The organism is Streptomyces sp. CBMA29 (assembly GCF_014596445.1).
Classification (GTDB): Bacteria; Actinomycetota; Actinomycetes; order Streptomycetales; family Streptomycetaceae; genus Actinacidiphila.
In genome coordinates, this window is the sequence record NZ_MECL01000094.1 from 1 (window position 1) to 53,791 (window position 53,791).

General features: G+C 72.8%; 45 protein-coding genes and 3 pseudogenes. 17 read left to right on the forward strand and 31 right to left on the reverse strand.

The window, feature by feature from the left end:
* Nucleotides 1-798: 798 nt before the first annotated feature.
* On the forward strand, nt 799-1,527 hold the full coding sequence (locus BGM09_RS14450; protein ID WP_188281966.1) for a class I SAM-dependent methyltransferase: 729 nt from the start codon (nt 799-801) through the stop codon (nt 1,525-1,527).
* Nucleotides 1,528-1,533: 6 nt separating this feature from the next.
* Here the strand turns inward: BGM09_RS14450 and BGM09_RS14455 are convergent, their stop codons facing one another.
* The 3 genes from BGM09_RS14455 to BGM09_RS14465 all read right to left on the reverse strand — a co-directional run bounded on the left by BGM09_RS14455 (nt 1,534) and on the right by BGM09_RS14465 (nt 3,964).
* Nucleotides 1,534-1,806, reverse strand: a complete 273-nt coding sequence (locus BGM09_RS14455; RefSeq protein WP_188281967.1) for a hypothetical protein — start codon at nt 1,804-1,806, stop codon at nt 1,534-1,536.
* Between the two features lie 125 nt (nt 1,807-1,931).
* A complete protein-coding gene (locus tag BGM09_RS14460; protein WP_188281968.1) occupies nt 1,932-2,624 on the reverse strand; it encodes a LuxR C-terminal-related transcriptional regulator in 693 nt (230 codons plus the stop codon).
* Nucleotides 2,621-3,964, reverse strand: coding sequence for an ATP-binding protein (locus BGM09_RS14465; protein ID WP_188282005.1), 1,344 nt, complete (start codon nt 3,962-3,964; stop codon nt 2,621-2,623). Before BGM09_RS14465 ends, BGM09_RS14460 begins: the two co-directional genes overlap by 4 nt.
* A gap of 185 nt (nt 3,965-4,149) precedes the next feature.
* On the opposite strand from BGM09_RS14465, the gene BGM09_RS14470 reads away from it, so the two are divergent.
* Together BGM09_RS14470 and BGM09_RS14475 are read left to right on the forward strand one after the other, a co-directional pair.
* Nucleotides 4,150-5,655 (forward strand): PspC domain-containing protein, encoded by a 1,506-nt coding sequence (locus tag BGM09_RS14470; RefSeq protein WP_188281969.1) that lies wholly within the window; start codon nt 4,150-4,152, stop codon nt 5,653-5,655.
* Nucleotides 5,652-5,870 (forward strand): hypothetical protein, encoded by a 219-nt coding sequence (locus BGM09_RS14475; RefSeq protein ID WP_188281970.1) that lies wholly within the window; start codon nt 5,652-5,654, stop codon nt 5,868-5,870. The genes BGM09_RS14470 and BGM09_RS14475 overlap by 4 nt, the downstream gene beginning before the upstream one ends.
* A gap of 55 nt (nt 5,871-5,925) precedes the next feature.
* Here the strand turns inward: BGM09_RS14475 and BGM09_RS14480 are convergent.
* Nucleotides 5,926-6,408 (reverse strand): annotated as a pseudogene (locus BGM09_RS14480) (DoxX family protein); the annotation flags it as partial.
* Between the two features lie 201 nt (nt 6,409-6,609).
* Here BGM09_RS14480 and BGM09_RS14485 point away from each other — a divergent pair.
* Nucleotides 6,610-6,969, forward strand: a complete 360-nt coding sequence (locus BGM09_RS14485; RefSeq protein ID WP_188281972.1) for a hypothetical protein — start codon at nt 6,610-6,612, stop codon at nt 6,967-6,969.
* Nucleotides 6,970-6,985: 16 nt separating this feature from the next.
* On the opposite strand, the gene guaA is transcribed toward BGM09_RS14485, so the two are convergent.
* Nucleotides 6,986-8,590, reverse strand: coding sequence for a glutamine-hydrolyzing GMP synthase (guaA, locus tag BGM09_RS14490; RefSeq protein ID WP_188281973.1), 1,605 nt, complete (start codon nt 8,588-8,590; stop codon nt 6,986-6,988).
* A gap of 302 nt (nt 8,591-8,892) precedes the next feature.
* Between guaA and BGM09_RS14495 the strand changes: the two genes are divergently transcribed.
* On the forward strand, nt 8,893-9,210 hold the full coding sequence (locus tag BGM09_RS14495; protein WP_188281974.1) for a chorismate mutase: 318 nt from the start codon (nt 8,893-8,895) through the stop codon (nt 9,208-9,210).
* 452 nt (nt 9,211-9,662) lie between these two features.
* On the opposite strand, the gene BGM09_RS14500 is transcribed toward BGM09_RS14495, so the two are convergent.
* From BGM09_RS14500 to BGM09_RS14530, 7 genes are all read right to left on the reverse strand, one after another.
* On the reverse strand, nt 9,663-11,483 hold the full coding sequence (locus BGM09_RS14500; protein ID WP_188281975.1) for a GMC family oxidoreductase N-terminal domain-containing protein: 1,821 nt from the start codon (nt 11,481-11,483) through the stop codon (nt 9,663-9,665).
* Between the two features lie 32 nt (nt 11,484-11,515).
* Nucleotides 11,516-13,153 carry a succinic semialdehyde dehydrogenase gene (locus BGM09_RS14505; RefSeq protein WP_188281976.1) on the reverse strand — a complete coding sequence of 546 codons (1,638 nt, stop codon included), beginning with the start codon at nt 13,151-13,153 and terminating at the stop codon, nt 11,516-11,518.
* Between the two features lie 212 nt (nt 13,154-13,365).
* A complete protein-coding gene (locus BGM09_RS14510; protein ID WP_188281977.1) occupies nt 13,366-14,940 on the reverse strand; it encodes a serine/threonine-protein kinase in 1,575 nt (524 codons plus the stop codon).
* Between the two features lie 1,306 nt (nt 14,941-16,246).
* Nucleotides 16,247-18,247, reverse strand: a complete 2,001-nt coding sequence (locus BGM09_RS14515; protein WP_188281978.1) for a protein tyrosine kinase — start codon at nt 18,245-18,247, stop codon at nt 16,247-16,249.
* Between the two features lie 147 nt (nt 18,248-18,394).
* On the reverse strand, nt 18,395-20,236 hold the full coding sequence (locus BGM09_RS14520; RefSeq protein ID WP_188281979.1) for a serine/threonine-protein kinase: 1,842 nt from the start codon (nt 20,234-20,236) through the stop codon (nt 18,395-18,397).
* A gap of 72 nt (nt 20,237-20,308) precedes the next feature.
* Complete coding sequence (locus BGM09_RS14525; protein WP_188281980.1) at nt 20,309-22,105, reverse strand: serine/threonine-protein kinase; 1,797 nt, start codon at nt 22,103-22,105, stop codon at nt 20,309-20,311.
* Nucleotides 22,106-22,165: 60 nt separating this feature from the next.
* Nucleotides 22,166-23,872, reverse strand: a complete 1,707-nt coding sequence (locus tag BGM09_RS14530; protein WP_188281981.1) for a glycerol-3-phosphate dehydrogenase/oxidase — start codon at nt 23,870-23,872, stop codon at nt 22,166-22,168.
* A 330-nt stretch (nt 23,873-24,202) separates the two neighbouring features.
* Between BGM09_RS14530 and BGM09_RS14535 the strand changes: the two genes are divergently transcribed.
* Nucleotides 24,203-25,483, forward strand: a complete 1,281-nt coding sequence (locus BGM09_RS14535; RefSeq protein WP_188281982.1) for a nucleotide sugar dehydrogenase — start codon at nt 24,203-24,205, stop codon at nt 25,481-25,483.
* Between the two features lie 133 nt (nt 25,484-25,616).
* Nucleotides 25,617-26,294, forward strand: a complete 678-nt coding sequence (locus BGM09_RS14540) for a hypothetical protein (RefSeq protein ID WP_188281983.1) — start codon at nt 25,617-25,619, stop codon at nt 26,292-26,294.
* Nucleotides 26,295-26,357: 63 nt separating this feature from the next.
* Here the strand turns inward: BGM09_RS14540 and BGM09_RS14545 are convergent, their stop codons facing one another.
* The 4 genes from BGM09_RS14545 to BGM09_RS14560 all read right to left on the reverse strand — a co-directional run bounded on the left by BGM09_RS14545 (nt 26,358) and on the right by BGM09_RS14560 (nt 30,790).
* Nucleotides 26,358-27,479 (reverse strand): GuaB3 family IMP dehydrogenase-related protein, encoded by a 1,122-nt coding sequence (locus tag BGM09_RS14545; RefSeq protein WP_188281984.1) that lies wholly within the window; start codon nt 27,477-27,479, stop codon nt 26,358-26,360.
* Nucleotides 27,480-27,705: 226 nt separating this feature from the next.
* Nucleotides 27,706-29,208 carry an IMP dehydrogenase gene (guaB, locus tag BGM09_RS14550; RefSeq protein WP_188281985.1) on the reverse strand — a complete coding sequence of 501 codons (1,503 nt, stop codon included), beginning with the start codon at nt 29,206-29,208 and terminating at the stop codon, nt 27,706-27,708.
* Nucleotides 29,209-29,332: 124 nt separating this feature from the next.
* Complete coding sequence (locus BGM09_RS14555) at nt 29,333-29,953, reverse strand: sigma-70 family RNA polymerase sigma factor (RefSeq protein ID WP_317452699.1); 621 nt, start codon at nt 29,951-29,953, stop codon at nt 29,333-29,335.
* A 225-nt stretch (nt 29,954-30,178) separates the two neighbouring features.
* On the reverse strand, nt 30,179-30,790 hold the full coding sequence (locus BGM09_RS14560) for a response regulator transcription factor (protein ID WP_003948568.1): 612 nt from the start codon (nt 30,788-30,790) through the stop codon (nt 30,179-30,181).
* 479 nt (nt 30,791-31,269) lie between these two features.
* On the opposite strand from BGM09_RS14560, the pseudogene BGM09_RS14565 reads away from it, so the two are divergent.
* A pseudogene (locus tag BGM09_RS14565) lies at nt 31,270-31,578 on the forward strand (WhiB family transcriptional regulator); the annotation flags it as partial.
* Nucleotides 31,579-31,819: 241 nt separating this feature from the next.
* Here BGM09_RS14565 and BGM09_RS14570 read toward each other — a convergent pair.
* Complete coding sequence (locus BGM09_RS14570) at nt 31,820-32,725, reverse strand: LysR family transcriptional regulator (RefSeq protein WP_188281987.1); 906 nt, start codon at nt 32,723-32,725, stop codon at nt 31,820-31,822.
* A gap of 84 nt (nt 32,726-32,809) precedes the next feature.
* On the opposite strand from BGM09_RS14570, the gene BGM09_RS14575 reads away from it, so the two are divergent.
* The 5 genes and pseudogenes from BGM09_RS14575 to BGM09_RS37685 form a co-directional block, all read left to right on the forward strand.
* Nucleotides 32,810-33,964, forward strand: coding sequence for an aminotransferase class V-fold PLP-dependent enzyme (locus tag BGM09_RS14575; RefSeq protein ID WP_188281988.1), 1,155 nt, complete (start codon nt 32,810-32,812; stop codon nt 33,962-33,964).
* A gap of 76 nt (nt 33,965-34,040) precedes the next feature.
* Nucleotides 34,041-34,829 (forward strand): GNAT family N-acetyltransferase, encoded by a 789-nt coding sequence (locus BGM09_RS14580; protein ID WP_188281989.1) that lies wholly within the window; start codon nt 34,041-34,043, stop codon nt 34,827-34,829.
* A gap of 19 nt (nt 34,830-34,848) precedes the next feature.
* A complete protein-coding gene (locus BGM09_RS14585; protein ID WP_188281990.1) occupies nt 34,849-35,514 on the forward strand; it encodes an MOSC domain-containing protein in 666 nt (221 codons plus the stop codon).
* Between the two features lie 10 nt (nt 35,515-35,524).
* On the forward strand, nt 35,525-36,196 hold the full coding sequence (locus BGM09_RS14590) for an MOSC domain-containing protein (protein ID WP_188281991.1): 672 nt from the start codon (nt 35,525-35,527) through the stop codon (nt 36,194-36,196).
* 55 nt (nt 36,197-36,251) lie between these two features.
* Nucleotides 36,252-36,551: pseudogene (locus BGM09_RS37685) on the forward strand (SDR family NAD(P)-dependent oxidoreductase); the annotation flags it as partial.
* A 308-nt stretch (nt 36,552-36,859) separates the two neighbouring features.
* Here the strand turns inward: BGM09_RS37685 and groL are convergent.
* Together groL and groES are read right to left on the reverse strand one after the other, a co-directional pair.
* On the reverse strand, nt 36,860-38,485 hold the full coding sequence (gene groL, locus BGM09_RS14600; RefSeq protein ID WP_188281992.1) for a chaperonin GroEL: 1,626 nt from the start codon (nt 38,483-38,485) through the stop codon (nt 36,860-36,862).
* A gap of 146 nt (nt 38,486-38,631) precedes the next feature.
* A complete protein-coding gene (groES, locus tag BGM09_RS14605; protein ID WP_075017238.1) occupies nt 38,632-38,940 on the reverse strand; it encodes a co-chaperone GroES in 309 nt (102 codons plus the stop codon).
* Nucleotides 38,941-39,210: 270 nt separating this feature from the next.
* On the opposite strand from groES, the gene BGM09_RS14610 reads away from it, so the two are divergent.
* The gene (locus BGM09_RS14610) at nt 39,211-40,395 is read left to right on the forward strand and encodes a THUMP-like domain-containing protein (RefSeq protein WP_188281993.1); all 1,185 of its coding nucleotides are present in this window, start codon (nt 39,211-39,213) and stop codon (nt 40,393-40,395) included.
* 9 nt (nt 40,396-40,404) lie between these two features.
* Here BGM09_RS14610 and BGM09_RS14615 read toward each other — a convergent pair whose 3' ends face one another.
* Genes BGM09_RS14615 through tsaB form a run of 5 tightly spaced genes read right to left on the reverse strand, consistent with a single transcriptional unit; the run spans nt 40,405 to nt 44,038 of the window.
* Nucleotides 40,405-41,337 (reverse strand): polysaccharide deacetylase family protein, encoded by a 933-nt coding sequence (locus BGM09_RS14615; protein WP_317452700.1) that lies wholly within the window; start codon nt 41,335-41,337, stop codon nt 40,405-40,407.
* A 19-nt stretch (nt 41,338-41,356) separates the two neighbouring features.
* Nucleotides 41,357-41,629, reverse strand: a complete 273-nt coding sequence (locus tag BGM09_RS14620; RefSeq protein WP_188281994.1) for a hypothetical protein — start codon at nt 41,627-41,629, stop codon at nt 41,357-41,359.
* Nucleotides 41,626-42,795: a tRNA (adenosine(37)-N6)-threonylcarbamoyltransferase complex transferase subunit TsaD gene (gene tsaD / locus BGM09_RS14625; RefSeq protein ID WP_188281995.1), complete on the reverse strand. Its 1,170-nt coding sequence runs from the start codon at nt 42,793-42,795 to the stop codon at nt 41,626-41,628. The genes BGM09_RS14620 and tsaD overlap by 4 nt, the downstream gene beginning before the upstream one ends.
* Before the next feature lie 5 nt (nt 42,796-42,800).
* The gene (gene rimI, locus BGM09_RS14630; protein WP_188282008.1) at nt 42,801-43,328 is read right to left on the reverse strand and encodes a ribosomal protein S18-alanine N-acetyltransferase; all 528 of its coding nucleotides are present in this window, start codon (nt 43,326-43,328) and stop codon (nt 42,801-42,803) included.
* 44 nt (nt 43,329-43,372) lie between these two features.
* Nucleotides 43,373-44,038: a tRNA (adenosine(37)-N6)-threonylcarbamoyltransferase complex dimerization subunit type 1 TsaB gene (gene tsaB, locus BGM09_RS14635; protein ID WP_188281996.1), complete on the reverse strand. Its 666-nt coding sequence runs from the start codon at nt 44,036-44,038 to the stop codon at nt 43,373-43,375.
* A gap of 101 nt (nt 44,039-44,139) precedes the next feature.
* Here tsaB and BGM09_RS14640 point away from each other — a divergent pair, with 101 nt between their 5' ends.
* Nucleotides 44,140-44,691 (forward strand): hypothetical protein, encoded by a 552-nt coding sequence (locus tag BGM09_RS14640; RefSeq protein WP_317452701.1) that lies wholly within the window; start codon nt 44,140-44,142, stop codon nt 44,689-44,691.
* Between the two features lie 9 nt (nt 44,692-44,700).
* Here BGM09_RS14640 and BGM09_RS14645 read toward each other — a convergent pair whose 3' ends face one another.
* The 5 genes from BGM09_RS14645 to BGM09_RS14665 form a co-directional block, all read right to left on the reverse strand.
* Complete coding sequence (locus BGM09_RS14645) at nt 44,701-44,925, reverse strand: hypothetical protein (RefSeq protein WP_188281997.1); 225 nt, start codon at nt 44,923-44,925, stop codon at nt 44,701-44,703.
* Between the two features lie 161 nt (nt 44,926-45,086).
* A complete protein-coding gene (tsaE, locus tag BGM09_RS14650) occupies nt 45,087-45,545 on the reverse strand; it encodes a tRNA (adenosine(37)-N6)-threonylcarbamoyltransferase complex ATPase subunit type 1 TsaE (protein WP_223186939.1) in 459 nt (152 codons plus the stop codon).
* 146 nt (nt 45,546-45,691) lie between these two features.
* Nucleotides 45,692-46,939 (reverse strand): alpha/beta hydrolase, encoded by a 1,248-nt coding sequence (locus BGM09_RS14655; RefSeq protein WP_317452702.1) that lies wholly within the window; start codon nt 46,937-46,939, stop codon nt 45,692-45,694.
* Between the two features lie 73 nt (nt 46,940-47,012).
* Nucleotides 47,013-48,212: an alanine racemase gene (alr, locus tag BGM09_RS14660; RefSeq protein WP_188281999.1), complete on the reverse strand. Its 1,200-nt coding sequence runs from the start codon at nt 48,210-48,212 to the stop codon at nt 47,013-47,015.
* Nucleotides 48,213-48,580: 368 nt separating this feature from the next.
* Nucleotides 48,581-49,144 carry a TetR/AcrR family transcriptional regulator gene (locus tag BGM09_RS14665; protein ID WP_188282000.1) on the reverse strand — a complete coding sequence of 188 codons (564 nt, stop codon included), beginning with the start codon at nt 49,142-49,144 and terminating at the stop codon, nt 48,581-48,583.
* 77 nt (nt 49,145-49,221) lie between these two features.
* On the opposite strand from BGM09_RS14665, the gene BGM09_RS14670 reads away from it, so the two are divergent.
* On the forward strand, nt 49,222-49,995 hold the full coding sequence (locus tag BGM09_RS14670; protein ID WP_188282001.1) for an SDR family oxidoreductase: 774 nt from the start codon (nt 49,222-49,224) through the stop codon (nt 49,993-49,995).
* Nucleotides 49,996-50,026: 31 nt separating this feature from the next.
* Complete coding sequence (locus BGM09_RS14675) at nt 50,027-50,389, forward strand: VOC family protein (RefSeq protein ID WP_188282002.1); 363 nt, start codon at nt 50,027-50,029, stop codon at nt 50,387-50,389.
* A gap of 16 nt (nt 50,390-50,405) precedes the next feature.
* On the opposite strand, the gene BGM09_RS14680 is transcribed toward BGM09_RS14675, so the two are convergent.
* Both BGM09_RS14680 and BGM09_RS14685 read right to left on the reverse strand, forming a co-directional pair.
* A complete protein-coding gene (locus BGM09_RS14680) occupies nt 50,406-52,019 on the reverse strand; it encodes a M48 family metallopeptidase (RefSeq protein WP_188282003.1) in 1,614 nt (537 codons plus the stop codon).
* A gap of 575 nt (nt 52,020-52,594) precedes the next feature.
* On the reverse strand, nt 52,595-53,791 hold a 1,197-nt coding region (locus BGM09_RS14685), incomplete at its 5' end, for an NAD(P)H-hydrate dehydratase (protein WP_188282004.1).

Sequence of the window (53,791 nt, forward strand, 5' to 3'; positions counted from 1 at the left end):
GCCCGACCGGCACGGTCAGCGCGGCGGCGAGCGCCACGACGAACAGCCTGGCGCGCCTGCCCGGCAGGTACGCGCGGGCGCGTGCCCGCCGCCCGCGGCCGGCGAATCCCGATCTCACGATGACAACCCCCTGGTGAATGACGGCCGCGGACCGGAGCACCGCGGCACGAGCAGTCCCGACACCGGCCGCGGACGGACCATCCCGCCCCGCGGCCGTACAACCCCACGAACGATCACCACGCGCCGGGCCGGGCCGGTTCCTCCCGCCCCGCCCGGCGGCCGTCACCCGCCGACGACCGCGTCGGCCCGTTCCCGATTCGCCGTCGCCCCGGCCGTGGACGCTTTCGCATTCGCGCGGGAATCCGGACGGCCGGAATCCGGACGGCGGGAATCCGTATGGGCGGAATCCGGACCGGCGGAATCCGGACGGCCGGAATCCGTATGCGCCGTCGTCAGGGGCGGCACTCCGGGAATGGGTCCCGCCGTCAGCGGTACGGCGGCGCTCTCACGCACCGCAACCGCCGCGAGCGGCCCCAACCGCCCCTCGCGCACGCCGAACAGCCCCGCTCCGCCCCGAGCCATTTCCCCCACCCCACGCTCAGCGATACCTACAGCCGCGTATCGAATCACCGGACGCCGGGTGGTGACTACGAACCCCCGTGTTCGTAAGCATTGGCGCGGAACGGGGAAGTGGGCCGAATTGTGGAGCGCGCGGGAAAGGCATACGTGCCGGGGGCACGTTCCCGGCCGCGCGAATAACCGGTTGGCGGCGGACGGCCGCGCCTCAATACTGTGCCGGTGTTCACCGACGACGACGATGCCGTGCTCTACGACCTGCTCAATCGGTGGGACCCCGAGCGGTCACCCGGCGACCGGTTCTACACGGACCTGGTCATGGCCGCCGACTCCGTTCTCGACGTGGGCTGCGGCACCGGTATGACGCTGCGTCACGCGCGGGCGCGGGGCCACCGGGGCCGTCTGGCCGGCCTCGACCCGCACGCCCCGTCGCTGCGCCGGGCCCGGCGCCGTACCGACATCGAGTGGCTCGACGGCCGCGCCGCCGACGCCCCGCCCGGCGCCGGTTTCGACCTGGCGATCATGACCGGGCACGCCTTCCAGTGCCTGCTCACCGACGACGACATCCGCGACTCGCTCGCCGCCGTCCGCGCCGCCCTGCGCCCCGGCGGCCGTTTCGTCTTCGAGACCCGGCACCCCCAGGCCCGCGCCTGGCGGTCCTGGACCCCCGATCACCCCGTCACGACCACCCACCCGACCGCCGGTCCGCTCCGCGTCTGGCACACCGTCGACTCCGTGACCCCCGAGCTGGTCACCTTCACGACCACCACCGCCACCCCGGACGGCGCCCCCCTGCGCACCGACCGCTCCACCCTCCGCTTCCTCCCCGAACCCGCCCTCGACACCTTCCTCGCCGCCGCGGGCTTCCGCACCGAGTCCCGCTACGGCGACTGGCCCCGCACCCCCATCACCCCGTCCAGCAGCGAAATCATCACCATCGCCCTGGCCTGAGGGCGGTCAGCCGACGCTGCCGTCCGTCAGGGATCTGCGGTCGCCGCCCGGGGGACGGCCGCGGCGACGGCGGGCGCGGCGTTCCAGGGAGGTCAGGACGGCGGCCAGGAAGGCCAGCGGGATGACCAGGCCGAAGAGCGTCCACCAGGCGGCGGTACGGTCGTCGGCCCGGCCCTGGTACGGGGTGTCGGAAGCGCTGGCGACGAAGGCGACGACGTCCAGCGCCCCGGCCAGAAGCAGCAGCGCCCAGACGAGGACCAGGCACGCCAGCCAGAGCACGCGTCCGGGCGTGACCCGACGCCGGCGGACAGGCTCGCGTGCGGGATCGCGTACAGGCTCTCGTGCGGGATCGGGTACAGGCTCGGGTACAGGCTCCCGTGCGGGCTCCGGCATGGGCGCCCGGCTCAGACCAGGCGCCGTGCCGTCGCCCACCGCGTGAGCTCATGGCGGTTGGAGAGCTGGAGCTTGCGCAGGACGGCCGAGACATGGGACTCGACGGTCTTGACCGAGATGAAGAGCTGCTTGGCGATCTCCTTGTACGCGTAACCGCGCGCGATCAGGCGCAGGACCTCGCGCTCGCGCTGCGTGAGCCGGTCCAGGTCCTCGTCGACCGGCGGGGCGTCGGTGGACGCGAAGGCGTCCAGGACGAAACCGGCCAGCCGCGGGGAGAAGACGGCGTCGCCGTCGCGGACCCGGAAGATCGAGTTGATCAGGTCGGGCCCGGTGATGGTCTTGGTGACATACCCGCGCGCGCCGCCCCGGATGACACCGATGACGTCGTCGGCCGCGTCCGAGACCGAAAGGGCCAGGAAACGCACCGGGTTGTCGGGGTCGGCGGCCAACGGGGCGCAGCGGCGCAGGACTTCGACACCGCCGCCGCCGGGCAGATGCACGTCGAGCAGGACGACCTCGGGCCGGGTCGCGGTGACGACACTGACCGCCTGGTCGACGTCGGCGGCCTCGCCGACGACCTCGACACCGGTCTCCTCGGTGGCGCCGATCTCCGCCTGGACCCCGGTACGGAACATCCGGTGGTCGTCGACGAGCACCACCCGTACCCGCCGCTCCCCCGCCAAAGGCGCACTCGGTGTGCTCATGCCGCCACCCTCTCCATCTCCAGTTCGACTTCCGTACCGCCGCCGGGTGCGGCCCGCAGCCGGGCCTCGCCGCCGTTGCGCTGCATCCGGCCGATGATCGACTCGCGGACGCCCATGCGGTCGTCCGGCACCTGGTCGAGGTCGAATCCGGGGCCGTGGTCGCGCACGGAGACGAACACCTTGACGCCCTCCACCTCCGCGTAGACCTGAACGGGTCCGCTGCCACCGTACTTGGCCGCGTTCACCATCGCCTCCCGCGCGGCCTGCATCTGCGCCGCCAGCTTCTCGTCCAGCGGGCAGTCGCCGACGCAGACGACCTCGACGGGGACGCCGTGCGCGTCCTCGACCTCGGCGGCGGCGGCGCGTACGCCCTCGGCGACCGTCGTCGGCTCGTCGTCGCGCCCGGTGCCCTCGGGCCGGTAGAGCCAGGCGCGCAGCTCGCGTTCCTGGGCGCGGGCCAGCCGGTTGACCTCGCGGGGTTCGTCGGCGTGCCGCTGGATGAGGGTCAGGGTGTGCAGGACGGAGTCGTGGACGTGGGCGGCGACCTCGGCGCGCTCCTGGGCGCGGATACGCATCAGCCGCTCCGCCGACAGGTCCTGTGTCATACGGACCAGGTACGGGCCCGCGATCAGCGCGACGCCGACGAGGACGGCGAGCGCGGCCTGGAGGATGCCGGCGAGGTGGCTGCCGGAGCCGCGCACCACGATGAAGCCGGTGACGCCCGCGACGACCAGGGCGACACCGGCCGCCGCGCGGGCCAGCGGCCAGAACCGCTTGCCGTGGCTCATCTCGACCCAGCGGGCCTTGCGGGCGTTGTCGGCCTGCCGCCAGACCAGCGCGACACCGAGGCCGATGAGGAGCAGCGGCCACACGGCGCGGTTGGCGGCGCCGAGGTTGAGGTTGTCGATGAGGATGCCCGCGCCGACGGCCAGTGCGATCAGGGCCATGATCTGGCCCTTGTCGGGGCGCTTGCCCGCCAGCCAGGAGCGGGCGTCGCGCGGCTCCTTGGCCATGGCGACGCCGCCGACGCCGAGCGGTACGAAGAACCAGAAGACGGCGTAGAGGAGCACGCCGATGCCGTTGAAGCAGGCGAGCAGCACGAACAGGCCGCGTACCCACAGCACGGGCAGGCCGAAGTGCCCGGCCAGACCGCGCGCGACGCCGCCGACCATCCGCCCCTCTGAGCTGCGGTAGAGCTTGCGCACCCCGGAGTCCCCCGGCTCGTGCGAGGACAGGGGCGCGGACAGGAAGGACGCCCCGCTGGGACCGCCGGGCCCGGCGGGACCGCCCGGCACGCCGGGTCCGGCGGATCCGCCGGACCCGCCGGACCCGCCCGGCATACGGGACGCTCCGGGCATGCCGGACGCTCCGGCCGGGCTGCTCGCTGACATACCCCGATCGTCACACGTCCGGGCCGCCCGGGGCATCAGGGTTGTCCCCCCAGGGGTAGGACAGGGTACGGATCAGGGACGTACCAGGGTCGGGGCTGATGTCGGCCGCCCCCGCGAACCGTCACCATGGTCGTATGACGGACCAGCCACCCGAAGAGCCGAGCGACGAGCCGCGCGACCGGCCGAGGGCGCCGCGCACCAGCGGCGCCGGCGACAGCGACGGCACCGGCACCGGCGGCGCGGACGGCGACAGCGCCGCGCCCAAGCGGCGACTGACCCGTGGCCGCGACCACAAAGTCCTCGCGGGCGTGTGTGACGGGGCGGGCCGCTACTTCGACATCGACCCGGTGATCTTCCGCGTGGTGCTGGCCGTCCTCTCCCTCACCGGCGGCATAGGTCTGATCATCTACGGCATGAGCTGGCTGGTCATCCCGCTGGAGGGCGAGCGGCAGAGCGAGGCGCAGCGGCTGCTGTCCGGCCGGGTCGAGGGCGCGCCGCTGACCGCCGTGCTGATGGCGCTGGTCGGCTGCGGGCTGTACGCCTCGATGCTGGACAACGGCGACGACCAGGCGTTCTCACTGATCCTGCTGGCCGCGACGACCGGCGCCGTCTACTACTGGGCCCAGGTACGGCGCCGGCAGGCCGCGGGCGAGACCGCCTCCCCCTCGGGTACGGCGAGCGCGGTGGTGGACGCGCCGCCCGCCGTACAGGCGCCACCGGAGCCCGGCGGCTCCGCGTCCTGGTGGCGCGGCCCGCTGACCAAGGAGCCGTCGTATCTGTGGGGCCCGGACGACGGCCCCTACGGCGACGAGGACAAGGTCGCCTGGCGGGAGCGCAAGCGCGCGGCCCGCAAGAAGGAGAGCTCGTGGGTCTTCGGCCTGACCGTCTTCGTGCTGGTCGTGGCCGCGGGCGCGATCGGCACCGGTGCCTCGGCGCCGTACCAGTCCCCCGCCGTGAGCGTCGAGATCGGCCTGATCGCGGTGCTCGGCGTCTTCGGCCTGGCCTTCGTCGTCGCGTCGTTCGCCGGACGGGCACGCGGCGGCACCGTCTTCTTCACCCTGCTGACCCTCGCCGGGCTGATCGGGACCGCGTCGCTGCCGCACGACAACGCCGGGTGGCGTGACACCTGGCGGCCGATGACCGCCGCCGCCGTCCAGCCGATGTACGAACGCGGCAGCGGACAGGGCGTCCTCGACCTGACCGACCTGGCGCTCAACGGCCGGACGGTCAGCACACGGATCGACCTGCGCGTCGGCGAAGTGCTGATCAGACTGCCCAAGGACGCGACCGTGAACCTGACCTACCACGTCGCCGTCGGCGCCATCCGCCTGCCGGAAAAGGACCACGGCGGGCTGAACGTCACCAGCGAAGGGGCCGTGCCGGTCGTCTTCGCGCCGCCCGCGGGCACCATGAACACCGGCACGGTCAACGTCCACGTGCGGATCGGCGCCGGTGACCTGCGGATCGAGCCCGCCGCGGCCGGGACGGGTACGGGGACCGCGCCCCTCGCGCCGACCGTGCCCGCCGTCCCCGGCGCGCGCCACGTGCCCGTGCCCGGCGTGCCCGTACCCGGGGTGCCCGTGCCCTCTGTACCCGTGCCCGCTGTGCCCAGCCCGCCCGCAGGACAGGTGAACCGATGAGAAGGCACCGCTTCGAACCCGCCGCCCTGGTCATGGGCCTGGTGCTGCTCTGGCTGACGGCGTGCTTCATCCTCGACGCGTGCCGGGTCTGGGACCTGCGGCCCGAGTACTCCGTCCCGCTCGTCGTCAGCGGTCTGGCCCTGACGGTGGCCACCGCGATCGTCACACAGGTCGTGAGGGCGGTACGTGGGCGCCGGAAGCGCCGCCGCGCGTAGCGGAGCCGGAGCCCGACCCGTCGGCGGCGTGCGCACCGTGACCTGACACCGCGTCGCCGCCGCCCTTGCCCCGCCGCTGCGCGAGCAGCGCGTCCAGCGACAGATAGGGCGTGCCCGCGAGCACCAGCGGCAGCCAGGCCATCAGATACGCGAGGTCGTTGCCGTAGTAGTACGGCGTCGAGGACCAGCTCACCGTCAGCCACAGGCTGAGCGAGACCAGCGCGCCGCCGAGGGCGGCGACCCGGCCGAGGAGCCCGAACAGCGTGCCGAGCCCCGCCGCTATCTCACCGAGCGCGATGGCGTACCCGAAGCCGTGCGGCGCCTTCAGCGCGAGGTCGATCATCGCCGGGATCGCCGCGGTGTCGTGGGCGCCGTGCAGGATCTGCACCAACGAGCCGTTCGCGGAGTCGGTGAAGAAGGTGTCGCTGGTCAGCTTGTCGAGCCCGGCGTAGATGAACGTGACGCCGAGGAAGATCCGCAGCGGCAGCAGTGCGTAGCGACGGGCGGTGTCCCGCCAGACGTCGAGCCGTTCGAGCATCGTGTTCCGCCAATCCCGCCGCCCGTGCGTTCCCTGATGAGAACGATTCTGCCGGTACGGCGCCCTCGGGGGACATACGTACGCCCGGCGGCTGTCACTCAAAGCGGCGGGCGAAAAGCGCGGGACCCGCAGAAAGACCCGCACGTCTCTGGCAGTACACGGCCCCGCCCCCGATACTCAGGCATCGCACGGACCCGACGGGTGGAGGTATCCGAGTTGCCGTACGACCTCACGATCTATCTGGCCCACCGCGACGACTACGCGGACTTCCTCACCGCCACCGACGAGGAGGCGTCCGTCGTCTGGCACCGCAGGCAGGGCGACTACACCGACAAGGCCGACATCCTGGAGCGTACGGAGGCCGCGTACGGCAGGACCCAGGCCGCCCTCAATGTGCTGGACATCGAGGGCGGCGGCCCGCTCACCGAGGCGAAGGCCCTGGTCGGCCGCATCCGGTCCTTCTACGACATGGACGAGATCCCGGACAGCGCGTGGGAGGAGTACAAGGCGGCCAGGAGCCGCTACGTCACCGCGGCCCGCGAGAGCCTGGCCGCGCACTAGGACCTGTCCGGCGGGTTCACTCCCACTCGATGGTGCCCGGCGGCTTGCTCGTCACGTCGAGCACCACGCGGTTGACGTCGGCCACCTCGTTGGTGATCCGGGTGGAGATCTTCGCCAGCACCTCGTACGGCAGCCGCGACCAGTCCGCGGTCATGGCGTCCTCGGAGGAGACCGGGCGCAGCACGATCGGGTGGCCGTAGGTGCGGCCGTCGCCCTGGACGCCGACGGAACGGACGTCGGCGAGCAGCACCACGGGGCACTGCCAGATGTCGCGGTCGAGCCCGGCCGCGGTCAGCTCCTCGCGGGCGATGGCGTCGGCCTCGCGCAGCAGGTCGAGCCGGTCGCGGGTGACCTCGCCGACGATCCGGATGCCGAGCCCGGGGCCGGGGAACGGCTGGCGCTGCACGATCTCCTCGGGCAGGCCCAGCTCCTGGCCGACCATCCGCACCTCGTCCTTGAACAGCTTGCGCAGCGGCTCGACGAGCGTGAACTGGAGGTCTTCCGGCAGGCCGCCGACATTGTGGTGCGACTTGATGTTCGCGGTGCCGGTGCCGCCGCCGGACTCGACCACGTCCGGGTAGAGGGTGCCCTGGACCAGGAACTCCACCGGCTGGTCGCCCGGCGCCTCGGCGACGATCTCCGCCTGCGCCTGCTCGAAGACCCGGATGAACTCCCGGCCGATGATCTTCCGCTTCTGCTCCGGGTCGCTGACCCCGGCGAGCGCGTCGAGGAAGCGGTCGGTGGCGTCCACGACCTTGAGCTGTACGCCGGTCGCGGCCACGAAGTCCTTCTCGACCTGCTCGGTCTCGCCCTTGCGCATCAGTCCGTGGTCGACGTACACGCAGGTGAGCCGGTCACCGATGGCCTTCTGGACGAGGGCGGCGGCGACCGCGGAGTCCACGCCGCCGGACAGCCCGCAGATGGCCCGGCTGGTGCCGACCTGCTCGCGGACCAGCGCGATCTGCTCGTCCACGACATTGACGGTCGTCCACGTGGGCGCGAGGCCCGCGCCGCGGTAGAGGAAGTGCTCCAGGATCTGCTGGCCGTGCGTGGAGTGCAGCACCTCGGGGTGGTACTGGACGCCGTACAGCCGCTTCTCGTCGTTCTCGAACGCGGCGACCGGCACCACGTCGGTGGACGCCGTCACCGCGAAGCCCTCGGGCGCGGCCGAGCAGGCGTCGCCGTGCGACATCCACACCGACTGCTCGGCGGGGGTGCCCTCGAAGAGGGTGGAGCCGGGCTTGGAGACGGCCAGCGCGGTGCGGCCGTACTCCCGCGCCCCGGTGTTGTCGACGGTCCCGCCGAGCGCCGTCGCCATGAGCTGGAAGCCGTAGCACATGCCGAAGACGGGGACGCCCGCCGCGAAGATCGCCGGGTCCAGGGTGGGGGCGCCCGGCTCGTAGACCGAGGACGGCCCGCCGGACAGGATGATCGCGCTCGGCCGCTTCGCCAGCATCTCGCTCACCGGCGTCGTGGAGGGCACGATCTCGCTGTACACCCGGGCCTCACGGACCCGGCGCGCGATCAGTTGCGCGTACTGCGCACCGAAGTCCACGACCAGGACCAGGTCCGGTGAATCCGGTGTGCCCGACGAGGGGGCGGGGGCGACTGGCGTTACCACGGTGTGCCTTCCGGCGGTTCCAACGGGGAGAGGACCCGATTCTACCGGGGCGGCGGACTCCCTCCTCCCCCCGGCTTGCCCCCGGGCAGGCGAGGGGGGCACACTGACGCCATGCACACGCGCAGCGTCACGTTTACCTATGGCACCGGCCCGTCCGGCTGCCATAGTCGTGTCGCGTGAGCATCTGACGCAGACCACGAACAGGCGCCCCGGGCCGGATGGCCCGGGGCGCCTGTTCGTGCGCGCTCCCCGAGGCCCACGGCCCGCGGCACCGCCCGCCACCCCCGAGGAGAGCAGCAGCCATGACGACCCCGACCCCCACCCCCGGCACCCCGACCCCCGGCGCCTCCGCGCCCGACGCTTCCGCACCGACGTCCGCCGACACCGTGATCGCGGAGAAGCGGCGGCGGATCGATGAGCTCGACACCCGGATTCTCGACCTCGTCCGGGAACGGATGACCGAGTCGGCCGACATCCAGCGCGCGCGCATGACGTCCGGCGGGCGCCGGGTGAGCCTGAACCGCGAGATGGAGGTGTTGACGCACTACAGCGCGGAGTTGGGGAAGCCGGGTACGTCACTCGCGATGACGCTGCTGGAACTGTGCCGCGGCAAGGTCTGAGCGGCGCGGCCGGAGCGGGCCGCGAGGCGTGACGTTTCGCCCTTTCGAGCGGCATCACCCGTACGGCACGTGACCGGCCCGCGATGGCTTCGTTGGAGGTGGTGTCCGTGCCATCCAGGGGCGGTAACCCAACACCACGCGTGGAACTGGACACCGCCTAGACGCAGCTGGGCGGGGTGTGACCGATGCGATGAGGCGACCGCAGGTATGCGGTCGCCGTGGGACCTCGTGTCGGTGCTATGTGACCGGACGGCAGGGGACAGCAGCCCGGTCACGACTCAAAGAGGCGGTCGGCTCCGGGGACGCTTGGATCCGGCCGCTCTGCGAGAACCCACATTACTCATGTACGGCTCCCGGCACGGACTCCCCGTCCACGATCGGGTGACACACCGCGTACCCGTGCGCACGGGTACGCGTCAGCGCGCGGGTACGCGTCAGCGCGCGCGAACGCGTCACTCGGCCGCGGACCTGGGCGGCACCGCGGGGACCGGCAGCAGCGGAAGCCGCAGCGCGCCGAATGCCTCCTCCGGCACCACCGGGGCGGCGGGCCGTACCGCGGCGATCCTGCGGTAGCCCTCGCCCTGGGCCGGACGCGGGTCCGCCTCGCCCTTGTTGGGCCACAGCGACATCGCGCGCTCCGCCTGCGCGGTGATCGTCAGCGACGGATTGACCCCGAGATTCGCCGAGACGGCCGAACCGTCGACCACATGGATGCCCGGGTGCCCGTAGAGCCGGTGGTACGGGTCGATGACGCCGTGGTCGGCGTCCTCGCCGATCGGGCAACCGCCCAGGAAGTGCGCGGTCATGGGGCGTTCGGTGGCCTCGCCGACGTTGCTGCCCGCGAAGCCGTTGATCTCCTCCGCTATCAACCGCGCGGCCCGCGCGCCCTCCGGGATGTGCGTCGGGTTGGGAGCGCCGTGACCCTGACGGGCCGTCAGCAGCCCTTTGCCCAGGCCCTTGGTCTTGCGGTAGGTGGTCAGCGAATTGTCGCTGGTCTGCATGACCAGGCCGATGATCGTCCGCTCCGACCAGTGGAAGTTGGACAGCGAGCGGAGGCCGACCGCCGGGTGGCGCAGGTAGTTGACGGCGAATTCGGCCCAGCGCGGCAGCTTCCCGCCGAACGGCGCCGCCATGATCGACAGATTCCCCATCGCGTTGGAGCCCTTGCCGTAGCGGACCGGCTCGATGTGGGTGTGGTCGTTGGGGTGCACGGACGAGGTGATCGCGACGCCCTTGGTGAAGTCCAGCGCGCGGTCCGGGTGCCGCTTGCGGTAGCGACGGGCGGAGGTCTGCGCGCCCACCAGCGCCTCGGAGTTGGTACGGGTCAGCTCGCCGAGCTTCGCCGGGATGCCGGGCAGCCGGCCGCCGTCGCGCATCGCGTGCAGCAGCGTCTGCGTCCCGTACGTGCCCGCCGCGACCACGACCTGACGGGCCCTCAGCACGGCCCGCTCGCCCTTCTTTCGCTGGTCGGTGGGGACGGTGGTGACACGGTAGCCACCCTCCGGGTCCTCGGTGAGGTCGGTGACGGTGGTCATCGGGTGGATGACGGCGCCCGCGCGCTCGGCGAGGTGCAGATAGTTCTCCGTGAGGGTGTTCTTCGCGCCGTGCCGGCAGCCGGTCATGCACTCGCCGCACTCGGTGCAGGCCCGCCGCGCGGGGCCGGTTCCGCCGAAGTACGGGTCGGGCACCTCACCGCCGGGCGCCGCCTTCGACGCGCCGCCCGCGTCCTCGCCGTCGCCGAAGAACACCCCGACCGGCGCGAGGTGGAAGCTGTCGCCGACGCCCATCCGCTCGGCCGCCGCCTTCAGGTGCTCGTCCGAGGGGGTGAGCGTGGGGTTGGTGCGCACCCCGAGCATCCGCCGGGCCTGGTCGTAGTACGGCGCCAACTCCTGCTGCCAGTCGGTGATCGCGCCCCACTGCCGGTCCTCGAAGAACGCCTTCGGGGGCACGTACAGGGTGTTGGCGTAGTTCAGCGAGCCGCCGCCGACGCCCGCGCCCGCCAGCACCAGGACGTTGCCGAGGACGTGGATGCGCTGGATGCCGTAGAGGCCGAGCGCGGGCGCCCACAGGTAGTTGCGGAGGTCCCAGGAGTTCTTCGGCAGTTCGTCGCGGGCGAAGCGGCGGCCGGCCTCCAGCACGCCGACCCGGTAGCCCTTCTCGGTCAGCCGCAGCGCGGAGACGGAGCCGCCGAAGCCGGAGCCGATGACGACGACGTCGTAGTCGTAGCCGTCTTCCTGTGACACGTGATCCTCCGGGGCGTCGGTGCGGGACATTTCACGGTGGCGGTGGAGACGGGTGCGGGGCGTCAGCGCATCCGCAGGGCCTTCATCGCCTTCAGCGAGACGGTGAGGAACTTCGCGTACGTCTCGTCGGTCATGCCGAGCGAGGGCGCCATCGGCAGCAGGCGCTGGGTGGCGACGGTCTGCGCCTCGGTGTGCTTGAGGATGCCCTCGGAGCCGTGCCTGCGGCTGAGCCCGGAGTCCTTCATGCCGCCCATCGGCGCCTGGACACTGCCGTACGCGGCGGCGTACGCCTCGTTGATGTTGACCGTGCCGGAGCGCAGCCGGGCCGCGATCCGGGCGCCGCGCCGGGTGTCCTTGGTCCACACACTGGAGTTGAGGCCGTAGTCGGTGTCGTTGGCGCGCTCGATCGCCTCCTCCTCGTCGCGGAAGCGGTAGACGGACACGACGGGGCCGAAGGTCTCCTGCGCGCAGACGGCCATCGGGGCCTCGACGCCGTCCAGGATCGTCGGCTCGTAGACGTACGGGCCGATGTCCGGGCGGGCCCGGCCGCCTGCCACCACCGTGGCGCCCTTCTCGCGGGCCTCCTCGACGTGCCGGACGACGGTCTCCAACTGCCGTTCCCCGGCGAGCGATCCCATGCCCGCGCCGTACGCGAGGACCGTGCCGAGCCTGATCGCCTTCGTGCGCGCGGCGAACTTCTCCAGGAACGCGTCGGCGACCGACTCGTCCACCAGCAACCGCTCGACGGAGACGCAGAGTTGACCGGCGGAGGCGAAGCAGGCGCGGACGGCGCCGTCGGCGGCCTTGTCGAGGTCGGCGTCGCGCAGCACCAACAGGGCGTTCTTGCCGCCGAGTTCAAGGGAGGCGCCGATCAGCCGGGCGGCGGCGCGCTGGGCGACGTCACGGCCGGTACGCGTCGAGCCGGTGAAGGACACGTAGTCGGCGTGCTCGACCAGGGCCGGGCCGACGACCGGGCCCTCGCCGATCACGATCTGCCACACGTCGGCGGGCAGCCCCGCCTCGACCAACTGCTCACGCGCCCACAGCGCGGTCAGCGCGGTCTCGGTGTCCGGCTTCATCACCAGGGCGTTGCCCGCCACGAGTCCGGGCAGCGCGTCGCCGACGGACAGCTCCAGCGGGTAGTTCCAGGGCGTGATCTGGCCGACGACACCGCGCGGCTGCCGCAGCTCCACGGCCTTGGTCAGCGTCGGGATGGCGCCGCTGTGCCGCTTGGGCTTCAGATACGCGGGGGCCTTGCGGCCGTAGTGCCGGGCCGCCATCGCGACCACCTGCACCTCTTCGTGCGCGTGCAGGCGCGCCTTGCCGGTCTCCACCTGGATCAGGTCGAGCACTTCCGCCTGCCGGGCGAGCACCAGGTCGTGGAAGCGGAGCAGGACCGCGGCGCGCTGCCGTACGGGGGTGGCGGCCCACGCCTTCTGCGCCGTGCGGGCGCGCGCGAACGCCTCCGCGACCTCCTCGGGCGTGGTCTCCGGCAGGTCGGCGAGCTTGTCGCCGGTCAGCGGGGTGTGGCTGGCGGTACGGCCGCTGCCGATGACGTCGCGGGTGAGGCGGGCGACCAGATCGGGGGTGACGACGTCCTTCGGGCCGCGCGCCGTGGTGGGCGCGACCGGGTTTCCGTCGGTGGGGCCGTCGGTGGGGCCGTCGGTGGGGGGCGTGCTGCGCTCCATCGAATCCGTCATGCCGGTGAGATTACGACCGTCCGGCACCGATTGGATACCCGTGAGTAAGTATTTTCCTCGTGATCCGTGCAACTAAGCCAGCAATCGGTGGCGCTGTACGAATCTTCGCAGGTCACGAGGGTTGCCCGGAGGGGCAGTGGCGGCGGGTGCCGGGCATCTACGGGGTGCGGACGTGTCGGTGGAACACCAGTGCGGAACATCCGCGTGGAACATCAGTGTGGACGGAAGGCGGCGCGCGCCGCGTCGAAGGTGTCCCGGGCCCGCTCGACCTGCTCGATCGGCGCCGACAGCCACATGTCGTACATCCGGCCGCCCTCCGTCCAGCACAGGTCGAACGTCCGGCGCGCGCCCTTGCCGTCGGCGAACCCGTCGTAGGTGAACTGCCACAGCGCGGCGAGGTGCCCGCGCTGCGTGGTCTCGGTGATCACGCCGTCCCGGTACCCCGGATAGACGCTGCCCGCCTTGGGACCGGCCAGATCCTGGTCGCGCAGCACCGCGTACGCACCGCGCGGGTCGGGCGACTGCTCACGCTCGCCGAAGCGGAAGGTGCGGTCGGGCGACCAGTAGTACACCCGCAGGACGCCGTTGCCGTCGCGCTGCGCGTCGCGTACGTAGCCGGCGGGCAGCGCCAGCGAGAAGCCGGTCGGATCGGTGACGCGCTCGTACCCTGCCGGGAGGGACGGGGTTGTCGGCGGGGGTGTCGTGGGGCTCGGGGTCGTGCTCGTCGCTGGCGCCGTGCTCGGCGGGGCCGCCGCCCGGTCGCCGCCGTCGTGCTGGACGACCAGCACCGCGGCCAGCGCGCCGCCGCCGACCGCGAGGGCCGCCACGCTCACGGCGGCGGCGAGGATACGGCGCCTGCGGCCCTTGGGGCGGGGGATCGCCTGCGGCTCGGGCTCCGCGTCGTGCGGGGTTCCGGCCGCCGGGACCACCGGTATGTGCTGGGCGGGCGGCGGCTCACCGGTCTCCGCGTACGCCGTCAGCAGCGTCTGCGCCCGCGCCGCGCCCATCCGGCGGCCCGGGTCCCGGTCGAGCAGCGCCGTGACCACCGGCAGCAGCGGCTCCGCCGCCTCGGGCGTCCTGATCGTGTCGATCGCGACCGCGTGCACGATCTCGCCTATCGAGTCCCGGTGGAACGGCGACTCGCCGTCCACCGCCGCGCACAGCAGCGCGCCGAGCGACCACAGGTCGGACTCGGGGCCCGCCGACCTGCCCGACATCCGCTCGGGCGAGGTGTACTCCGGCGACCCCACGAAGGACCCGGTCTCGCTGATCGTCGCGCTGCCCGCGACCCGGGCGATGCCGAAGTCCGTCAGCACGACGCGTCCGGTGCCGCGCTCGATCAGTACGTTCGCCGGTTTCACGTCGCGGTGCTGGACCTCGCTCGCGTGCGCCGCCCGCAGCGCGCCCGCCACGGCCGCGCCGATCCGCGCCGCCTCCCGCGGCTCCAACGGGCCGTCCTGCGCCAGCACGTCCGCCAGCGACCGGCCGTCCACCAGCTCCATCACGATCCACGGACGGCCGTCCTGCTCCTGCACGTCGTACACGACGATCACATGCGGGTGCCTGATCCTGGCCACGCTGCGCGCTTCGCGCAGCGCCCGGTCCTGGCCGCCCTCGGGCAGGTGCAACTCCTTGACGGCCACCGGCCTGTGCAGCAGCTCGTCCTCCGCCCGCCACACCGTCCCCATCCCCCCGCGGCCGAGCCGCCCCGTGATCCGGTACCGCCCCGCCACCACGTCCCGAGGTTCCGCCTCCGCCTCCGCCGTCCACCCCCCGTCACTTCCCATACCCCCCAGGCTATCCACCCCGCCGCACGTGGGTTTGTTTTTCCCGCCCACCCGCCCACCCGTGCGGGTGCTTTCTCCGTCTGCGGGTGCCGCCCGTGCCTGGTCGGTCCCGGCCCGGGGTACCTCCTCGAAATCCGTAACACCTGGCCCCGCGAATCCGGTGACGTTCCTGTCAACGTATTTCTGCGGGGGCACCCCGCCCCGTCCCCTCCGGGTCCGTCGGCGTCCGCCTGTCCGTTGTGGCTGAGGGTGAGGGGGTGAGGGGGAGCCGGGCCCCTGCGCAACCGGCCGTCCAGCCGGGGTGGGCGGGAGGGGGGATGGGTGGGCTCGGGTACGTCGGCGTCCGCCTGCCGGGGTGGGCGGGAGCCGGGCCCCTGCGCGACCGGCCGGCCCGCCGGGGCAGGAGGTTGTGGGAGGGCTCGGGTACACCGGCGCCCGACGGTCCGGAGGGGGTGGGAGGGCTCGGGTACATCGGCGTCCGCCCTCTCGTAGACGGCTGAGGGGGTGGGGGTGAGCCCGTCGGCGGGCGCCTGTCCGTGAGTAGCGGAGGGGAGGAGGCCGGGGCACTGCGCAACCCAGCGTCCCCCAGGACGGGAGGAGGCCGGGGCACTGCGCAACCCAGCGTTCGCCGGGGCGGGAGGGGGCCGGGCACTGCGCAACCCACCGTCCGCCGGGGCGGGAGGGGGCCGGGGGCCGGGCATCCCGCGACCGACAGCCCGCTCGGAGTGGGCGGGAGGGGGCGCGCTGCCGGGCTGGCAAGGGCTCAGCACAGCGGAGTGCCCGAGGCGAGCCACACCCCCTCACCCTCAGACACACCGGACAGGCAGACGCCGCCGAGCACACCCCCACCCCCTCAGCCATCTACGAGAGGGCGGACGCCGCCGAGCTCCCCCCTCCGCCACCCACGTGGACAGGCACCCGCCGCCGTACCCGAGCCCGCCCATCCCCTCCCCCCCCAGCCACAGCGGACAGGCAGACGCCGACGTAGCCGAGCCCACCCACCCCCTCCCCCCTCAGCCACAGCGGACAGGCGGATGCCGACGTACCCGAGCCCCACCCACTCCCCTCCCCGGCCACCCCCACGGACAGGCAGACGCCGACGGACCCGGAGGGGACGGGCCGGGGTGCCCCCGCAGAAATACGTTGACAAGAAGCTCACCGGATACCCAAGGCCAGGTGTTACGGATTTCGAGGAGGTACCCCGGGCCGGGACCGACCAGGCACAAGCGGCACCCGCAGACGGAGAACCCACCCGCACGGGTGGGCGGGCGGGAAAAAGAAGAACAAGGCCCCTACGGGGCAGGCGTCAGCTCGCCGCGTAGGTTTCGACGGCCTTGTCGAAGGCCCGCTGGACGTCGGCGCGGCGGGCGTCGGGCCCGCTGACGACCACGACGTGGTAGGCCCCGTCGACGATGACCGCAAGATTGAGGGCGTAGATCTGCGTGTCGTTGGCATCCCGATAGCTGTATTCGCCCTCAGCGGCATTGTGCCCGCGCAGGTCGAGCGTGTGGAGACCGGAGGCGGCGGACCAGGACGAGCCGCGGAAGGCGGCCAGTTCGGGCTCTTCGAGCTGGTAGGCGAGCGGGTCGCTGCCGTGGTCGGAGACCTTGTCACGGCCGGGCACGACGGTGAGCTGGAGGTCGCTGCCGGAGTAACGGACCTGCCCCTGACCGTTCTTGCCGGTGCGCTGCCAGCCGGTGTGGACGGCGACGGTGAACCCGGCGGAGTCGGTGCGCATGACGAAGTCGCTGCCGAGGTCGGGCGGCGCGCTCGTCGGCGCCTTCGTCGGCGTAGGTGGCGCGCTCGTCGCAGCCGTCGTCGGCGCCTTCGTAGGCGTCGGCGTCGGCGTCGGCTTCTTGCTTCCGCTGTGCCCGCCCGACACCTCGGCCGGGACCGTACGGTCGCCGCCCTTGGCCCCGTTGTCCGACGTGTTGCTGTTGCCGGGCATGACGAGCACCGCGTACGCGACGACGGCCGCGAGCACCACCAGGACCGCGATCAGCAGCCGCACGCCCAGCTTGCGCGGCGCCTCGTCGCCGCCGCGCGGGGGCTTGCGGTAGACGACCTCCTGCTCCTGGTGGATCTGCTCCTGCCGCATCTCGCTGCGCCGCACCTGCTCGCGCTTGGTCTTGGTGACCCTCGCCTGCTTGCCGCGGGCGTGCCTGCGGTGCTGCATCCCGGCGGCGTCGGCCTCGGCGGCGGCCTTGCGGCGGCGCCGCCGTACCAGCTCGCCCTTGCGGCGGACGATCGGCAATTTGGCCGGATCCGTCGGTACCTGGACCATGTCGAGGCCCAGATCCGGCTCGGGCGCGGAGCGGATCAGCGACCGCAGCCAGCCGCCCAACTCCTCGGCCTCCGGCCGCTCTTCGGGGTCGGGGCGGAGCAGGGATTCGACGATCGGCCGCAGCGCGCCGCACTCCTCGGCGAAGGCGGGCGGCTCGGCGCACACCATCTGCACCAGTTCGGCGGCGCTCTCCTCGGGGAACGGCGGATGCCCCTGCACGGTACGGAAGAGCAGCGAGCCGAGCGCCCACAGGTCGGCGGCCGGGCCGACCGGCGGCGAGAGCCGCCAGTTCTCGTGGACCTCGTGGGCCTGCTCAGGCGCCCAGCGCTCGGTGACGGCGCCGATGACGGTGATCCGGTTCTGCCGGGCCCGCTCCTGTTCGAGGGCGGACTCGGGGCCGTGCCAGGACTGGTCCTCACCCGCGCCCGACAGGCCGCCGCCCGCGAGGACTTGGATGTGCTGCGGCACGGGGTCGTAGCCGCACAGCGCCTCTTGGGCGGCGCCCGCGGCGAGCCCGGCGAGCATCGCCCGGCCGTCGTCGCAGACCAGCACGGTGCTCGCGGTCACATTGCGGTGCGTCCAGCCGTACGCGTGCAGGGCGCGCAGCGCGGTGAGCACGTCGGAAGCGACCTCGGCGGCGCGGTAGGCGTCCAGCGGCCGGTCGGCGAGTAACGCGGCGAGCGGCCGGGCGGACACCAGTTCGCTCGCGATCCAGAGACTGCCGCCCTCGATGAAGATGTCGAAGACCTGGACCAGCCGGGGGTGGTCGGGTATCGCGGCCGCCGAGCGGGCGGCCTCAAGAGCGCGCCGCGCGCTGTCGCTCAGCGCGTCCTGGTCGCCGTAGCCCCGGTCGTCGCCCGCGACTTCGGCGGTGACGACCTCGGGCAGCAGCACCTGCCGGACCAGGACTTCCTGGCCGCTGTAGGTGTCAAAGGCGCGCGTCTCGACCAGTTCGAACTCGTCGGCGGGCGGCCGGGGCAGCCGGTACCGGTCGGCGAGCACGCGGCCCGCGTATTCGTCCACGACGCCCCCTCTCCGGCCCTTCCCGACCCGATGCCATCCGTGCGGGAACCCGCGCCCGCACCCCACCTTGTACCCGTAGCGGTCCGATCCGAACGGAATCCGGCTGCGGACAGTCCACGGCTCCTCACAATACGTGCTGCGGGGCGCTTACTTGGCCGGTTTGAAGGTAGCGAAGAAGGTCGCCAGGGCCTTGGTGTTGGAGTCGCTGGTCCACGCGTCGGCCGGGGTCGTGAACACTATGGCGTAGCCGTGGTGCGCGTCCGTCACGAATCCGCGGCTCAGGATGTGTACCTGTGTACCCCCCGAGTCCCGCTTGTACTCCCAGTCGGCCGCGTCGTACGAGCGGTAGTCCGCCTTGACGACGGCGATCTGCTGGTAGCCGGGAATCCCCGGGCCCTTGGTCTTGGAGTCGTGCTGCCACGCGCCGAGGGCGCTCGGGCCCGGCGAGTGCGTCACGTCCACCAGCAACTCGCGGCCGTCGGAGCCCCGGAACTTCGAGCCGCTGCCGTACCCGTTGTCCCCGACCCGCTTCCAGCCGTTGGGCAGGGCTATCGAGAAGCCCTCGGTGTCGTGGAAGGGGTAGAAGCCCGCCGGTGCGGACGTCGCCGGTGTCGTCGGCGCCGACGCCGAACCACTCGGCGTGGAAGGCGACTTGCCGTCGTCCGTACCGCCGCCCTTGCTGTCCTGCGAACCGCCGGAGGCCGACGCCGACGCCGACGCGGACGTGGAAGCCGACGTCTTGGCGCCGGGCTTGGCCGCCGATCCGTTCCCGCCGTCGCCGCCACCGGAGTTGGCCAGCGCTATGCCGATCACCGTGCCCAGCAGGGCGATCACGATGGCCGCGGCCACGATGACCATCGTGCGGCGCGGCACCACGTCGGTGAGCGACGCGCGCGGCGGTGCGGGCGGCGGGACGGGAGCGCCCGGCTCAGGGGCGGCGGCCGAAGCCGCGGGCTTCGCGGGCATCTTGGCCGCGGCGGCCTTGCGGACCGAGCGCAGCGCGTCGCGCAGCCGGGCCTGGTCTGCGGCGGCGGCGCGGGTGGCGGGCGGGGCGTCGGTCGGGGTGGGCTGGGGGTCCACCTTCAGCACGACGGTACGGGCGTCGGAGGTGGGCGGCGCGACCGGGCGTTCGGGGGCGTGCGCGACGGTGGACAGCAGGGCGTACGCGCCGTCGTGGTCGAGGCGTTGGGCCGGGTCCTTGACCAGCAGACCCTTGATCGCCTCGGCGAGCGGCCCGGCGTTGGTCATCGGCCCGACCGGCTCGGTCATCACGGCGGTCAGGGTGGCGATGGCCGACCCCTTGTCGTACGGCGGGCGGCCCTCGACCGAGGCGAACAGCAGCGCGCCGAGCGACCACAGGTCGGCGGGCGGGCCGGGCTTCTGGCCGCGCGCGCGTTCCGGCGAGATGTACGAGGGGGCGCCGACGAGCATGCCGGTGGAGGTGACGGACGGGTCGCCGTCGATCTGGGCGATGCCGAAGTCGCTGAGCACGACGCGTCCCGCGCCGCGGCCTTCGGGTTCAGAACCGCGGTCGGCGAGCAGGACGTTGGAGGGCTTCACGTCGCGGTGCAGGATGCCCGCGTTGTGGGCGGCCTTGAGGACGTCGAGTATGACGAGGCCGACCTCGGCGGCGCGCTTGGGCGTGAGCGGGCCGTCCTCACGGATCGCGTCGGACAGCGAGCGGCCCTCGACCAGCTCCATGACGATCCACGGCCGGTCGTCCTCCTTGACCACGTCGAAGACGGTGATCGCGCCGGTGTTGCGGATGCGCGCGGTGGCCTTGGCCTCGCGCAGCGTCCTGGTGACCAGCCGCTGTTTCTCGTCCTCGTCGACGTTGCCGGGGAACCGCAGTTCCTTGACGGCGACGGTACGGCCCAGCGTCTCGTCGACGGCGCGCCACACCGTGCCCATGCCGCCTTTGCCGAGGACTTCGCCGAGGCGGTACCGGTCGGCGAGCACGCGTCCGTCGGTACTTTCGACCTCGCTCATGGGATCCCTCTGCTGTCCTGGACGTGTTGACAGCCATCATCCCCGAACGGGGGACGCGGAAGCGAACCCGGCTTATGGGTTCGATAGCCGGAAACCGGCCACAGCGTTCGTGAACACCGGTCGGTAGGTGTCCCATTCGGCGTCGGGAGCCGACAGGTAGACCGCGTACTCACGACCACCCGGCTTGCCGAATCCGAGGTCGATCGCATGGAATTTGCGGACCGAGCCCTGGAAGGTGAACTCCCACAGCGCGGCGGGCATCCCCAACTGCATGGTGCGGATCATCCGTTCGCGGTGGTACTCGTCGACCTGTTCCTGGGTCTGCGGCTCCAGGGTCAGCCAGTGCTCGTACGGGTCGTCGCTGCCGAAGTCCAGCGAGCTGATCTTCAGGCCGATCTTGCCGGTCGGGTCGATGAAGTCGACCTCGTCGCCGTCCTTCTTGACCTGCCGTGTCCAGCCGTCGGGCACCGGGACCGCGTAACCGTGGTCGGTCTCCGTGACCAGGTGGTAGCCCTCGGGCAGCGCGGGGGGCGACGGGGTGGCGCTCGGTGTCGGGCTGGCCGAGGGCGTGTTGGTGGTCGGCGGTGTGCTGGCCGGAGTGGTGGGCCCCGGGCCCGCGTCCGTACCGGAGCCGCGGTTGTGGTTGACGGCGTACGCGGTGCCCGCGGCTACGAGGGCGAGGACGAGGACGCCCGCGATCCACAGTCCGGTACGGCGGCGCGGCCGGTCGGGGCGGTGCGCGCCGGAGTGCGGGCCGGTGTCGGGACCGGAACCGCCCGCGCCCGTACCGAAACCCGGGCCCGTACCGAGACCGGCGCCCGTTCCCTTACCGGTGCCCGTGGAGTACGACGGCGGGGGCCCGAAGGAGCCGGCGTACGGAGGGGAGTGCGCGCCGCCGGGGGGCGGGGCGCCGGGCACCTGGGTGACGGTGGCGGTCGGGCCCTCGCCCGTGGGGTAGGTGAACCGGTCGGTGTCTACCTGTCCGGTGTCCGGCTCGGCCAGCGGAATCCGCAGCATGCGCTCGGTCTCGTCCATGGACAGCCGCTCGCCCGGCTCCTTGGCGAGCAGCCCGGCGATCACCTGGGTCAGCGCGCCCGCGTTGGCGGCCGGCAGCACCGGCTCCTCGGCGATGGCGTACGCGGTCTCGATCGCGGTCGGCCGCCGGAAGGGCGACTCGCCCTGGACGGCCTGGTAGAGCGTGGCGCCCAGCGCCCACAGGTCGGACTCGGGGCCCGGCAGGGCGCCCCTGATCCGCTCGGGCGACAGGAAGTCGATGGAGCCGATGAGTTCGCCGGTCCGGGTGAGGGTGGAGGTGCCGGACGCCTGGGCGATGCCGAAGTCGGTGAGGACCACGCGCCCGCTGCCGTAGCCCTGTTCGGGGGAACCGCCCTCGACGGGCGCGCCGCCCTCGACGCCGAGCAGGACGTTGCCCGGCTTGACGTCGCGGTGCAGCACTCCGGCGCGGTGCGCGGCCCGCAGCGCGGCGACCATGCCGCGGCCGATCCTGGCGACTTCGGCGACCGGCAGCGGTCCGTGCTTCTTGAGCTGTTCGCCGAGCGTGACCGACGGGACGTACTCCATGACGATGGACGGCAGTCCCTCGTCGTCCACGACGTCGTGCACGACCACCACGTTGGGGTGGCTGATCCGGGCGGCGGCGCGCGCCTCGCGGCGGGTGCGTTCGAAGAGGGTGGCCAACTCGTCGTCGTGCATGTGCGGCTGGGGCGGGTGCAGTTTCTTCACCGCGACCTGCCGGCCGAGGAGTTCGTCCTCGGCCCGCCACACGGTGCCCATGCCGCCCCGGCCGATGCGTTCGAGCAGCCGGTACCGGCCCGCGACCAACCGCCCCTCGTCGGCCTGTCCCGTCATCTCGCGCCCTTCCGCCCGCTCCCCCGACGCGCGCCGCGTCTCCCCCGAGACGCACCGTGCCTAGAGGGGAACGATATCGGGCGCGCCAAGCCTGGCCGCATCCGCGGTCAGATCATCGGGTTGCAATTGCGACTCGCGTTCGGCCTCAACACGCTTCTCGTAATAGGCAACTTCCTTATCGATCTGGTCCTTGTCCCAGCCCAGGACGGGTGCCATCAACTCGGCGGCCTCGCGGGCGCTGCGGGTGCCGCGGTCGAAGGTCTCGATCGAGATCCGGGTCCTGCGGGCCAGCACGTCGTCCAGGTGGCGGGCGCTCTCGTACATCGCCGCGTAGACGATCTCGGCCCGCAGGTAGTCGTCGGCCGAGGTCAGCGGGGCGCCCAGCGACGGGTCCTCGGCGATCAGCGCGAGCACCTCCTCGGCGAGCGAGCCGTACCGGTTGAGCAGGTGCTCCACCCGGGCGACGTGCAGTCCGGTGCGGGCGGCGGTGCGGGCGCGGGCGTTCCACAGCGCGTGGTAGCCCTCGGCGCCGACCAGCGGCACATCCTCCGTGCAGCACTCGGCCACCCGGTGGTCCAGGCCGTGCACGGCCTCGTCGACCGCGTCCTTGGCCATCACGCGGTACGTCGTGTACTTGCCGCCCGCGACCACCACGAGTCCCGGCACCGGGTGCGCCACGGTGTGCTCGCGCGAGAGCTTGCTGGTGGCGTCCGACTCCCCGGCCAGCAGCGGACGCAGGCCCGCGTAGACGCCCTGGACGTCGTCCCTGGTCAGCGGGGTGGACAGCACCGAGTTGACGTGTTCGAGCAGGTAGTCGATGTCGGCGCTGGACGCCGCCGGGTGGGCCTTGTCCAGGTCCCAGTCGGTGTCGGTGGTGCCGATGATCCAGTGCCTGCCCCAGGGGATGACGAACAGCACGCTCTTCTCGGTCCGCAGGATGAGCCCGGTGGTGGAGTGGATCCGGTCCTTGGGGACCACCAGGTGGATGCCCTTGGACGCGCGGACGTGGAACTGGCCGCGCTCGCCGATCAGCGCCTGCGTGTCGTCGGTCCACACCCCGGTGGCGTTGACGATCTGCTTGGCGCGGATCTCGTACTCGCCGCCCTGCTCGCCGTCCTGCACCCGCGCGCCGACGACGCGCTCGCCCTCGCGGAGGAAGCCGATCACCCGCGCCTGGTTGGCGACCTGCGCGCCGTAGGAGGCGGCGGTACGCACCAGGGTGGTGACGAAGCGCGCGTCGTCGACCTGCGCGTCGTAGTACTGGAGCGCCCCGACCAGCGCGTCCTTGCGCAGCGCGGGCGCCACCTGGAGGGCGTGCTTACGGGTGAGGTGGCGGTGCACGGGCAGGCCGCGGCCGTGCGCGGAGGAGACCGACATGGTGTCGTACAGCGCGACGCCGGAGCCCGCGTAGAGCCGTTCCCACGCCTTGTGCTGCAACGGGTAGAGGAACGGGACCGGCCGCACCAGGTGCGGGGCGAGGCGTTCCAGCAGCAGACCGCGCTCCTTGAGTGCCTCGCGGACCAGCGCGAAGTCCAGCATCTCCAGGTAGCGCAGGCCGCCGTGGATCAGCTTGCTCGACCGGCTGGAGGTGCCGGACGCCCAGTCGCGGGCCTCGACCAGGCCGGTGGACAGGCCACGGGTGACGGCGTCCAGCGCCGTTCCCGCGCCGACCACCCCACCGCCCACGACCAGCAGGTCCAGCTCGTGCTCGGCCATCCGGGCCAGTGCCCCGGCCCGCTCGGCGGGGCCCAGTGTTGACGTACGCATCCGTGTGCCTCCCATGGTGGCGGCGCTCTCGCGTGCCGCCGCGGTGGATAGCCCTCCACTCGATAGTGACCGCCACCGGCGCGGGCGGCCACCCTTGACCCGCCGTCGAGGGGGGTGCCGACGGCGCGGACCGGGTGCGGCCGGGGGGTGCCGGGTGCCGCCGGGGGGTGCCGGGTGCCGCCGGGGGGTGCCGGGTGCCCGTAACCCGGATGACTGCACGGCGCGCCGTGCGGTCATATCAGTCATTTATCTGGTTAGCCTGATTTAAAGCCATCCGTGGAGCCATCCGTGGAGTCCCCGTGGTGGTCGCAAGGGAGAGGACTGAACCGCATGCCCGCAGACCTCGCAGTGCTCGGACTCGGCCGCACCGGACTTCCCCTCGCCCAGGCGGCGACCGCCGCGGGCGTCGGCGTCATCGGCTACGAACCCGACCCGGCCGCCGCGGCCGACATCAACGCGGGCCGCGTACCGCCGGGCACGCTCGCCGCCGCCGACCTGCGCCGGATGCTCGCGGGCGGCTTCCGCGCGACCGCGGACCCGGCGGTGCTCGGCCGGGTGAGGACCGCCGTCATCTGCGCGCCCACCCCGCTCGGCGAGGACCGCGCCCTGGACCTGACGGCGGTGTCCGCCGCCGCCCGCGCACTCGCCGGGCACCTGCGCCCGCACACCACCGTCGTCCTGGAGTCGGCGGTCTACCCCGGCACCACCGAGGGGTTCCTGCGCCCGCTGCTGGAGGCCGACGGGCTGCGCGCGGGCCGGGACTTCCACCTCGCGTACTCCCCCAGCCGCCTCGACCCCGGCAACCGGGACTTCCACCTCGCCAACACCCCCAAGGTGATCGGCGGTTGCACCCCCGCCTGCACCGAGGCCGCCGCCGCCTTCTACGGCCGCTTCACCGAACGCATCGTGCGCGCCCGCGGCCCCCGCGAGGCCGAGGCCGTCAACCTGCTGGAGACCAACTACCGGCACGTCAACATCGCCTTCGCCAACGAGATGGCGGTCTTCTGCCACGACCTCGGCGTGGACCTGTGGGACGTGATCCGCTGCGCCGAGACCAAGCCGTTCGGCTTCCAGGCGTTCCGCCCGGGACCCGGCGTCGGCGGCCCGGCCGCCGCCCTCGACCCCAACGCCGTCCCGCTCTTCGCCGCCATGCCCGCCCAGGGCCAGGCCCGCATGCTCGGCCACCCGCTGCGGATGGTCGAACTCGCCCAGGAGGTCAACTCCCGTATGCCGCGCTACGTCGTCCAGCGCGCCGCCGCGCTGCTCAACGAGCACGGCAAGTCCCTGCGCGGCGCCCGCGTCCTGCTCCTCGGCGTCACCTACAAGGCCGACCTGGCCTCCCAGGAGGGCGCCCCTGCCCGCGAGATCGGCACCCGGCTCATCGAACTCGGCGCGCAGCTCTGCTACCACGACCCCTACGTACCGCAGTGGCGTGTTCTCGACCGTCCGGTGCCGCGCGCCGACTCCCTGTGGGAGGCCGCCTCCGAGGCCGATCTGACGGTGCTGCTCCAGCACCACCGCACGTACGACCTCCAGGGCCTGGCGGTCAAGGCGCAACTCCTGCTGGACACACGGGGGGCGACGCCCGCGGGCGCGGCGGCGCGGCTGTAACGGCCCGCCGCGGCGGGGTTCCCGATCCGCGTGCAGTGGTCATGTAACGACCAGAAGAACAACTTGTCCGATTGTCACCCCCTGCTGCTAGATTTCGGCGTCAATCTTCGAACGCCGTATCCCGGGGGACCCCATGAGCGCCGACTACCCGCCGCCGCAGCAGCCGCAGCAGCCCAGTGGCCAGAATCCGTACGGTCCGCCGCCGGGCGCCGCATACGGCTACCCGCAGCAGCCGCAGGCCCCGTACGGCCAGCAGCCCCAGGCGCCCTACGGCCAGCCCAACGGCCAGCAGCCCCAGCAGCAGTGGGGCGCGCCGCCCGCGCCCGGCGCCTTCAACCCGGCCGCGTACCCGCCCCCGGCGCCGGTCGTCCGCCGCGACAACCCCGGACTGGGCTTCCTGGTCGGCCTGCTGGCCGCGATCGTCGCCGCGCTCGCGTACGGCGGCATCCTGCGCGCGCTGTCCAGCGACGACGGCAGCACCCACGAATTCCGGCTGATGGCGATCGGCGTCGGCGCGCTCGTGGGCTTCGCCGCGGGCAAGGCGGGCGGACGCAACCCGGCCCTGCCGTTCGTGGCCGTGCTGCTCGCGCTGTTCGCGGTCGTCTTCGGCGAACTCTTCGGCGGCGCCCTCGTGATCAGCCACTACATATCGAGCCAGGGCGGCTCGATGCCGGTCACCGACATCTTCTTCCACCACTTCGGCGACCTGCTCGACTCGTGGAAGAAGGACTTCAGCTTCATGCGCTTCCTCTTCCTCGCCTTCGCCGCCTTCATCTCCTTCGGCGTCGCGAAGCACGCGGGCGACAACTGACGCGACGAGGGGCCGTACCGCGCCGGCGGTACGGCCCCTCGTGCGTTCTGCGGCGTGTGCGGTCTACCGGTGGTGGGTCGGGGAGACCGTCACCTCGACGCGCTGGAACTCCTTCAGGTCCGAGTAGCCGGTGGTGGCCATCGAGCGGCGCAGGGCGCCGAAGAAGTTCATCGAGCCGTCGGGCGCGTGGGACGGGCCGAGCAGGATCTGCTCGGTGGTGCCCGCGGTGCCGAGGTTCATCCGCTTGCCGCGCGGCAGTTCGGTGTTGACCGCCTCCATGCCCCAGTGGAAACCGCGGCCCGGCGCGTCGGTGGCGCGGGCCAGCGGGGAGCCCATCATCACCGCGTCCGCGCCGCACGCGACCGCCTTGGGCAGGTCACCGCTGGCGCCGAAGCCGCCGTCCGCGATGACGTGCACGTACCGGCCGCCGGACTCGTCCATGTAGTCCCTGCGGGCGGCGGCGACATCGGCCACCGCGGTCGCCATCGGCACCTGGATGCCCAGCACATTGCGCGTGGTGTGCGCGGCGCCGCCGCCGAAGCCGACGAGGACGCCCGCGGCGCCGGTCCGCATCAGGTGCAGCGCCGCCGTGTACGTGGCGCAGCCGCCGACGATCACCGGCACGTCGAGTTCGTAGATGAACTGCTTGAGGTTCAGCGGCTCGTGCGAGCCGGAGACGTGCTCGGCGGAGACCGTGGTGCCGCGGATCACGAACAGGTCGACGCCCGCGTCCACGACCGCCTTCGAGAACTGCGCGGTTCGCTGCGGCGACAGCGCGGCGGCCGTCACGACGCCCGCGTCCCGCACCTCCTTGATCCGCTGCCCGATCAGCTCCTCGCGGATCGGCGCCGCGTAGATCTCCTGGAGGCGGGCCGTCGCCCGGGTGTCGTCCAGCTCCGAGATCTCCGCGAGCAGCGGCTCCGGGTCGTCGTACCGGGTCCACAGCCCTTCGAGGTTGAGCACCCCGAGGCCGCCGAGGTTCCCGATCCTGATCGCCGTCTCCGGCGACACCACCGAGTCCATGGGCGCCGCGAGGAACGGCAGCTCGAAGCGGTACGCGTCGATCTGCCACGCGATCGAGACGTCTTTCCCGTCCCGGGTGCGGCGGCTCGGGACGACGGCGATGTCGTCGAACGAGTATGCCCTGCGGCCTCGCTTGCCCCGGCCGATCTCGATCTCTGTCACGTCCTGCGCCTTTCTTTTGGCCTGCGGCCCCTAAGTATCCCCGTTCGGCCCACGGGCGGCCTGAGCCCCGTAGGGGCGCGGGGAACTGCGCGGCCCGCCCCCACCGGCCGGTGGTCGGGACACCACCGAATTGCCCCTCTGGGGCCGGTGGTGACCTGCGGGAGCGTCGTGGCTGAGCGCGCAGTTCCCCGCGCCCCTGAAAAACTGGCCCTGCGCAAGCGCAGCGTCAGCCGTGGTAGTTGGGGGCCTCGACGGTCATCTGGATGTCGTGGGGGTGGGACTCCTTGAGTCCGGCGGCGGTGATGCGGACGAACCGCCCCTTGGACTCCATCTCGGAGACGGCGGCGGCGCCGACGTAGCCCATGGTCTGCCGGAGACCGCCGATGAGCTGGTGGAGAACGGCGGACAGCGGTCCGCGGTACGGCACCTGGCCCTCGATCCCCTCGGGCACGAGCTTGTCGTCGGAGGAGACCTCGGCCTGGAAGTAGCGGTCCTTGGAGTAGGAGCGGCCCTGGCCGCGGGACTGCATGGCGCCGAGCGACCCCATGCCCCGGTAGGACTTGAACTGCTTGCCGTTGATGAAGAGAAGCTCCCCGGGGGACTCCTCGCACCCGGCGAGCAGGCTGCCGAGCATGACACTGCTGGCGCCCGCGGCGAGCGCCTTGCCGATGTCGCCGCTGTACTGGAGGCCGCCGTCGCCGATGACCGGCACCCCGGCCTCGATGCACGCCTGCGCGGCCTCGTAGATCGCGGTGACCTGCGGGACGCCGATGCCCGCGACGACGCGGGTGGTGCAGATGGAGCCGGGTCCGACGCCGACCTTGACACCGTCGACACCGGCGTCGATGAGGGCGCGGGCACCGTCACGGGTGGCGATGTTGCCGCCGACGACGTCGACCCCGCCGACACCGGACTTGATCTTCGCCATCCAGTTCAGCGCGTTGCTGTTGTGGCCGTGCGAGGTGTCCACGACGAGGAAGTCGACGCCCGCGCCGACCAGCGCCTGGGCGCGGTCCAGCGCCTCGGGGCTGGCGCCGACGGCGGCGCCGACCAGCAGCCGGCCCTCGGAGTCCTTGGCCGCGTTCGGGTACTGCTCGGCCTTGACGAAGTCCTTGACGGTGATGAGCCCGCTGAGCCTGCCGTCGGCGTCGACCAGCGGCAGCTTCTCGATCTTGTGGCGGCGCAGCAGCGCCATCGCGTCGACCCCGGAGATCCCGACCTGGCCGGTGACCAGCGGCATCGGCGTCATGACCTCGCGGACCTGGCGCGAGCGGTCGCTCTCGAAGGCCATATCGCGGTTGGTGACGATGCCGAGCAGCCGACCGGACGCGTCGGTGACGGGCACGCCGCTGATCCGGAACTTCGCGCAGAGCGCGTCCGCGTCGGCGAGCGTCGCGTCGGGCCTGACGGTGATCGGGTCGGTGACCATGCCGGACTCGGACCGCTTCACGAGGTCGACCTGGTTGACCTGGTCCTCGATCGACAGATTGCGGTGCAGCACGCCGACGCCGCCCTGGCGGGCCATCGCGATGGCCATCCGGGCCTCGGTGACCTTGTCCATGGCGGCGGACAGCAGCGGGATGTTCACCCGGACGTTGCGGGAGATGAGGGAGGAGGTGTCCACCTGGTTGGGCAGCACCTCTGACGCCCCAGGAAGCAGCAGCACATCGTCATAGGTCAGCCCGAGTGTGGCGAACTTCTCAGCTACTCCGTCGGCGTTCAGCGTCATGACACCTTCCCGAATGGTCTTGCCCGGCGAGTTGTTCAATGGTAGTGGCTTCGCCGCTATTCCCATGACGCTCTCCGCCGGACCCGGCGTCCGTTCGCTGCGTTTCCCGCGTGTCCCGCGTGTCCTACGCCGAGAGACCCGGCGCGTCCCCGGCGGCGGGCGCCCCCGCCGTCTGTTCCGCGATGGCCCGCAACCGGCTGAGCGCGCGGTGCTGCGCCACCCGTACGGCCCCCGGCGACATGCCGAGCATCTGGCCGGTCTCCTCGGCGCTCAGCCCGACGGCGACCCGCAGCAGCACCAACTCGCGCAGGTGGTCGGGGAGATTGTCGAGCAGCTTCTTGGCCCAGGCGGCGTCGCTGTTGAGCAGCGCGCGCTCCTCGGGACCGAGGGAGTCGTCCGGCTTCTCCGGCATCTCGTCGGACGGTACGGCGGTGCTGCCGGGACCGCGCATGGCGGCCCGTTGCAGATCGGCGACCTTGTGGGCGGCGATGGAGACCACGAAAGCCTCGAACGGCCGCCCCAGGTCGCGGTAGCGGGGCAGGGCGCACAGCACCGCGAGACAGACCTCTTGGGCGAGGTCGTCGACGAAGTGCCGGGCGTCGCCCGGAAGACGGGAAAGTTTGATGCGGCAGTACCGCTCGGCGAGCGGGTGGACATGCGCGAGCAGGTCGTGTGTCGCCCGCTCGTCGCCGTCGACTGCGCGCCGGACAAGGGCACCGATGGCCGGAGTGTCGTCGTCGCGCATCCACCCATGGTGCCTCGCCGCGGCACGATCCGCGTCATCGCGGCCGTACTTCTGCACCGAAGCGTTATGAGCGGCCGAACCCGACGCTGTCATCTCCGCCATGTGAGGCCCCCGCCGATCCCCGAGGAAGTCCATACGTCAAGCATGCGTCCTCCCCCGGGAAACCGAGGACTTGTGGGCGACTTCGCCGGAACGGCCGCCCTCTCGGGCGTACGACACGACGGTTCAGCGGACCAGGCCCCAGCGGAAGCCGAGCGCCACGGCGTGGGCCCGGTCGGACGCGCCGAGCTTCTTGAACAGCCGCCTGGCGTGCGTCTTCACGGTGTCCTCGGAGAGGAACAGCTCGCGGCCGATCTCGGCGTTGGAGCGGCCGTGGCTCATGCCTTCGAGCACCTGGATCTCGCGGGCGGTGAGGGTGGGCGCGGCGCCCATCTCGGCCGAGCGCAGCCGCCGCGGGGCGAGCCGCCAGGTGGGGTCGGCGAGCGCCTGCGTCACGGTCGCCCGCAGTTCGGCGCGCGAGGCGTCCTTGTGCAGGTAGCCGCGGGCGCCGGCGGCGACGGCGAGCGCCACGCCGTCCAGGTCCTCGGCGACCGTGAGCATGATGATCCGGGCGCCGGGGTCGGCGGACAGCAGCCGCCGTACGGTCTCGACGCCGCCGAGGCCGGGCATGCGGACGTCCATCAGGATCAGGTCCGACCGGTCGGCACCCCAGCGGCGGAGGACTTCCTCGCCGTTGGCCGCGGTGGTTACGCGCTCGACACCGGGCACGGTGGCCACCGCGCGGCGCAGGGCCTCTCGGGCGAGCGGGGAGTCGTCGCAGACGAGGACGGAAGTCATGACCGCCCTCCGCAGCTGAACCGCGTCACGTTGTGCCTCCAGGCTGTACGAATGTTCACCGTTGAGGCTGACGGCCTCGGGCACCTGCCCGATTCACTTGTCCGCCAACCGCTTCCGCCAGACTCAACGACCCTCACCCGAAAGAGTTACGAAGTTTGCCGACGGTCATCGGCACTCTACGTGATCATGCGCGCACGGATCGTCCAGGCCGCAGGTCAGACGGGTGAGAGAGCCGGTATTTCGGAGGCGGAACGATTCCTCTAGGGCCGAGCGGCCCTGTCCGGATGCTGCCGAACGGGTGTTATGCCAGATTTTTCACTGTTTGGACGCTCTTTCGCGCCTTGTGGGCTATTCGCCACTAGATTGGCGATGAGTCATATTTACATCTACTACGACAGTAGATGTACGGTCGAGACGCTGGCTTTTCAGGAATTCCCATCGCCTCCCAGACCGACACACACCCTCCGAGGGGATAAGCAATGGCAGACTTCTCCCGCCTTCCCGGCCCCAACGCCGACCTCTGGGACTGGCAGCTCGTGGCCGCCTGCCGAGGCGTCGACAGCTCGCTCTTCTTCCACCCCGAGGGCGAGCGCGGCGCCGCCCGGAGCGCGCGCGAGACCTCCGCCAAGGAGGTGTGCATGCGCTGTCCCGTACGGGCGGAATGCGCCACCCACGCCCTCGCCGTCCGCGAGCCCTACGGGGTCTGGGGCGGACTCACCGAGGACGAGCGCGAGGCGATGATGGGCCGCTCGCGCTCGCGGATGCCCTCGGCGGACGCCGAAGCGGCCCGCTCCGAGCGCGAGCCGTCCGACGCCCGCGACGACCGCGACCCCCACGACGACCGCGACGCGGCCGACACCCGTGACCCGTACGACCTGCACGACACGTCCGACGCCCGCGACCCGTACGACCTGCACGACACGTCCCACGTGTGAGCGCGCTTCCGCGAGACGCCAGCAGAATCGTTCCTGCGCTTCCCGCGCTTCCTGTGCTTCCCGCGCTTCCTGACGGGCGACCGGTGCCCTGAGGTCAGCGGGCCGCCGCCTGCGCGAGGCGGCCGAGCATCATGTCCACCGCCGGGACGTTCGCCAGATCGGGCAGCGTGAGGGCCACCACCTCGCGCTGCACGGCCGGACGCACCTCCACCACGGCGACGCCCTTGGGGCGTACGGACTCCAGCGCCAGCTCCGGCAGCACCGCGACCCCGAGACCGGCCGCCACCAGGCCGACCACCGCCGGGTAGTCGTCGGTCGCGAAGTCGATCCGCGGGGTGAACCCGGCCCGCTCGCACACCTCCACGAGGTGGCGGCGGCAGCGCGCGCACCCCGCGATCCACTGCTCCTGCTCCAGTTCCGCGATGTCCACCGGGCGCCCGTCGACGGCGAGCGCGTGCCCCTCCGGCACCACACCGACCAGCCGGTCGGTGAGCAGCGGCCGCACGACGAGGTCGTCCCACGACTCCTCGGCCGGGGTCGGCAGATCCACGTAGCGGAACGCCAGCGTGATGTCGCAGTCGCCCGCGCGCAGCATCTCCACCGAGCGCGGCGGCTCGGCCTCCTCCAGCGACACCTTCGTGCCCGGGTACTGCGCGCGCATCGCCGCGACCGCGCCCGGCACCAGCGTGGAACTGCCCGAGGGGAACGAGGTGAGGCGTACGCGTCCGGCCCGCAGCCCCGCGATCGCCGCGACCTCCTCCTCGGCCGCCGTCAGCCCGGCCAGGATGCCGACGGCGTGCCTGACCAGGACGTCGCCCGCCTCCGTCAGCCGCGTCTCGCGGGCGCCGCGGACCAGCAGCGGGGTGCCCGCGGAGTGCTCCAGCGCCTTCATCTGCTGGCTGACGGCGGGCTGGGTGCAGCCCAGTTCGCGGGCCGCCGCGGAGAACGAACCGGTGCGGGCGACGGCCCGCAGCACCCGGAGATGACGTGCCTCGATCATCCGCCCACCATAAGCGGAACTTAGGGATACCCGACAGATATCGGTAATGGACTTTGAGGCGGGCCCGCGCCACGCTGAGGAGCCATGGACGCCATCGCATTCGGCAGCACAGGCAGCGGTACGGGCACGGGCGCGGGCAGCGGTTCGGGCGCAGGCGCCGGCGGCGCCTCGGGGGACGGCCTCGCTTCGAACCGCCTCGTCCGCGGCGAGTATCCGGACCTCGACCCCGCCGCGCCCTACCTCAACACCGCCACCGTCGGGCTGCTCCCGGCCCGCACCGCGGCGGCGCTGCGCGGGGCCGTCGACGCGTGGGCGGCGGGCCGCCCCGACACCGACGCCTTCGAGGCGGCCGTCGTGTCGGCGCGCGCCGCGTACGCCCGGATCGTCGGGGTGGCGGTGGAGCGGGTGGCGCTGGCCAGCACGGTCGCCGAGAGCGTCGGGCTGATCGCGACGCGGCTGCCGTCCGGCGCCGAAGTGGTCGTCGCCGACCGGGACTTCAGCTCCCTCGTGCAGCCCTTCGCCGCCCGCGAGGACCTGGACCTGCGGATCGTGCCGCTGGACGCGCTCGCCGACGCGGTGCGGCCGAGCACCGCGCTGGTCGCCGTCAGCGCCGTGCAGTCCGCCGACGGCCGGGTCGCCGACCTGCCCGCGATCCGCGCCGCCGCCGCGGCCCACGGCGCCCGTACGCTCCTGGACGGCACCCAGTCCGTCGGCTGGCTCCCGCTGTGCGCCGACGACTACGACTACGTGGTCTGCCACGCCTACAAGTGGCTGCTCAGCCCGCACGGCGCCTGCTTCCTGACCGTACGCGCGGGCGCCGAGCCGACCCTCTCCCCCGGCTTCGCGGGCTGGTACGCCGCCGACGACCCCTGGGAGTGGTGCTACGGCCCCGTCGCCAGGCTGGCCCCCGGCGCCCGCCGCTTCGACGCCCGCCCCGCCTACCTCCCCTTCGTCGGCGCCGCCGCCTCCCTCTCCCTGATCGAGGAGATCGGCGTCCCCGCGATCCACGCCCACGACACGGCGCTGGCCGCCCGCTTCCGCGACGGCCTCACCGCCCTCGGCCACACCCCAGTCCCCGGCCCCTCCGCCACCGTCACCGTCGCCCTCCCCCCGACCGCCCCCGCCCGCCTCACCGCCGCCGACGTCCGCTTCTCCGCCCCCACCACCTCGCTGCGCTTCGCCTTCCACCTCCACAACACCCCTTCCGACGTGGACCGCGCCCTCGAAGCCCTCGCCTGACGCCTCTCCCGGGCGGCGCGCCCCGCCCGGGGGAAATCGGTTGGGGGTGGTGGGGTGGGCGTGTTGGGATGGGGGGATGGATCGCGCTTATGTACTCGGGTTGTTCGATGCTCAGATGCGGCGGGACGCTCCGCCGGAGGGGGCGGGGACGCGGGTGGAGCGGGGCGGCGGGGTGGTGCGGCAGGCGGGGGCCGCGGTGCACGACTGGAGCGGGGTGCTCTGGTCGGAGCTGGACGAGGACAGCGCGGGTCCCGCGGTCCGGGCGCAGCTCGCGTGGTTGAAGTCGCCCGAAGGGGCGGGCCGGGAGTTCGAGTGGAAGCTGTACGCGCACGACCGGCCGGCCGATCTGGGCGAGCGGCTGCGCGCGGCGGGGTTCGTGCCGCAGGAGCCGGAGACGCTGATGGTCGCGGAGGTCGCGGCGCTGCCCGCCGAGCCGGTCCTGCCGGACGGCGTACGGCTGGTGGAGGTGACCGACGCCGCCGGGGTGGACCTGCTGGCCGCCGTGCACGAGGAGGCGTTCGGTACGGGCGCGGAGCGGCTCCGGGGGAGGCTGCTGGACGCGCTCGCGCAGGCGCCGGACGAGATCGCGCTGGTGCTGGCGACAGCGGGCGACCGGCCGGTCTGCGGGGCCCGTATGGAGATGCCGCCCGGCAAGGACTTCGCGAGCCTGTGGGGCGGCGGGACCGTCGCCGAGTGGCGCGGGCGCGGCATCTACCGCGCGCTGATCGCCCACCGGGCCCGTATCGCCGCCGCCCGCGGCTACCGCTACCTCCAGGTCGACGCGATGGACGCCAGCCGCCCGATCCTGCAACGCCTCGGCTTCAGCGCCCTGAGCGTCACCACCCCGTACCTCTACCAGGCATGAGAGCGGAGGCGCGCCCCGCATGGGACTGCTGCTGAGCGTCAACATCGGCCGCCCGCGCCCCAACCCGTGGAAGCGGCTCCCGGCGACCGGCATCGACAAACGGCCGGTCACCGGCCCGGTACGGGTCAGCGCGCCGGGTCCGAAGGGGGACGGCGCGGTCGGTCTGGCCGGTGACCGCGCGCACGACGTCAAGCACCACGGCGGCGCCGACCAGGCCGTGTACGCCTACGCCCGCGAAGACCTCGACCACTGGGGCCGCGAGCTGGGCCGTACCTTCGCCAACGGCTTCTTCGGCGAGAATCTGACCACCACCGGCATCGACGTCAACGCCTCGCTGATCGGCGAGCGCTGGCGGATCGGCGTACGAGGGCCCCTCCTGGAGGTGTCCTGCCCGCGCATCCCGTGCGCGACCTTCGCGGGCTGGCTCGGCGAGAGCGGGTGGCTGCGGCGCTTCACCGACGCGGCGCTGCCGGGCCCGTATCTGCGGGTGATCGAGCCGGGCGAGATCAGCGCCGGGGACCCGGTCGAGGTCGTGCGCCGGCCGGACCACGAGGTCACCGTCGCGCTGTCCTTCCGGGCCTTCACCACCGAGCCCGAACTGCTGCCGCTGCTGACCGGCCTCGACGCCCTCCCCCGCGAGGACCGCGACGCGATCCGGCGCCGGCTCGACCGCGAAGCGAAATAGGCTGCGTCCCATGTCCCGAGTGCTCTCCGTGAACGTCGCCCGCCCCCTCGTCGTGCCCTACACCGACAGCGAAGGCGGCCTCACCGGCATCGCGAAGCGCCCGGTGGCCGGACCCGTCGCCGTCGCCGCGCCCGGACCGCGCGGCGTCGCGGGCGGCGGCCTCACCGGGGACGCCGTCTGCGACCTGCGCTTCCACGGCGGCGACGAACAGGCCGTGTACGCGTACGCCCGCGAGGATCTCGACCGCTGGGAGCGGCGGTTGGGGCGTGAACTCCCCGACGGCCGCTTCGGCGAGAATCTGACCACCACCGGCATCGACGTCAACGCCGCCCTCATCGGCGAGCGCTGGCGGATCGGCGCGGCGGGGCTCGTCCTCGAAGTGACCTCGCCCCGCATCCCGTGCCGCACCTTCGCCGGGTGGCTGGACGAACGCGGATGGGTCAAGCGGTTCACCCAGGAGGGGCTGCCGGGGCCGTTCCTGCGCGTGATCGAGCCGGGCGAGGTCCGCGCCGGGGACCCGGTCGAGGTCGTGCACCGCCCGGACCACGAGGTCACCGTCGCCTTCCTCTTCCGGGCGATGACCCTGGAGTCCGAGCTGCTGCCGCGGGTCATGGCCGCGGCCGACACCATGAACCGTACGTATCTGGAGGCGGTCAACAACCGCCTGAGTCCGGCGCGTTGACGAAGGTCCCGGCGGCGGCCCGCACGCTGCCGACGTCGAGGTGCTGCCCGCCGACCTCACCGGCGCGGCCGTCGCCGCGATGCGGTCGCGCGGTCGCGGTTACGTGATCAACGTCTCGTCCGTCGCGGCCTACCTGCCTCGCGGCACGTACGGGGCCAGCAAGGCGTGGATCGTCCACTTCACCGAGGGCGTGGCCGCCGAGACGGCCGGGTCCGGGGTGCGGCTCCTCGCCCTGTGCCCCGGCTTCGTCCGCACCGAATTCCACGCCCGTGCCGGGATGGACGCCTCCCGGCTGCCGTCCTTCGCCTGGCTCGACGCCGATGCCGTCGTCTCGGCGGCCCTCCGTGACCTCGCCGGTAGGCCATCCGGCCACGGTTCGCCCTCCAAGGGCGCCGCACTGGCGCAGGGCCTGCTTTTCAGGGGCGCGGGGAACTGCGCCGCCAGCCCCCACCGGGCTGCCAGCCCGAAAACACACAGCATCTGCCCCTCTGGGGGCGGTTCTTGAGCCGCGCCACCGCGCGGGCTGAGCGCGCAGTTCCCCGCGCCCCTCACTACACGGCGTCCCACGGCAAAAGAGCCGGACCGCGGGGGCGGGGAAAGGGGGCGGCCCCGGCACCCTCGGGAGGGTGCCGGGGCCGGCCCGGTGGAAGCGACGGATGTCGGTCAGTGGGAGTGACCGTGACCGCCATGCCCCGCGTCAGCGGGCTCCTCTTCCTTCTTCTCGACGACCAGCGTCTCCGTCGTCAGCAGCAGCGACGCGATCGAGGCAGCGTTCTCCAGAGCGGAGCGGGTGACCTTGACGGGGTCGATGACGCCGGCCTTGACGAGGTCGCCGTACTCACCGGAGGCGGCGTTGAAGCCGTGGTTCTTCTCCAGCTCAGCCACCTTGGCGGTGATGACGTAGCCCTCGAGGCCGGCGTTCTCGGCGATCCAGCGCAGCGGCTCGACGGCGGCGCGGCGGACGACGGCGACACCGGTCGCCTCGTCACCGGTCTTGTCGAGGTTGCCGTCAAGGACCTTGACGGCGTGGACGAGCGCGGAGCCGCCGCCGGAGACGATGCCTTCCTCGACCGCGGCGCGGGTCGCGGAGATGGCGTCCTCCAGACGGTGCTTCTTCTCCTTGAGCTCGACCTCGGTGGCCGCGCCGACCTTGATGACGCAGACGCCGCCGGCGAGCTTGGCCAGGCGCTCCTGGAGCTTCTCGCGGTCCCAGTCCGAGTCGGTGGTGCCGATCTCGGCCTTGATCTGGTTGACGCGGCCCTCGATCTCGGCCTTGTCACCGGCGCCGTCGACGATCGTGGTGTCGTCCTTGGTGACGGTGATGCGGCGGGCGGTGCCAAGCAGGTCGAGACCGGCCTGGTCGAGCTTGAGGCCGACCTCCTCGGCGATGACCGTGGCGCCGGTCAGCGTCGCGATGTCGCCGAGCATGGCCTTGCGGCGGTCACCGAAGCCGGGCGCCTTGACGGCGACGGCGTTGAACGTGCCGCGGATCTTGTTGACCACCAGGGTCGACAGGGCCTCGCCCTCGACGTCCTCGGCGATGATCAGCAGCGGCTTGGACGCGCCGGACTGGATGACCTTCTCCAGCAGCGGCAGCAGGTCCTGGATCGAGGAGATCTTGCCCTGGTGGATGAGGACGTAGGGGTCGTCGAGGACCGCTTCCATCCGCTCCTGGTCGGTGACGAAGTACGGCGACAGGTAGCCCTTGTCGAACGCCATGCCCTCGGTGAAGTCCAGCTCCAGGCCGAAGGTGTTGGACTCCTCGACGGTGATGACACCGTCCTTGCCGACCTTGTCCATCGCCTCGGCGATCAGGTCGCCGACCTGCTTGTCCTGGGCGGACAGCGCGGCGACGGCGGCGATGTCCTCCTTGCCCTCGATCGCGCGGGCGGTGGCGAGCAGCTCCTCGGACACGGCCTTGACGGCGGCGTCGATGCCCTTCTTCAGGGCGGCCGGGGAGGCGCCGGCGGCCACGTTGCGCAGGCCCTCGCGGACCAGGGCCTGGGCCAGCACGGTGGCGGTGGTGGTGCCGTCACCCGCGATGTCGTTGGTCTTGGTCGCCACCTCCTTCACGAGCTGGGCGCCCAGGTTCTCGTACGGGTCCTCCAGCTCCACCTCACGGGCGATGGTCACGCCGTCGTTGGTGATGGTGGGGGCGCCGAACTTCTTGTCGATGACGACATTGCGGCCCTTGGGACCGATCGTCACCTTCACGGTGTCGGCGAGCTTGTTGACGCCACGCTCAAGGGCGCGACGCGCGTCCTCGTCGAACTTCAGGGTCTTGGCCATGCCTGTGAACTACCTCGTCTACTCGTCAGATCACGTCGTCAAGGACGGCAAGGGCAGGCAACGAAACCACCCCGGGCGCCCGGTCCGTAGGACGCGGAAACCCGGGGCGGGATCACTGCTGCGGTAAAGCGGTGCAAGCGGTGTGCTTACTTCTCGACGATCGCGAGGACGTCGCGAGCCGAGAGGACGAGGTACTCCTCGCCGTTGTACTTCACCTCGGTGCCGCCGTACTTGCTGTAGAGCACGACATCGCCCACGGCGACGTCGAGCGGCAGGCGGTTGCCGTCCTCGAAGCGGCCCGGACCGACGGCCAGGACGACGCCCTCCTGGGGCTTCTCCTTGGCGGTGTCCGGGATGACCAGGCCGGAGGCCGTGGTCTGCTCGGCATCCAGCGGCTGGACCACGATGCGGTCCTCAAGCGGCTTGATGGCAACCTTGGTGCTGGCGGTCGTCACGATCCGACCTCCCCCTTCAAAGGGCTCACGGAAGAGTGTCTGTCTGGGTCGGCGACCTGGTAGGCCCGTCGTCGCGGGTGCCGGACCTGCCCGTCGCTGAGTGCTGGCACTCAGCGGTGCCGAGTGCCAGAACCGAGACTAGGACGCACTTAGCACTCGGTCAAGCGGAGTGCCAGGCGGCACCTTCCAAACGGGTACCCCTTGCGGGGTACCCGGCCCCGCAGGAGCGCTGGGGGCACCTCCCAGCGCCCCTACGGGGAGAATGGCGAGGTGACCGAGGAATTCGACAGACTGCTGGGCCCGGCAGGGCAAGAACTGCTGGCCGAGTTGCGGGAGCACGACCCCGCCGACGAGCTGGCGGCAGCCACCCGGCTGCGGCGCACGTACGACGCCGGGCTGGTGTCGGCGGCGCTGGGGCAGGCGCGGCTGCGGCAGCGGGCCGTGGCGAAGTTCGGGGAGGCGGACGCGTACCGGATGTACTTCACGCCGAACGGCGTGGAGCAGTCCACTCGCAAGAGTGTCGCGACGCACCGCGCGGAGCGGTTCAGGGCGCTGGGCGTGCGGCGGCTGGCGGACCTGTGCGGGGGCATCGGCGGGGACGCCGTCGCGCTGGCGCGGGCCGGGATCGAGGTGCTGGCCGTGGACCGGGACCCGCTGGCGTGCGCGGCGGCGCGGGCGAACGCGGCGGCGCTGGGCCTGGCCGGCCTGATCGAGGTGCGCTGCGCGGACGTGACGGAGGTGGACACCGCCGGGTACGACGCGGTGTTCGTGGACCCGGCGCGCCGGACCGGGCGGGGCCGTACGTTCGACCCGGAGGCGTATGAGCCGCCACTGTCCTGGGCGTTGGCGGCGGCCCGTGCGGTGCCGTTCGCCGCGGTGAAGGTCGCGCCCGGCATTCCGCACGAGGCGGTGCCGCCGGAGGCCGAGGCCGAGTGGGTCTCGGACCGCGGTGACGTGAAGGAGGCGGCGCTGTGGTTCGGCACGGAACCCGGCGCCGTACGCGCGACGCTGCTGCCCGGCGGGGCCAGCCTGCGCACGGCGGCGCCGCTGCCCGACCCGGAGGTCCGCCCGGTCGGCCGGTATCTGTACGAGCCCGACGGCGCGGTGATCCGCGCGCATCTGGTGGCGGAGGCGGCGGCCCCGCTGGACGGCGGCCTGATCGACGAGACCATCGCGTACGTGACGGCGGACGAGCTGCGGCCGACGCCGTACGCGACGGCGTACGAGATCGGCGATGTGCTGCCGTTCGGCCTGAAGCGGCTCAAGGCGCTGCTGCGGGAGCGCGAGGTCGGCGTGCTGACGGTGAAGAAGCGCGGGTCGGCGGTGGAGCCCGAGGAGGTGCGGCGCCGGGTCAGGCCGCGGGGGCCGCACGCGGCGACGGTCTTCCTGACCCGGGTGGCGGGAGCGCCCTCGATGCTGATCGGAAGGCCGGTCCCGACGGACCCTCACACGTAGCCGCGAGCCTCACACGTAATCTTCCAACCGCGCCACAGTGAAGCCCTGTTGGGCGATCTGCCGGAGCATGTTCACCGTCATTTTCGTCATCGACTCGCCCTTGAGCTCGCTGGGCCCGCGGAAGTGCGCCAGGATGATGTCGCCAGGGTGGAATTTGTGGTCGGGCCGCTGGAATTGCACCTTCTTGATCTGCATCGACTCGCGCCACAGGATGATCGCGCGCAGGCCCCCGCAGGACCGCACGGCCTCCTTGGTGTCGGCGTTGTGGTTGCCGTAGGGCGGGCGGAAGAGGCCGGGCGCGGCGCCGTACTCGTGGGTGAGTTTCGTCTGCTGGCCGCAGATCTCGTGCTTCTGCGCGGCGAGCGACTCGGTGTTCAGGTTGGGGTGGGTCAGGGTGTGGTTCTCGATCGAGTTGCCCAGCGCCTGGAGCGGTTTGAAGAAGCCGTAGTCGTTCTGGATGATCGCGTTCGTCAGGAACATGGTGAAAGGAATCTTCAGGTCCTGCATCATGCGCACGAACTTCGGGTCCTTCTCCGCGCCGTCGTCGAAGGTGACGAAGACGATCTTCCGCGTCGTCGGTACGTCGCTGACCACCGGCAGCAGCCCTTTGCCGGTCTTGACCGGCTTCACCGCGGGCGGCGGGGGCGGGTCCGCGAGCAGGGGTATGCCCCACTTGCGGAAGGCGGCGGCGCGCTCGGCCCGCGCCGAGCCGGCCGACGTGGTGGGCTTCCCGGTGCCACCCGGGCTCGTGGCCGTACCCGTCGGCGCGGACGGGCCGGGCGTCGAGGCGGACTTCGAGGTGCTGCCCGAGCAGCCCGCGACGAGCAGCAGGCAGGCCGCCGCCAGCAGCGGGAGAGCGGCCCTGCTGCCGGTACGGCCCGGACGACCGCCGAGGCGGCGGCGGGTGCGGGTGGGGACGGGGGTCAGGGGATCGTGGTGCACACCCTGGCTGATGCGACTTTCAGGCGCCGGGTTCCACCGACACCGAGGTGAAGCGCCAGCGGTGCACCTGGCGGCGCACCAACGCCCCGTCCGGGTCGGGCAGTTCCGGCAGTACGGCGTCGTAGGGCGCGTCCCACCAGGTGAGGATGAGCACCCGGTCGTCGGGCGCGGTGAGGAATTCGCGGCGGGCCGGCGTGCCGGGGAGCGTACGGGCCTGTTTCCTGGCCCAGTCGAGGAGGTCGGGGCCGCGGCCCTCGGCGGCGGCGGCCTCCCACATCAGCGTGACGGTCATCCGTACAGGTTGTCCTTGCTCAGCTCGTGCACATGATCGTGGTCATGGGTGCCGCCATGGGTGCCGCCATGGGTGTGCGGGTGGGCGTGGCCGGGCCCCTGGTCGTGCGGGTCGGGGTGGGTGTGGCCCGGCACCGACACCTCGGTCACCGGCAGCGAGGAGTCCGCGGGCAGGTCGAAGGTGGACGAGGCACGGCCGCGCGCGACCATCTCGGCGCCGAGGGCCGCGACCATCGCGCCGTTGTCGGTGCACAGTCCCGGGCGCGGCACCCGCAGCCGGATGCCCGCGTCCTCGCACCGCTCCAACGCCAGCGACCGCAGGCGGGAGTTGGCGGCGACACCGCCGCCGATCATCAGGTGGTCCACGCCGTTGTCCCGGCAGGCGCGGACCGCCTTGCGGGTCAGCACGTCCACCACCGCCTCCTGGAAGGACGCGGCCACATCGGCGATCGGCACGTCCTGGCCGTCCCTGCGCCGGGCCTCGACCCAGCGCGCCACGGCGGTCTTCAGACCGGAGAAGGAGAAGTCGTAGACCGGGTCGCGCCCGCCGGTCAGGCCGCGCGGGAACGCGATGGCCTTCGGGTCGCCCTCGCGGGCGTGCCGGTCGATCGCCGGGCCGCCGGGGAAGCCGAGGCCGAGCACCCGCGCCACCTTGTCGAACGCCTCGCCCGCAGCGTCGTCGATGGTCGCGCCCAACGGCCGTACGTCGCTGGTGATGTCGGGCGCGAGCAGCAGCGACGAGTGCCCGCCGGACACCAGCAGCGCCATCGTCGGCTCGGGCAGCGCGCCGTGTTCGAGCTGGTCGACGCAGATGTGCGAGGCCAGGTGGTTGACGCCGTACAGCGGCTTGCCGAGCGCGTACGCGTACGCCTTCGCCGCCGACACCCCGACCAGCAGCGCGCCCGCGAGCCCGGGGCCCGCCGTGACCGCGATGCCGTCCAGGTCGCTCGCGGCGACCCCGGCGTCCTTCAGCGCGCGCTGGATGGTGGGGACCATCGCCTCCAGGTGCGCGCGGCTGGCCACTTCGGGGACCACACCGCCGTACCGGGCGTGCTCGTCGACGCTGGAGGCGATCGCGTCGGCCAGCAGCGTGTGGCCGCGCACGATGCCGACGCCGGTCTCGTCGCACGAGGTCTCGATGCCGAGGACAAGGGGTTCGTCAGCCATGGATCTCAGTTTCCTGTACGGGTGGGAGGCGGGGCGGCCGGACCGGTTCCGTCGGCCTGCGCGAGGGCGGCGGGGGCGACGGGGGCGGCGGCCGGGTCGGCGAGTCGCATGACGAGGGCGTCCACGTTGCCCGGCTGGTAGTAGCCCTTGCGGAAGCCGATCGGCTCGAAGCCGAAGCGCTGGTAGAGCCGCTGGGCGCGGGTGTTGTCGACCCGTACCTCCAGCAGCACCTCGTGGCACTCGGCGTCGGTGGCGGCGCGCAGCAGCGTGGTGAGCAGCCGGGCGCCGAGCCCGGTGCCCCAGTGGTCGCGGGCGGCGGCGATGGTCTGCACATCACCCGTTCCGGCGATGGCGGCGAGCCCCGCGTAGCCGACGAGCCGTCCCCCGGCGTCCTGCGCGACCACGTAGAAGCGGGTCGCGGCCGGGTGCCGGGCCTCGGCCAGCTCCGACCAGAACATCGCGCGCGACCAGGCGTCCTCGGGGAACAGGTCGTGTTCCAGGGCCAGTACGGCGTCCAGGTCCCACCAGCGCATCTCGCGCAGCGTCACGGCGGCGGCGCTCCCGTGAGCGGCCCCGGTCACTTCGGCAGTACCGCCTTGTACCCGGCGGGCACCCGCGCGTCCGGCCGCCGCAGGTACAGCGGCAGCGGCGGCTCGAAGGGCTCGTCCGCCGCCAGCCGGTACGCGGCCAGTGCCGCCAGCGCGCCCGCCGACTGGTCCTCGGGGCCCTGTCTGCGGTCGGTGAAGACCTCCGGGTACAGGGCGGCCCCCGCGCCGACCGAGGGCAGGCCCCGTACCGCGTCGGCGATGTCGGCCGGGCGGTCCACCGCGGGCTCGGTGGCGCGGCGGCGCGGACCGTCGTAGCGCGCCCAGTACACCTCTTTGCGGCGGGCGTCGGTGGCCACGGTGAACGGCCCGTCGAGCCCGGCCTCGCCCGCGGCCCAGGCCAGCCCGTCCAGGGTGCACACGCCGTGCACGGGCACGCCCAGCACGTCGCCGAAGGACGCGGCCGTCACCAGGCCGACGCGCAGCCCGGTGTACGGGCCGGGGCCGACGCCGACCACGACGCCGGTGACGTGGGCGAGCGTACGGTCGGCGGCGACCAGGACCCGGTCGATCGCGGGCATCAGCAACTCGCCGTGCCGGCGCGCGTCCACGACGGTCGACTCGGCGAGGACCCGCTCCCCGTCGTGCAGAGCGGCGGTGACGGCGGGCGTGGCGGTATCGAAGGCAAGCAGCAGCACGTCCCCAAGGGTACGGCGCGCGCCCGTACGGTCGTGGCCGCGGGCGGCGCGGCTGCTACCGTCAACCGGGAGCATGTGCGAACCCCATCCGGAGGACAACCGTGGCGCGGATCAAGTCGAGCACCCTGGTCTCGGGGCTCACCGCGGCTGCCATCGTCGTCGTCGCCGTGCTCGCCGCGCAGGCGGCGGGCTCCGCGCCCGACCAGCCGCCGCAGGCCAGGCCCTCCACCTCGGCCGTGAAGTCGCCCAGCACGAAGCCGACGCCGAAGACGTATCCGCTGCCGGTCGCCTCGGGCACCGGCAGGCGCGTGGTCTACAGCGTCTCCGCCAAGCGGATCTGGCTGGTCGGTGACGCGGAGAAGGTCGATCGCACCTACGCGGTGGTCGCGGGCAACGTGGCGCCGAGCGTGGGGATACACCGCGTCTTCTCGCGGCGCGCCTCCGGCATAGGAGGCGACGGCGCCCAGGTCGAGCACGTGGTGCTCTTCGCGACGACCGACGGGATAAACGTCGGCTTCAGCGCGGCCACGGACGGGTCGCTGGCGAAGCCTGATCCCTCGAAGCAGACGGCGGCGATCCGCGAGACGCGGCTCGACGGCACGGCGCTGTGGCAGATCGCGACGATCGGCAGCACCGTTTTCGTCGTGAAGTAGCCGCGCCTCTTACGCGCCGGGCGCGCCGGTTTCCGCCTCCCGCGCGCCTGCTGACACGTCCGTCGTCGTGTTGACCGGCGGGTCCGTCGGCGCGGGCTCCTCGCCGTCGTCCGGCGGGGTCGACAGTGTGCGGGCCGCGGCTCCGGCGGCCAGCAGGGCGCCGACGTCGGGCGGCGGGGTGTCCCGCCGCGGGTCCCGCGGGTCCCGGGTCTGAGTCTGAGTCTGGGCCGGCATGTGCGCCTCCCCGAAGAGACGTAGTTAGGGCGCCCTAACCAGGTACCCGCACCCAGCAGACCACGCCCGGCCGCCCTCGCGCAACATCTTGCCGACAGCCTGTCGGAACGGAGGACGGGGCGGGGGCCGAACGGGGGCCGAACGGGTGATCGGAGCGAGGGTCAGGCGCGCAGCGCGGTGAGATCCTGGCCGGTCCAGCGCGGGCCGACGCCGGTGACGGTCACCTCGCGTACGTCGTCGCCGTCCCCGTCCGCCGGGCCGCCGACCGTACGGGCGATGACGACCTGGAGCCGCGCCTCAGACAGCTCCTCGACCTTGCCGTCGCCCCACTCCACGACGACCACGGACTCGGGGAGCGAGACGTCGAGGTCCAGGTCCTCCATCTCGTCCAGCCCGCCGCCCAGGCGGTACGCGTCCACGTGCACCAGCGCGGGACCCGCGGTCAGCGAGGGGTGGACGCGGGCGATGACGAAGGTCGGGGAGGTGACGGCGCCGCGTACGCCCAGACCCTCGCCGAGGCCGCGGGCCAGCGTGGTCTTGCCCGCACCCAGCTCGCCGCTGAGCAGCACCAGGTCGCCGGGGGCGAGCAGCGTGGCCAGGCGGCGGCCCAGGTCGCGCATCAGGTCGGGGGTGGGGACGGTGATCCCCACGGAGCCCGGGTGGTGCGGTGTCGCGCCGCGCCGCACCGCCTCGTGCTCGGCGGCGTTCTGCGCGGCGGGGTCGTGCGACGGCGTGGCATCGTGCGGTGTGGCCATGAACGCGAATGTTACGCGTCGGCGGCCGTCGTACGGGTCGCAGATGAGGTCGCCGCAGAGTTCGCCGCCCGCGCCGCCGCCAGGTCGCGCAGCGCCTGCGGGACCGGCGCGCGCACCGAGTCCGCGGCCTGTGCGATCAGCAGCGCGAGCGCCGCGTTCACCAGTTCGGGGCGCTCCATGATGACCAGGTGCCCCGCGCCCTCCACGATCACCAGTTCGGCGTCCGGCAGCTTCTCGGCGATCTCCTTACTGTGCGCGCTCGGCGTCAACAGGTCCTTGTCCCCCGCCAGTACGAGACCGGGCAGCCCGTCGAGCACCGACAGCGCGTCGCCCTTGTCGTGGTCGGTGAACGCCGGATAGAACTCGGCGACCACGTCGATCGGCGTCGACTCGATCAGCCGCTCCGCGAACCGGCCGACCGCCGGGTCCACGTCGGAGCCGAACGAGTACCGCTTGATGATCCCCGCGAACAGGTCGGCGGTGGCCTGCCGCCCCCGCTCCACCAGATCCGCCTGGCTGCCCAGCACCCGCAGCACCGCGGGGGCCACCGCCCTGAACGCCCGCGCGCCCGCGGCGGGCAGCCCCAGCGTCACCGCGGCCAGCTTCCCCGCCGACGTCGAGACGAACGCGACGCCGACGACCCGCTCCTCGACGTACTCGGGGAACTGGTCGGCGAACGCCATCACCGTCATCCCGCCCATCGAGTGCCCGATCAGCACCACCGGGCCCTCGGGCGCCGCCGCGTCCAGCACCGCCTTCAGATCGCGGCCCAACTGGTCGATGGTGGCGGGCCCGCCCGCCGCCTGGTCCCGGCCGCGCTCGCTGCGGCCGTGACTGCGCTGGTCCCAGTACACCGCCCGTACGGTGCCGCGCAGCGCCGCCCGCTGGAAGTGCCAGGAGTCCTGGGTCAGGCAGTACCCGTGCGAGAACACCACCGTCACCGGCTGGGGCGCCTCGGCACGGCGGCGCAGCCAGCCGCGGCTGCGGCGCGAGGGCGGTGTCTGCGGCTCGGGCTCGGGCGGCGCGACGTCCTCGGTCTCGTAGTACAGCTCCGTGCCGTCCTCCGCCGCGACCGTGCCGGGCTGTCCGCGCAGCGTCCCGTACGGGCCCGCCGAGTCCAGCGCCAGCCGGGCGCGGCGCCGCATCCCGCGGCCGACGGTCACCCGCTCGATCGCCACGCCCGCGGCGGCGCCCGCCGCGACCACCCCGATCGCCGCGCCGACCAGCCCCGCCTTCTCCCACTTCACGCCTTCTGGCACGGTGCTCCATCGCTGTCGCCTGCGCCGGGACCGGCGCCTTCCCCCACGTATACCCGCGGGACCCGCGCCCTGATCACGCCGTCGGGCACGGCGCCGCGTCGCCGGGGTCGGGGTCGGGGTCGGGGTCGGGGCCGGGGCTCTCTCCCACGTACACCCGTGGGACCCGCGCTCCGACGCGCGTGACGATCTCGTACGCGATCGTGCCGCACGCCCGCGCCCAGTCCTCGGCCGTCGGCTCGCCCTGGTCGCCGGGGCCGAACAGCACCGCCTCGTCGCCGGGCTCGGCCGCGTCTGCGCCGAGGTCCACCACGAACTGGTCCATCGCGACCCGGCCCGCGACCGTCCGCCACTTGCCCGCGACCAGTACGGGGCCCGTGCCCGAGGCGTGCCGCGGCACGCCGTCCGCGTAGCCCAGCGGCACCAGCGCCAACGTCGTCTCGCCAGGCGTCACGTACTTGTGCCCGTAGCTCACCCCGTGCCCGCCCGGCACCCGCTTCACCGACGCCAGGCGGCCGGCGACGGTCATCACCGGCCGCAGCCCGAAGTCCGCGGGGCCGCCGATCTCGGGCACCGGCGAGATGCCGTACATCGCCACGCCCGGCCGCACCAGGTCGAAGTGCGCCTCCGGGAGGGTCAGGGTGCCCGGCGAATTCGCGAGGTGCCGCACCTCGGGGGTGAGGCCGGCCGCCTCGGCCTGCGCCAGGGCCTCTGTGAAGACGGTCAGCTCCCGCGCGATGGAGGGGTGGCCAGGTTCGTCGGCGCAGCTGAAGTGCGCCCATACTCCCGTCACACGGATGAGGCCGTCGCGCTCGGCGGCGCGGGCTCGTGCGACGAGTTCGGGCCACTGGGCGGGCTGGGCGCCGTTGCGGCCCAGGCCCGCGTCGAGCTTGAGCTGCACTCGGGCCGGGCGGCCGGCTGCCTGGGCCGCCGTCGTGGCTTCGCGGAGCGCCCACATCGCGCTCACCGTGACGTCGATGTCGGCTTCGACGCACTCCTGCCAGGGCCCTCCGGGGGTCCACAGCCAGCACAGGGTGCGGGCCTTCAGGCCCGCTGCCCGCAGGGTCAGGGCTTCCTCGGGGGTGGCTGCGCCGAGCCAGGTCGCTCCGGCCTCGACGGCGGCTTTGGCGCACGGGATCATTCCGTGGCCGTACGCGTCCGCCTTCACCACGGCCATGAAGGCGGCCGTGGGTGCCTTTGCGCGCAGCGTTCTCACGTTTGCTCGCAGCGCGGTGAGGTCCACTTGTGCCCAGGCGCGCATCCGCTTCTCGTCCATTGCGGTCAGTGTCTCAGGTCGGTTCCTGTGTCTTGTCTTTCCCGCCCGCCCACCCGTGCGGGTGTGTTCTCCGTCTGCGGGTGCCGCTTGTGCCTGGTCGGTCCCGGCCCGGGGTACCTCCTCGAAATCCGTATCACCTGGTCCTGGGTATCGGGTGCCGTTCTTGTCAACGTATTTCTGCGGGGGCACCCCGGCCCGTCCCCTCCGGGTACGTCGGCGGGTGCCTGCCCGGCGGGGGTGGGCGGGAAGGGGGGTGGGGGGGCCGGGCCCGTCGGCGGTCGCCTGTCCGGTGCGGCTGAGGGCGGGTGGGGGTGGGTGGGGCTCGGGTACGGCGGCGTCCGGCCGCCCGCTGTGGCTGATGGGGGGGGCTAGTTGGGGGTGGGGCGGAGGCCGTCGTGGAGGAGTGAGGCGATGCGGATGGCGTCGTCCTTCCAGCCTTCGGAGCGCAGGCCGCAGATGCCGCCGAGGGCGCGGAGGAGGACGCGGCCGCTGACGTCGTCGCGGATGAGGCCGGCGGCGGCGCCCGCGGCGAGGAGGTGGTCCAGGGCGCGGGCCATCTCGGCGCGGGTGTCGTCGAAGACGGGTGAGTCGGTCGCCATGATGCTCTCCAGGACTTCGCCCATGCCGCGGCCGACCGCCGCGTGCTCCACGAGCAGGAGCAGGAAGGTGCGCAGGGCTTCGTCGGGGGCGTACTGGGCGAGCAGCCGGGAGGGCGCCGCGCAGAGTTCGGCGACCTCTTGGCGGTACACGTCGGCGACAAGGGCTTCGCGGGTGTCGAAGTGGCGGTACAGCGTGCCGACGGCGACACCGGCACGGCGGGCGATCTCCTCGACGTGGGCGTCGTCGTCGGAGAGGAGCGCTTCACGCGCGGCGGCGAGGAGCGCTTCGCGGTTGCGGCGGGCGTCGGCGCGCAACGGGCGTGGTGACGGCAACAGTCCTCCATAAGGTGAATCGGACTCCGCTTGTGTACAGTTTCCGGAGTCAGGTTCACTTTACTGGGAGTACGTCCATGACGATCGAGAACGAGGGGCTTGACGGCCTGCGTGTGCTGGTGACCGGCGGCAGCCGAGGACTGGGGGAGGCGACGGCCCGCCGCTTCGCCGCCGCGGGCGCCACGGTGCTGACGGCCTCGCGGACCGCGCCGCCGGACGACCTGCCCGCCGCCTTCATCCCGGCCGACCTGCGGACAGAGGAGGGGGTGCGGGAACTGGGGCAACGGGTGCTGGACAGCGTCGGAGGCGTTGACGTCCTGGTGAACAACGCGGGAGCCGCGACCGGGCCGATGCCGACGCTGGAGCGGTCCGACGCCTCGTGGCTCGCCGACCTGGAGATGAATCTGCTCAGCGCGGTCCGGCTGGACCGGGCGCTGGTCCCGGGGATGGTCGAGCGCGGCTCGGGCGTCGTGGTGCACGTCTCCTCCATCGCCAGCCGCCTCCCCCAGCCCGCCGAGGCGTCGTACGCCGCGTCGAAGGCGGCGCTCAACGCCTACAGCCGCGAACTGGCGACGGCGGTGGGCGGCCACGGCGTACGCGTGGTGTGCGTGCTGCCGGGCTTCGTCGTCACCGAGGGAGCCGCCGGCCACCTCCAGCGGATGGCCGACAGCGAGGGCATCGGCGTCGACGACGTCAAGCAGCGGATCGTGGACAGCCTGAAGCTGCCGATGGGACGCCCCGGCGAGCCCGAGGACGTCGCCGAGATGATCGCGTTCCTCGCGTCCGGCCGTGCCAAATGGCTCACCGGCGCCCAGTTCAGGGTCGACGGCGGCATCATCCCCACCGTCTGAGCCCCCCCCCGCGATTCCGAGGAGAGACACCGTGACCTTCAGCCTGACGTCACTGATCGTGGACGCCGCGGACCCGGAGAGCGAAGGCTCGTTCTGGCACCGCCTGCTCGGCGGCTCGGTCACCCGGACGGCCACGCACCACTTCCTGCGCAGCGACGGTTTCCCCGTGCTCGTGATCCAGCGGGTTCCGGGGCATGTCATGCCCCAGTGGCCCGACGGAGCCTCCCAGCAGATGCACTTCGACCTCGCCACCGACGACATGGAGAGCGCCGACACGCGGGTGCTCGCGGCCGGCGGCCGACGCCTGCGGCCGGTCGGCGACGTCACCGACCGCGAGGGCGCCCGGGTCTACGCCAGTCCGGCCGGGCACCCCTTCTGCGTCCGGCCGTCCTGACCCCCACGACGGCTGCCTACGGGACGACCTCCCGGTCGGCGGCGGCGAGGAGCGTGCGGAGGGGAGCCGTGTCGGGGGTGTCGGCGATGGCCGCGTCGATGGCGTCGTCCATGCCGTTCTCCCAGACCGGGGGCAGGACGAGTCCGGGGCGGCCGGTCCAGGCGATGTCGGGGGCGGCCAGGCCGGACTCGATGAGACGGAGCTGGACCAGACCGGCCAGCCCGTCGAAGACCGCGGGCCGGATGAAGTGACGCGCCGACGCGCCGGTCAGGCGGCTCGCCTGGGGCGGTTTGGGGATACGGTCGGCGACCGCCATCCACAGCAGGCCGTCGTCGAAGGCGTCGAGCACCTCCTCCAGGGTCGGCAGATCGGTGCCCGTCACCGTCTCGGAGGATGCGCGACGGGACATACGGGCCGCGCCGTCCTCGTCCGGCGACTGGGCGCGCAGCGCCCTGGCGACCGCGAGCAGCAGCGGCCCGGACCAGCCCTCGGCATCCGCCGCGGCGCGGGCCATGACCAGGTCGTCCCAGGCCAGACGCGGACACTCGGCCGCCTCAGAGGGCAGCGTGCGCGCCTCCAGAGCGGCGAACACCTGGTCCTGGTCCCGCAGCAGGGACAGCGCGTTCGCCTCCTCGCCCGCCCCGTCCGTCCCGCCGTCGGCGGGCAGCCGCTCGATCCGGGCTATCCGCTCCTGGAGCGGCGGGTGGGAGTCGTACGGATGCGGCTTCGGCGGACGCCGACCGTCCGCGAGCACGGCGAGCTTCTCCCCCGGCCGGGCGGCGAGCAGCCGCCGGAAACCGCCGAGGACCTCCCCGACCGGAGGAAGCGCCCCCACCGGGCCGCCCATCCCGGCGTACGTGTCCATGTAGTGCTCGTAAGCGGCGTCGATGGTCGGTATGGCACGCAGTGCGGCGACCGTCGCGTCACGGCCCGCGTACCGGGCGGCCGACTCATCGGCGGCGAACTCCTGCTGGCGGGCGACCGACTGCGAGGTCCGCAGGAACATCCGGGCGTAGCCGATGTAGACGGCGCCGACCACGTAGTGCATCCGCGTGGTGCCCTCGCTGAACACCTCCACCGTGTGCAGTACGGCCGCCCGGCCGCGCAGGGTGAGGCCGCCGAGCCGGGTGTCGCGGTTGCCGTAGTGGCCGAACTCATGCGCCAGAACGGCCCGCAGCCGCGGCACGGTCAGCCCCGCGAGCAACGGCAGGCCCAGCAGCATGCGGCGCCGCCCCGGCAACAGACCCAGCAGACGGCTCTGTTCCGCCACCCCCGCGTTGGCCTCGGGCACCAGGTACAGCTCGTCCGGCGGCCGCTCCCCCGTCACCTCCGCCGCCGCCCGCACCTGCTCCCACAACTCGGGCTGCTCCTCCGCGGTGACCGCCACCCCACCCGGCGCCGCCCCCAGCCGCCCCGCCCGCAAAAACGCCAGCATCCCCCGCACGATCGCCACCGCCACCAAGGCCGTGACCATCAAAATCGTGCCCTCGAACCACGCCGCCCCCGCCGTGAACCACCGCGTCACCAGCAGCCAGTCCAGCGCCGCCATCGCCCCCAACAGCACAAACCCCAACAACAAGAACCCGACCAGCAACACCAACGCGCGCACAGCGCGCAGCCGGAACGTCATCGAAATCCCCCCACACACACAAGACCCATCCCAACAAGGCCCGCGGATCCTACCCCCACCCCGCCAAACACCCATTCACCCAATTCACCCAATTCACCCAAGGCCCGCCCCCCTCCACCACAACAACGGACCGTCGGACGCCGACGTACCCCCAAACCCACCCACTTCCCGCCCCCCATCCACTTCCCGCCCGCCCCCACCGGACCGTCGGACGCCGCCATACCCAAACCCACCCACGCCCCTCCCGCCCACCCCGGCTGGACGGCCGGACGCCGCCGTACCCGAGCCCCACCCACCCCCACCCCCCTCAGCCACAGCGGACAGGCGACCGCCGACGTACCCGAGCCCACCCACCCCCCTTCCCGGCCACCCCCACCGGACAGGCGGACGCCGACGGGCCCGGAGGGGACGGGCCGGGGTGCCCCCGCAGAAATACGTTGACAGGAACGGCACCGGATACCCGAGACCAGGTGGACGCATTTCGAGGAGGTACCCCGGCCCGGGACCGACCAGGCACAAGCGGCACCCGCAGACGAACAACACACCCGCACGGGTGGGCGGGCGGGAAAGACAAGCTAGAGGCTGCGCCACGCAGTGGGGATGGCGGAGGCTACGTCGAGGGCCGAGAGCGGCGCCCCGCCAGAGCCCAGCCGCGCAGCGAGCCCATGCACGTACGCCCCACAAGAGGCCGCGTCCAGCGGCGACAACCCGGCCGCCAGCAACGACCCTGCAAGCCCGGACAGCACGTCCCCACTCCCCGCCGTCGCCAGCCACGCGACCCCCGTCGGATTGACGCGAACCGCCGGCGAAGGCGAAGGCGAAAGCGAAGGCGACGCCGACGCCGACGCCGACGCCACCAACGTCGTCGCCCCCTTGAGCAGGACCGTGGCACCGAACCGCCCCGCCAAGCCCCGCACGGCGTCGAGGCGCCGCGCCTCGACCTCCTCCCGCGCCCAGCCGAGGAGCGCGGCGGCCTCCCCGGCGTGCGGAGTGAGGACGGTGGGGGCGCTCCGCTCCCGTACGGCGGAGGGCGAGAGAAACCGCAAGGCGTCGGCGTCGACGAGAACCGGCACCGAGGTGGCGAGAACGTCCGTGACGGCCTGCCGCGCCTCCGGGGAGTCGCCGAGACCGGGCCCGACCACCCACGCCTGCACGCGCCCGGCGCCATGCGGGGACCCGGTGGACACCAGCACCTCGGGGTGCCGGGCGAGCACGGCGTCGCCGCCGGGCCCGACGTAGCGCACCGCCCCGGCGCCGCCCCGCAGCGCGCCGGAGACGGCGAGGACGGCGGCCCCCGGGTACCGCCCGGACCCGGCGACGACACCGACGACACCGCGCCGGTACTTGTCGCTCGACTCCCCCGGCCGCGGCAGCGCGGCGGCGACGTCCGCGTGCTGGAGCGCCTCCAGTTCGGGTTCGCCGAGGTACGGCCCGAGGCCGATGTCGACGAGCCGGGGCGCCCCGGCGAAGGCGGCGGCCGGGTCGATGAGCAGCCCCGGCTTGTACGTACCGAAGGTGACGGTCGCGTCGGCGTGCACGGCGTCCCCGAGGACTTCCCCGGTGTCGGCGTCGACTCCGCTGGGCAGGTCGACGGCGACGACGAGGGCGCGGGAGGCCCCGGCGGCCTCGGCGAGCGGTACGGCGGCGGGCCGCAGCCCGCCCTTGCCGCCGATGCCCACGATCCCGTCGAGTACGAGGTCGGCCCGCCCGATCAGCGCCTCGGCGTCCTCCGCGGCGGCGGCGCGGCCCCCGGCGGCCAGCAGGGCGGCGAG

What these genes read in the sequence shown, in the direction of transcription:
- BGM09_RS14460 (WP_188281968.1), bottom strand. Translation starts at nt 2,624, where the DNA reads ATGAGCACACCGAGTGCGCCTTTGGCGGGGGAGCGGCGGGTACGGGTG.
- BGM09_RS14465 (WP_188282005.1), bottom strand. Translation starts at nt 3,964, where the DNA reads ATGCCGGGCGGGTCCGGCGGGTCCGGCGGATCCGCCGGACCCGGCGTG.
- BGM09_RS14470 (WP_188281969.1), top strand. Translation starts at nt 4,150, where the DNA reads ATGACGGACCAGCCACCCGAAGAGCCGAGCGACGAGCCGCGCGACCGG.
- BGM09_RS14475 (WP_188281970.1), top strand. Translation starts at nt 5,652, where the DNA reads ATGAGAAGGCACCGCTTCGAACCCGCCGCCCTGGTCATGGGCCTGGTG.
- BGM09_RS14495 (WP_188281974.1), top strand. Translation starts at nt 8,893, where the DNA reads ATGACGACCCCGACCCCCACCCCCGGCACCCCGACCCCCGGCGCCTCC.
- BGM09_RS14500 (WP_188281975.1), bottom strand. Translation starts at nt 11,483, where the DNA reads ATGTCCCGCACCGACGCCCCGGAGGATCACGTGTCACAGGAAGACGGC.
- BGM09_RS14505 (WP_188281976.1), bottom strand. Translation starts at nt 13,153, where the DNA reads ATGACGGATTCGATGGAGCGCAGCACGCCCCCCACCGACGGCCCCACC.
- BGM09_RS14510 (WP_188281977.1), bottom strand. Translation starts at nt 14,940, where the DNA reads ATGGGAAGTGACGGGGGGTGGACGGCGGAGGCGGAGGCGGAACCTCGG.
- BGM09_RS14520 (WP_188281979.1), bottom strand. Translation starts at nt 20,236, where the DNA reads ATGAGCGAGGTCGAAAGTACCGACGGACGCGTGCTCGCCGACCGGTAC.
- BGM09_RS14525 (WP_188281980.1), bottom strand. Translation starts at nt 22,105, where the DNA reads ATGACGGGACAGGCCGACGAGGGGCGGTTGGTCGCGGGCCGGTACCGG.
- BGM09_RS14530 (WP_188281981.1), bottom strand. Translation starts at nt 23,872, where the DNA reads ATGCGTACGTCAACACTGGGCCCCGCCGAGCGGGCCGGGGCACTGGCC.
- BGM09_RS14535 (WP_188281982.1), top strand. Translation starts at nt 24,203, where the DNA reads ATGCCCGCAGACCTCGCAGTGCTCGGACTCGGCCGCACCGGACTTCCC.
- BGM09_RS14540 (WP_188281983.1), top strand. Translation starts at nt 25,617, where the DNA reads ATGAGCGCCGACTACCCGCCGCCGCAGCAGCCGCAGCAGCCCAGTGGC.
- guaB (WP_188281985.1), bottom strand. Translation starts at nt 29,208, where the DNA reads ATGACGCTGAACGCCGACGGAGTAGCTGAGAAGTTCGCCACACTCGGG.
- BGM09_RS14555 (WP_317452699.1), bottom strand. Translation starts at nt 29,953, where the DNA reads ATGCGCGACGACGACACTCCGGCCATCGGTGCCCTTGTCCGGCGCGCA.
- BGM09_RS14560 (WP_003948568.1), bottom strand. Translation starts at nt 30,790, where the DNA reads ATGACTTCCGTCCTCGTCTGCGACGACTCCCCGCTCGCCCGAGAGGCC.
- BGM09_RS14570 (WP_188281987.1), bottom strand. Translation starts at nt 32,725, where the DNA reads ATGATCGAGGCACGTCATCTCCGGGTGCTGCGGGCCGTCGCCCGCACC.
- BGM09_RS14575 (WP_188281988.1), top strand. Translation starts at nt 32,810, where the DNA reads ATGGACGCCATCGCATTCGGCAGCACAGGCAGCGGTACGGGCACGGGC.
- BGM09_RS14580 (WP_188281989.1), top strand. Translation starts at nt 34,041, where the DNA reads ATGGATCGCGCTTATGTACTCGGGTTGTTCGATGCTCAGATGCGGCGG.
- BGM09_RS14585 (WP_188281990.1), top strand. Translation starts at nt 34,849, where the DNA reads ATGGGACTGCTGCTGAGCGTCAACATCGGCCGCCCGCGCCCCAACCCG.
- BGM09_RS14590 (WP_188281991.1), top strand. Translation starts at nt 35,525, where the DNA reads ATGTCCCGAGTGCTCTCCGTGAACGTCGCCCGCCCCCTCGTCGTGCCC.
- groL (WP_188281992.1), bottom strand. Translation starts at nt 38,485, where the DNA reads ATGGCCAAGACCCTGAAGTTCGACGAGGACGCGCGTCGCGCCCTTGAG.
- BGM09_RS14620 (WP_188281994.1), bottom strand. Translation starts at nt 41,629, where the DNA reads ATGACCGTCACGCTGATGTGGGAGGCCGCCGCCGCCGAGGGCCGCGGC.
- tsaD (WP_188281995.1), bottom strand. Translation starts at nt 42,795, where the DNA reads ATGGCTGACGAACCCCTTGTCCTCGGCATCGAGACCTCGTGCGACGAG.
- rimI (WP_188282008.1), bottom strand. Translation starts at nt 43,328, where the DNA reads ATGCGCTGGTGGGACCTGGACGCCGTACTGGCCCTGGAACACGACCTG.
- BGM09_RS14645 (WP_188281997.1), bottom strand. Translation starts at nt 44,925, where the DNA reads ATGCCGGCCCAGACTCAGACTCAGACCCGGGACCCGCGGGACCCGCGG.
- tsaE (WP_223186939.1), bottom strand. Translation starts at nt 45,545, where the DNA reads ATGCGCGACCTGGGCCGCCGCCTGGCCACGCTGCTCGCCCCCGGCGAC.
- alr (WP_188281999.1), bottom strand. Translation starts at nt 48,212, where the DNA reads ATGGACGAGAAGCGGATGCGCGCCTGGGCACAAGTGGACCTCACCGCG.
- BGM09_RS14670 (WP_188282001.1), top strand. Translation starts at nt 49,222, where the DNA reads ATGACGATCGAGAACGAGGGGCTTGACGGCCTGCGTGTGCTGGTGACC.
- BGM09_RS14680 (WP_188282003.1), bottom strand. Translation starts at nt 52,019, where the DNA reads ATGACGTTCCGGCTGCGCGCTGTGCGCGCGTTGGTGTTGCTGGTCGGG.